General features: G+C 68.5%; 48 protein-coding genes and 7 pseudogenes. 31 read left to right on the top strand and 24 right to left on the bottom strand.

The window, feature by feature from the left end; genetic code table 11:
* Positions 1-92: 92 nt before the first annotated feature.
* Positions 93-476 (bottom strand): annotated as a pseudogene (locus tag ACIPSA_RS48760) (hypothetical protein); the annotation flags it as partial.
* Positions 477-1,036: 560 nt separating this feature from the next.
* On the opposite strand from ACIPSA_RS48760, the pseudogene ACIPSA_RS48755 reads away from it, so the two are divergent.
* The 4 genes and pseudogenes from ACIPSA_RS48755 to ACIPSA_RS48740 form a co-directional block, all read left to right on the top strand.
* Positions 1,037-1,237 (top strand): annotated as a pseudogene (locus ACIPSA_RS48755) (MarR family transcriptional regulator); the annotation flags it as partial.
* Between the two features lie 62 nt (positions 1,238-1,299).
* A complete protein-coding gene (locus ACIPSA_RS48750; RefSeq protein WP_402648062.1) occupies positions 1,300-1,599 on the top strand; it encodes a hypothetical protein in 300 nt (99 codons plus the stop codon).
* Between the two features lie 779 nt (positions 1,600-2,378).
* Positions 2,379-2,690 (top strand): EthD family reductase, encoded by a 312-nt coding sequence (locus ACIPSA_RS48745; RefSeq protein ID WP_354968862.1) that lies wholly within the window; start codon positions 2,379-2,381, stop codon positions 2,688-2,690.
* 109 nt (positions 2,691-2,799) lie between these two features.
* Positions 2,800-3,669 carry a PhzF family phenazine biosynthesis protein gene (locus ACIPSA_RS48740; RefSeq protein WP_402648058.1) on the top strand — a complete coding sequence of 290 codons (870 nt, stop codon included), beginning with the start codon at positions 2,800-2,802 and terminating at the stop codon, positions 3,667-3,669.
* Positions 3,670-3,757: 88 nt separating this feature from the next.
* Here ACIPSA_RS48740 and ACIPSA_RS48735 read toward each other — a convergent pair whose 3' ends face one another.
* Positions 3,758-3,853 (bottom strand): hypothetical protein, encoded by a 96-nt coding sequence (locus ACIPSA_RS48735; protein WP_402648066.1) that lies wholly within the window; start codon positions 3,851-3,853, stop codon positions 3,758-3,760.
* 29 nt (positions 3,854-3,882) lie between these two features.
* Positions 3,883-4,212 carry a hypothetical protein gene (locus ACIPSA_RS48730; protein ID WP_402648056.1) on the bottom strand — a complete coding sequence of 110 codons (330 nt, stop codon included), beginning with the start codon at positions 4,210-4,212 and terminating at the stop codon, positions 3,883-3,885.
* Positions 4,213-4,327: 115 nt separating this feature from the next.
* Here ACIPSA_RS48730 and ACIPSA_RS48725 point away from each other — a divergent pair, with 115 nt between their 5' ends.
* The 5 genes from ACIPSA_RS48725 (at position 4,328) to ACIPSA_RS48705 (ending at position 10,393) form a co-directional block, all read left to right on the top strand.
* A complete protein-coding gene (locus tag ACIPSA_RS48725; protein WP_402648053.1) occupies positions 4,328-4,918 on the top strand; it encodes a TetR family transcriptional regulator in 591 nt (196 codons plus the stop codon).
* A gap of 845 nt (positions 4,919-5,763) precedes the next feature.
* Positions 5,764-7,017: a group II intron reverse transcriptase/maturase gene (gene ltrA / locus ACIPSA_RS48720; protein WP_402648051.1), complete on the top strand. Its 1,254-nt coding sequence runs from the start codon at positions 5,764-5,766 to the stop codon at positions 7,015-7,017.
* 383 nt (positions 7,018-7,400) lie between these two features.
* Positions 7,401-8,150 (top strand): SDR family NAD(P)-dependent oxidoreductase, encoded by a 750-nt coding sequence (locus ACIPSA_RS48715; RefSeq protein WP_402648048.1) that lies wholly within the window; start codon positions 7,401-7,403, stop codon positions 8,148-8,150.
* Between the two features lie 77 nt (positions 8,151-8,227).
* A complete protein-coding gene (locus ACIPSA_RS48710; RefSeq protein ID WP_402648045.1) occupies positions 8,228-8,542 on the top strand; it encodes a hypothetical protein in 315 nt (104 codons plus the stop codon).
* 246 nt (positions 8,543-8,788) lie between these two features.
* A complete protein-coding gene (locus ACIPSA_RS48705; protein WP_402648042.1) occupies positions 8,789-10,393 on the top strand; it encodes an FAD-dependent oxidoreductase in 1,605 nt (534 codons plus the stop codon).
* Positions 10,394-10,501: 108 nt separating this feature from the next.
* On the opposite strand, the gene ACIPSA_RS48700 is transcribed toward ACIPSA_RS48705, so the two are convergent.
* The 3 genes from ACIPSA_RS48700 to ACIPSA_RS48690 all read right to left on the bottom strand — a co-directional run bounded on the left by ACIPSA_RS48700 (position 10,502) and on the right by ACIPSA_RS48690 (position 14,560).
* Positions 10,502-11,422 (bottom strand): hypothetical protein, encoded by a 921-nt coding sequence (locus tag ACIPSA_RS48700; protein WP_402648040.1) that lies wholly within the window; start codon positions 11,420-11,422, stop codon positions 10,502-10,504.
* A 143-nt stretch (positions 11,423-11,565) separates the two neighbouring features.
* Positions 11,566-13,158: an oleate hydratase gene (locus tag ACIPSA_RS48695; protein ID WP_402648039.1), complete on the bottom strand. Its 1,593-nt coding sequence runs from the start codon at positions 13,156-13,158 to the stop codon at positions 11,566-11,568.
* A 427-nt stretch (positions 13,159-13,585) separates the two neighbouring features.
* The gene (locus tag ACIPSA_RS48690) at positions 13,586-14,560 is read right to left on the bottom strand and encodes an LLM class flavin-dependent oxidoreductase (RefSeq protein WP_402648036.1); all 975 of its coding nucleotides are present in this window, start codon (positions 14,558-14,560) and stop codon (positions 13,586-13,588) included.
* Between the two features lie 87 nt (positions 14,561-14,647).
* On the opposite strand from ACIPSA_RS48690, the gene ACIPSA_RS48685 reads away from it, so the two are divergent.
* Positions 14,648-15,430: a helix-turn-helix domain-containing protein gene (locus ACIPSA_RS48685; RefSeq protein WP_402648033.1), complete on the top strand. Its 783-nt coding sequence runs from the start codon at positions 14,648-14,650 to the stop codon at positions 15,428-15,430.
* On the opposite strand, the gene ACIPSA_RS48680 is transcribed toward ACIPSA_RS48685, so the two are convergent.
* The 3 genes from ACIPSA_RS48680 to ACIPSA_RS48670 all read right to left on the bottom strand — a co-directional run bounded on the left by ACIPSA_RS48680 (position 15,409) and on the right by ACIPSA_RS48670 (position 17,587).
* The gene (locus tag ACIPSA_RS48680; RefSeq protein ID WP_402648032.1) at positions 15,409-15,615 is read right to left on the bottom strand and encodes a hypothetical protein; all 207 of its coding nucleotides are present in this window, start codon (positions 15,613-15,615) and stop codon (positions 15,409-15,411) included. The two genes, ACIPSA_RS48685 and ACIPSA_RS48680, sit on opposite strands and share 22 nt — an antisense overlap.
* A gap of 252 nt (positions 15,616-15,867) precedes the next feature.
* Positions 15,868-16,287: a hypothetical protein gene (locus tag ACIPSA_RS48675; RefSeq protein ID WP_402648030.1), complete on the bottom strand. Its 420-nt coding sequence runs from the start codon at positions 16,285-16,287 to the stop codon at positions 15,868-15,870.
* Positions 16,288-16,594: 307 nt separating this feature from the next.
* Complete coding sequence (locus ACIPSA_RS48670) at positions 16,595-17,587, bottom strand: ArsR family transcriptional regulator (RefSeq protein WP_402648027.1); 993 nt, start codon at positions 17,585-17,587, stop codon at positions 16,595-16,597.
* Positions 17,588-17,757: 170 nt separating this feature from the next.
* Between ACIPSA_RS48670 and ACIPSA_RS48665 the strand changes: the two genes are divergently transcribed.
* The 3 genes and pseudogenes from ACIPSA_RS48665 to ACIPSA_RS48655 form a co-directional block, all read left to right on the top strand.
* Positions 17,758-18,189 carry a peptidoglycan-binding protein gene (locus ACIPSA_RS48665; protein WP_402648024.1) on the top strand — a complete coding sequence of 144 codons (432 nt, stop codon included), beginning with the start codon at positions 17,758-17,760 and terminating at the stop codon, positions 18,187-18,189.
* Between the two features lie 517 nt (positions 18,190-18,706).
* Entirely contained in the window at positions 18,707-19,039 is a 333-nt protein-coding gene (locus tag ACIPSA_RS48660) for a sensor histidine kinase (RefSeq protein ID WP_402648022.1), read from the top strand.
* A pseudogene (locus ACIPSA_RS48655) lies at positions 19,036-19,227 on the top strand (response regulator transcription factor); the annotation flags it as partial. The gene ACIPSA_RS48660 and the pseudogene ACIPSA_RS48655, both read left to right, overlap by 4 nt.
* 117 nt (positions 19,228-19,344) lie before the next feature.
* Here the strand turns inward: ACIPSA_RS48655 and ACIPSA_RS48650 are convergent.
* Positions 19,345-19,857 (bottom strand): annotated as a pseudogene (locus ACIPSA_RS48650) (Tn3 family transposase); the annotation flags it as partial.
* A gap of 154 nt (positions 19,858-20,011) precedes the next feature.
* On the opposite strand from ACIPSA_RS48650, the gene ACIPSA_RS48645 reads away from it, so the two are divergent.
* Positions 20,012-20,854 (top strand): PhzF family phenazine biosynthesis protein, encoded by an 843-nt coding sequence (locus tag ACIPSA_RS48645; protein ID WP_402648019.1) that lies wholly within the window; start codon positions 20,012-20,014, stop codon positions 20,852-20,854.
* A gap of 142 nt (positions 20,855-20,996) precedes the next feature.
* On the opposite strand, the gene ACIPSA_RS48640 is transcribed toward ACIPSA_RS48645, so the two are convergent.
* Positions 20,997-21,440 carry an Lrp/AsnC family transcriptional regulator gene (locus tag ACIPSA_RS48640; RefSeq protein WP_402648016.1) on the bottom strand — a complete coding sequence of 148 codons (444 nt, stop codon included), beginning with the start codon at positions 21,438-21,440 and terminating at the stop codon, positions 20,997-20,999.
* A gap of 153 nt (positions 21,441-21,593) precedes the next feature.
* Between ACIPSA_RS48640 and ACIPSA_RS48635 the strand changes: the two genes are divergently transcribed.
* The 3 genes and pseudogenes from ACIPSA_RS48635 to ACIPSA_RS48625 all read left to right on the top strand — a co-directional run bounded on the left by ACIPSA_RS48635 (position 21,594) and on the right by ACIPSA_RS48625 (position 24,563).
* Positions 21,594-22,805: a trans-sulfuration enzyme family protein gene (locus ACIPSA_RS48635; RefSeq protein WP_402648014.1), complete on the top strand. Its 1,212-nt coding sequence runs from the start codon at positions 21,594-21,596 to the stop codon at positions 22,803-22,805.
* A gap of 29 nt (positions 22,806-22,834) precedes the next feature.
* A pseudogene (locus tag ACIPSA_RS48630) lies at positions 22,835-23,180 on the top strand (amino acid transporter); the annotation flags it as partial.
* An 84-nt stretch (positions 23,181-23,264) separates the two neighbouring features.
* On the top strand, positions 23,265-24,563 hold the full coding sequence (locus ACIPSA_RS48625; protein WP_402648012.1) for an amidohydrolase family protein: 1,299 nt from the start codon (positions 23,265-23,267) through the stop codon (positions 24,561-24,563).
* A gap of 179 nt (positions 24,564-24,742) precedes the next feature.
* Here the strand turns inward: ACIPSA_RS48625 and ACIPSA_RS48620 are convergent, their stop codons facing one another.
* Both ACIPSA_RS48620 and ACIPSA_RS48615 read right to left on the bottom strand, forming a co-directional pair.
* Positions 24,743-25,405, bottom strand: a complete 663-nt coding sequence (locus ACIPSA_RS48620; RefSeq protein WP_402648010.1) for a hypothetical protein — start codon at positions 25,403-25,405, stop codon at positions 24,743-24,745.
* 86 nt (positions 25,406-25,491) lie between these two features.
* On the bottom strand, positions 25,492-26,013 hold the full coding sequence (locus ACIPSA_RS48615) for a GNAT family N-acetyltransferase (protein ID WP_402648007.1): 522 nt from the start codon (positions 26,011-26,013) through the stop codon (positions 25,492-25,494).
* 111 nt (positions 26,014-26,124) lie between these two features.
* On the opposite strand from ACIPSA_RS48615, the pseudogene ACIPSA_RS48610 reads away from it, so the two are divergent.
* Positions 26,125-26,576, top strand: a pseudogene (locus ACIPSA_RS48610) (transposase); the annotation flags it as partial.
* Between the two features lie 408 nt (positions 26,577-26,984).
* On the opposite strand, the gene ACIPSA_RS48605 reads toward ACIPSA_RS48610, so the two are convergent.
* On the bottom strand, positions 26,985-28,283 hold the full coding sequence (locus ACIPSA_RS48605; protein WP_402648004.1) for a lanthionine synthetase LanC family protein: 1,299 nt from the start codon (positions 28,281-28,283) through the stop codon (positions 26,985-26,987).
* Between the two features lie 257 nt (positions 28,284-28,540).
* On the opposite strand from ACIPSA_RS48605, the gene ACIPSA_RS48600 reads away from it, so the two are divergent.
* The gene (locus ACIPSA_RS48600; protein ID WP_402648000.1) at positions 28,541-29,272 is read left to right on the top strand and encodes an HAD family hydrolase; all 732 of its coding nucleotides are present in this window, start codon (positions 28,541-28,543) and stop codon (positions 29,270-29,272) included.
* 281 nt (positions 29,273-29,553) lie between these two features.
* Entirely contained in the window at positions 29,554-30,594 is a 1,041-nt protein-coding gene (locus tag ACIPSA_RS48595) for a serine hydrolase domain-containing protein (protein WP_402648063.1), read from the top strand.
* Between the two features lie 130 nt (positions 30,595-30,724).
* Here the strand turns inward: ACIPSA_RS48595 and ACIPSA_RS48590 are convergent, their stop codons facing one another.
* Together ACIPSA_RS48590 and ACIPSA_RS48585 are read right to left on the bottom strand one after the other, a co-directional pair.
* Positions 30,725-31,237, bottom strand: coding sequence for a hypothetical protein (locus tag ACIPSA_RS48590; protein ID WP_402648067.1), 513 nt, complete (start codon positions 31,235-31,237; stop codon positions 30,725-30,727).
* Positions 31,238-31,500: 263 nt separating this feature from the next.
* Positions 31,501-31,833 (bottom strand): annotated as a pseudogene (locus ACIPSA_RS48585) (transposase); the annotation flags it as partial.
* 310 nt (positions 31,834-32,143) lie between these two features.
* On the opposite strand from ACIPSA_RS48585, the gene ACIPSA_RS48580 reads away from it, so the two are divergent.
* A complete protein-coding gene (locus tag ACIPSA_RS48580; protein ID WP_402647997.1) occupies positions 32,144-33,682 on the top strand; it encodes a carboxylesterase/lipase family protein in 1,539 nt (512 codons plus the stop codon).
* On the opposite strand, the gene ACIPSA_RS48575 is transcribed toward ACIPSA_RS48580, so the two are convergent.
* The 5 genes from ACIPSA_RS48575 to ACIPSA_RS48555 all read right to left on the bottom strand — a co-directional run bounded on the left by ACIPSA_RS48575 (position 33,672) and on the right by ACIPSA_RS48555 (position 37,892).
* Positions 33,672-33,854 carry a hypothetical protein gene (locus ACIPSA_RS48575; protein WP_402647994.1) on the bottom strand — a complete coding sequence of 61 codons (183 nt, stop codon included), beginning with the start codon at positions 33,852-33,854 and terminating at the stop codon, positions 33,672-33,674. The two genes, ACIPSA_RS48580 and ACIPSA_RS48575, sit on opposite strands and share 11 nt — an antisense overlap.
* Before the next feature lie 40 nt (positions 33,855-33,894).
* Complete coding sequence (locus tag ACIPSA_RS48570) at positions 33,895-34,164, bottom strand: hypothetical protein (RefSeq protein WP_402647991.1); 270 nt, start codon at positions 34,162-34,164, stop codon at positions 33,895-33,897.
* A 186-nt stretch (positions 34,165-34,350) separates the two neighbouring features.
* Positions 34,351-35,055, bottom strand: coding sequence for a DUF4253 domain-containing protein (locus tag ACIPSA_RS48565; RefSeq protein ID WP_402647989.1), 705 nt, complete (start codon positions 35,053-35,055; stop codon positions 34,351-34,353).
* 273 nt (positions 35,056-35,328) lie between these two features.
* Positions 35,329-37,206 (bottom strand): sensor histidine kinase, encoded by a 1,878-nt coding sequence (locus tag ACIPSA_RS48560; RefSeq protein WP_402647988.1) that lies wholly within the window; start codon positions 37,204-37,206, stop codon positions 35,329-35,331.
* The gene (locus ACIPSA_RS48555) at positions 37,203-37,892 is read right to left on the bottom strand and encodes a response regulator (protein ID WP_402647986.1); all 690 of its coding nucleotides are present in this window, start codon (positions 37,890-37,892) and stop codon (positions 37,203-37,205) included. The genes ACIPSA_RS48560 and ACIPSA_RS48555 overlap by 4 nt, the downstream gene beginning before the upstream one ends.
* Before the next feature lie 175 nt (positions 37,893-38,067).
* Here ACIPSA_RS48555 and ACIPSA_RS48550 point away from each other — a divergent pair, with 175 nt between their 5' ends.
* The 4 genes from ACIPSA_RS48550 (at position 38,068) to ACIPSA_RS48535 (ending at position 41,847) form a co-directional block, all read left to right on the top strand.
* Complete coding sequence (locus ACIPSA_RS48550; RefSeq protein WP_402647984.1) at positions 38,068-38,472, top strand: hypothetical protein; 405 nt, start codon at positions 38,068-38,070, stop codon at positions 38,470-38,472.
* Positions 38,473-38,549: 77 nt separating this feature from the next.
* Positions 38,550-39,719 (top strand): DUF6777 domain-containing protein, encoded by a 1,170-nt coding sequence (locus ACIPSA_RS48545; RefSeq protein ID WP_402647981.1) that lies wholly within the window; start codon positions 38,550-38,552, stop codon positions 39,717-39,719.
* A 93-nt stretch (positions 39,720-39,812) separates the two neighbouring features.
* Positions 39,813-40,997, top strand: a complete 1,185-nt coding sequence (locus tag ACIPSA_RS48540) for a DUF4262 domain-containing protein (RefSeq protein WP_402647979.1) — start codon at positions 39,813-39,815, stop codon at positions 40,995-40,997.
* The gene (locus ACIPSA_RS48535) at positions 40,882-41,847 is read left to right on the top strand and encodes a D-2-hydroxyacid dehydrogenase family protein (protein WP_402647976.1); all 966 of its coding nucleotides are present in this window, start codon (positions 40,882-40,884) and stop codon (positions 41,845-41,847) included. The genes ACIPSA_RS48540 and ACIPSA_RS48535 overlap by 116 nt, the downstream gene beginning before the upstream one ends.
* Positions 41,848-42,520: 673 nt before the next feature.
* On the opposite strand, the gene ACIPSA_RS48530 is transcribed toward ACIPSA_RS48535, so the two are convergent.
* From ACIPSA_RS48530 to ACIPSA_RS48520, 3 genes are all read right to left on the bottom strand, one after another.
* Positions 42,521-42,916, bottom strand: coding sequence for a nuclear transport factor 2 family protein (locus ACIPSA_RS48530; protein WP_402647973.1), 396 nt, complete (start codon positions 42,914-42,916; stop codon positions 42,521-42,523).
* Positions 42,917-43,239: 323 nt separating this feature from the next.
* Entirely contained in the window at positions 43,240-44,058 is an 819-nt protein-coding gene (locus ACIPSA_RS48525; protein ID WP_402647971.1) for an SDR family oxidoreductase, read from the bottom strand.
* A 162-nt stretch (positions 44,059-44,220) separates the two neighbouring features.
* Positions 44,221-44,541, bottom strand: a complete 321-nt coding sequence (locus ACIPSA_RS48520; RefSeq protein ID WP_402647968.1) for a hypothetical protein — start codon at positions 44,539-44,541, stop codon at positions 44,221-44,223.
* Positions 44,542-44,630: 89 nt separating this feature from the next.
* Between ACIPSA_RS48520 and ACIPSA_RS48515 the strand changes: the two genes are divergently transcribed.
* The 6 genes from ACIPSA_RS48515 to ACIPSA_RS48490 all read left to right on the top strand — a co-directional run bounded on the left by ACIPSA_RS48515 (position 44,631) and on the right by ACIPSA_RS48490 (position 53,381).
* Entirely contained in the window at positions 44,631-45,221 is a 591-nt protein-coding gene (locus ACIPSA_RS48515; protein WP_402647966.1) for a TetR family transcriptional regulator, read from the top strand.
* Positions 45,222-45,449: 228 nt separating this feature from the next.
* On the top strand, positions 45,450-45,653 hold the full coding sequence (locus ACIPSA_RS48510) for a hypothetical protein (protein ID WP_402647964.1): 204 nt from the start codon (positions 45,450-45,452) through the stop codon (positions 45,651-45,653).
* Between the two features lie 307 nt (positions 45,654-45,960).
* Positions 45,961-47,109, top strand: coding sequence for an esterase/lipase family protein (locus ACIPSA_RS48505; RefSeq protein WP_402647961.1), 1,149 nt, complete (start codon positions 45,961-45,963; stop codon positions 47,107-47,109).
* Entirely contained in the window at positions 47,106-49,415 is a 2,310-nt protein-coding gene (locus ACIPSA_RS48500; protein ID WP_402647958.1) for a hypothetical protein, read from the top strand. The genes ACIPSA_RS48505 and ACIPSA_RS48500 overlap by 4 nt, the downstream gene beginning before the upstream one ends.
* A gap of 10 nt (positions 49,416-49,425) precedes the next feature.
* The gene (locus ACIPSA_RS48495; protein WP_402647956.1) at positions 49,426-50,241 is read left to right on the top strand and encodes an AAA family ATPase; all 816 of its coding nucleotides are present in this window, start codon (positions 49,426-49,428) and stop codon (positions 50,239-50,241) included.
* Complete coding sequence (locus tag ACIPSA_RS48490; RefSeq protein WP_402647953.1) at positions 50,238-53,381, top strand: TIR-like protein FxsC; 3,144 nt, start codon at positions 50,238-50,240, stop codon at positions 53,379-53,381. The genes ACIPSA_RS48495 and ACIPSA_RS48490 overlap by 4 nt, the downstream gene beginning before the upstream one ends.
* Positions 53,382-53,560 lie beyond the last annotated feature (179 nt).

Below are 53,560 nucleotides of genomic sequence, written 5' to 3'. Positions count from 1 at the left end.
ATCGGCATGACCGGGAGCCTTCCAGCTCACCCACCCCACCGCAAGGCTCACGAGGTAACTCAAGACGAGGCGAACGTTGCCTGATGCGGCACTAGCCAGCCACTTGCGTCCCGGAATGCCTCCTCGGCACTCAGACGAGTCCTGTCGGCGAGGATCCGGGCGATGTCTCCGTCAAGCCGGTCGAGCACGATCTGGGCACGGGCGAGGGCATAGCGTTCCCAACCTGGCATCCCGGCCCCACGGAACTCGGTGAAAGTGAGGATGACGAGGTCGAGTTCGGCGCTACGGTGGCCCGCGAACCGGGTCAGATCGGTCCTGGCGTCGTCGGCGACGACCACGTACAGGTCGTGGTCGGAGTACGGGGTGATCATGCCGTCGTGGGCTTGGGACCCTTTGAGGACGATGCCGATGACAGCTGGATCAGCGGTAGCGAGTTCGATGAACGCGTCGTAGGTGAGGGGCTGCTGAGCAGTCATGGTGTGGAGCTCCGGTGGGGTGACGACGGGTATGCCTTCTGGGGCGACCCCGTTACGAGGCGCCCCGCACCGTCCGCGGCTGCACGTGGCTGCCGCCCGGAAGATCAACGCACATATCGACTCTATCGCCCGGCTGGGCCGTGACGCAGTGCATTGGGAGACGTCGGGAAGTCAGCAATACCCTGGGGCAGCTTTCGGCTCCGACGGGCCACCTCACTGCGTACGTGGCTTTGACGTGCCCGGCTGACCAGGGCCCGGCGGCGGAGGTGCTGACGCCGAGTCGGCGCTGGGCAAGGCGGCGCGCATCTGGGTGCGGAGGAGTAACTGTTTGGAAGTCGGCGTCAGCGTGAACTACTGGGTCGGCGGTCTGCGGTGTTGCGCTTCGATGCGGGCGACTCCTGGACCCAGCGTGCCGAGGAGTTCTTCGCGATCGCTCCCGGCGTCCAGAACCGCTGGTGGCTGCCCAGAGCCGCCGCCGTCGGGATCTCGGTGGCCAGTAGATGGGCCTGCTCACTCGGCCGCAGCCCGGTGCGAACCATCTCGTCGCAGAACACGGCATTGCTAAGCGGGTCACGCTGGTGTGTCTGACCGAGGCCGGCGCGTCTTACGTCCGGGCGCGGCGCCGGGCGGGCGTCCATGCGTTTGCGGGGTTGATCGACAAACTCGCTGACGACGAGGTCGAGGCCTTGGTGGCGGCCCTTCCGGCGCTGCTACATCTGGCAGCGCTCGAGAGCCAAGATCGAGAAGGGCGGAAGCAGTGACAGGGTGGTTACTCGGCGGGGTCACTGCGAACTCCGCCGGAGGCTCCGGGTGGATATGGGAGATGGCCGCCGAGACCACCGGGCTCGATCCGGTGACGATCAAGGCGTTCCTGGCCTTCGGGATGCTGCTCAACAACGGCGCCGCGCTTCAGATCGCCGAGCTGGACGAGCCGTGGGCGGAAGGGGCCCGGACTCGCATCCGTCCCGGCCTGTTGGACCACATCACACAGCGCACCCGCCTTCGACCTCACCCTGCTCCTGAGCCGGATCCGGGACCGAAGCCCTCGGAGGCACGTCGATGTTGTCGCCAAATAGTGAAGCTTCGCCGTCTTCGAACGTGCTGGTCAGCGGGGCTGGCGTGACGGCCCTTGACCGTGCTCGTGCTGTTGGTGGGCGGGAGCCTGCGGTCTTGATCGTCTGACGGGGCCGTGTCCCCGATTCCTCCACTGCGCCGTGCGCGCATCTCCGGGTCCACGACCAGGCCGGTGTCCTCAAGCGCGTCGGGCAGCGGGACCTGGGAAATGACGATGAGGCCTTGTTCCTGCCAGGCGATCAACTCCGCGCGTACCCGGCGGGGGATGTACCGGTCAAGGCCGGTGAACGCGTCGATCATGTCGTCGCGCTCGGCGCGGCCGGCAGCCGGGTCCTCGCCAGTGCCATGCAGGACAGCACGGGCATGCTGAAACGTGTCGCCGCGCCCCCGCAGCGGGAACATGGCCACACCTTCGGCCTGGAGCTGCGCGCGCAGGGCCCTCGAACTGGAACTGAAGTCCGCGGGACGCACCCGCAAGGGGTGCAGCCAAGGTACGGCGGAAACCGGCAATAGGCTGAGCGGCCCGCGGGTTTGCGCTGGTGAGGGCAGGGGTTCCCGGATGTGATCGATCTCAGCCCTCGGCGTAGTTGATCTTTTGGTACGTTCCTCGATCCGTATGGGTTGATATTTACGGGTCTGGGGTTGTGGCGTGACGTCGATCGAGCGGACCGCGTATCCGCGGTTCAAGCGGTTCCTGTCGGCCCGGGAGTTTGCACGTGTTCTACACGCCGCAGACGGAGGAGATAGCGTGGGCGAGTGGGCAGGTGCGGTCGGACAACCACCTGCTGGCACTGATGGTGCAGCTGAAGTGTTTCAACGGAGGTCGTCATGCATAAGTTGGTGGTCCTGTATTCCAAGCCCGCCGACCCTGACCACTTCCGCGACTACTACGTGACCAACCACCTTCCGCTGGTCATGAATCTGCCCGGCCTGCTTGCGTGGCGCTACAGCTTCGACGTGGCGGCGACCAAGGGAGAAGCGCCGTATTTCGCGGTCTTCGAAGGCGACTTCGCTGACGCCGCCGCCATGGCCGCGGCGCGGGCGTCGCCGCAAGGCCAGCGGGTGGCCGCCGATGTCGCCAACTACGCCACCGGCGGTGCGGTCATCATCCACTATCCGGTGCAGGACGGCACCGGCTGAGGCAGGCCGGTACGCTCCGGGACGCGTTCGGTCGGCCGTTGCGGCCAGGTCCGGCTATCGGCGGACGCCGTTCGCCGTTGCCGGTTCGTTGAGCATCAAAGGTGGGCCGATGTCCTGGCCGGATGTCACGGTGGTTGATGCGTGCGTGCGGCGCGACGGCCGGGGCGGTAGCCCCACGTCCGTCACCGACGACGACCCGGCGGCGACGGACGCGGACCGGCGTGCGGTCGCTGCTGCGGCCGGCACCTCGCACGCGGCGTTCCTCGGCCCGGGGCGGACGCCGGACGGTGGCTGGCCGGTCCGGTTCTTCACCGCCACCGCCGAACTGTCCGGCTGCGGCCACGGCACCGTTGCCGCGCAGGCCGTCCGGTTGACCCGCACCGCGCTGGGCGAGCTAAACGACCGCCAACACACCGGCGGGCGCACGTTCGACACCGTCGCGATCCGCCGCCCCGCCGGCATCGAGGTGTGGTTCGACCAGGGCCTCGTCGCGCTGCGTCACCCGGCACCGGACGAGCGCGCCGCGATCGTCGCCGCGCTCGGGCTCACCGCGGACGATCCGCATCCGACCGACGCGCCACGGGTCGCCGCGCCCGGCGCACCACGCATGCTGGTACCGGTCCACGACCGGTCGGCGCTGCTCCGAGTCTGCCCACACCTCGGCAGGCTGACAGCGGCGTGCCAGCGGTACGGGCTCCTCGGCTGTTTCGTGTACGTACCGCCGGTGGGCGACCGACCGGGTGCGGCGCGGATGTTCGCGCCGGCGATCGGTGTCGACGAGGACGTCGCCAACGCCAACAGCACCGGCTGCCTGGCCGCCCACCTGCTCGACACGACAGGGGCGCAGACGGTCGCGATCGAGGTGGAGCAGGGCGACACCCTCGGTCGACCGGCCAGCGTGCTCGCTTCGGCCCGACGCGGGCCGGCGGGCATCACGACCCGGGTCGGCGGGTTAGCGGTGGTCCGCGACGGACACTGAGGCGACGACTAGACCGTCCTCTTCTGCGATCCGCGCATGGGGCTGGGGCTGTCCGCTGCGGTCAAGCGTTGGCACCCGGTGGCGGCCGTCAGCGGGACGCGGTGTCGAGGGCGCGGCTGAGTGTCCATCGGGAGACGCGCAGCTTGGCGGCGACGACGCTTCGGGTTTGTCCGGCGCCGAGCAGGATGCGGGCGTCGGCGATATGTTCGGAGGTCAGGGCGCGAGGACGGCCGCCGACGCGGCCTCGGGCGGCGTCGCCGGCGTGGCCAGGTAATCGCCGTGTTCGAGGTCCTCGAGCAGTGTCGGGTGGGTGGGCGACCAGCCGAGCAGCTCCTGGGTGTGAGTGCTGGAGACGGGTCCGTCGAAGCCGTAGGCGGTGGCCATGAACGGGCTTACGAAGTGCGTGGCGGCCTCATCGCGGGCCAGCGAGACCGTGGGCAGACCCAGACTCCGGGCGATCGTCTCCGCGATGCTCTTCAGGGTGACGCCGTTTTCGGCCACTCCGTGCAGCACGCTGCCTGCCGGGGCCTTTGCATGAAACACTCTCCCACTTAACGCCAGTGACTGGCACTACGTAGCGCCGGTCGCTGACCTTAGGTAGCGCCAGTGACTGGCGTCAAGTAACGCCAGTCACTGACACATGCGGTATTCTCGGGGGGTGCCACGGAGCGGAGCAGAAGCGCGCCGCCGCCTTCAGCAGGCGGCCCTGGAGCTGTACCGGGAACGCGGGTTCGACCAGACCACCACAGCCGAGATCGCCGCCCGGGCCGGCGTCAACGAACGCACGTTCTTCCGGCACTTCCCGGACAAGCGTGAGGTGCTCTTCGACGGCGAAGCCGACCTGCGCGCCGCACTGATGCAGGCGGTGGCCGAAGCGCCCGATGGTCTGCAGCCGCTCGAGGTGCTGCTCTGCGCCTTGCGGAAAGCCGGACGGATCCTTGAGGAAAACCGCCCGTTCTCCGAACCGCGATTGGCGATCATCGCGGTGACACCAGCACTCCGCGAACGCGACTTGGCCAAGGCTGCGTCGCTCGCTGAAGCCGTAGCGGAGGCGCTGCGGCAGCGCGGTGTCGCCGACCGGCTGGCCGGCCTGGCTGCTCAGACCGGCTGGGCCACCTTTCACCACGCGGCCCAAGCCTGGATCGACGACCCCTCACAGAGCTTGGACGCGCATCTCCTCCAAGCCTTCGACGATCTGCGCAGCCTCTCCGAAACCGCCCTACCAACACAGGCACGGCCTGAGAGTTGACATCGCCCCGCCCGCGATCAATCGATCATCGCGAGCGAACCGCGGCACGGCCGCTCTGCCCGCAGCCGCTCGATTCCCGAGTCCACGCCGACCCAACGAGCCGTTGGCTGGGCTGCCCCCACCACGTGGCCCTGGTGCTGGCGCGCTATCGGGCGGCCCCTCCCGCGTGGCGCCCGTCCGCAGATCAGTGTGGGACTGCCTGGGGAATCAAGCCGAGCAACTCTGGAGCCACCGGATCAGGGGGTGGGGAGATTCAAAGGTCCCGTGTGCCACGAATGCGAAAGGAACCGTATGTAGGAACAGTTCTGGAAGCAATGCTGTGCAAGTCATGAAGGTCTGGCCCTTCGGAGCCGCCCTGCGGGGGGAGGCTTCAAACCACCACATGCTGCGAGAACGGTGACGCGATCGTGGTGAGCGATGTGGAGAAGGCGCCCGAGAGGCGTCAGGTGGGGATCAGGAAGACGAACGCGAGTGAACCACTGATGAAGTGTCGTTATTGAAATTTAGGTGGCATCAAAACCGGGTCCACGGGATTGGGTCCGGGATAAGCCTGGCGGGTGCCCGTCTACTGGCCAGGCGGTGTCCGGCACGGAGGTGGCGTGAGCCTGGTCCGCTGGTCTTGCACGGAACGTGGGAAGGCACGCTTCGACACTGCTGCCCGCAGAGGGCTGCGAGAGGGAGACCCCCGAGCGGCTGAACCGCGAGGGGCTGAGTACCGGCGCGGAGCGTGCTGGCGGACCGGCCCGTAGTAGTGCCGAAGCCCCTGTAACGGGGGTGGAGCGAAGGGGCCGGGTCATCCGTGGCTGTGTGCGTTTGGTCAACCGGACGTTCTCCGGGAGGAGCCGATGGACAAGCTGAAGTCACTGAACAAGCCGTTCGACATCTCCAAGTGGGAAGTACTGGAGGCGTATCGGGAGGTCAAGAGGAATCAAGGGGCACCAGGGGTGGATGGGCAGTCCCTCGAAGACTTCGAAGCCGACTTGAAGGGCAACCTATACAAGATCTGGAATCGAATGTCGTCGGGGACGTACTTTCCTCCTCCGGTGCGTGCGGTGGAGATCCCGAAGCAGCACGGCGGCGGCACGAGAATGCTCGGCATTCCCACGGTCGCCGACCGGGTGGCGCAGACCGTAGCGGCCCGGCATCTCGGGATCCGAGTGGAGCCTGTATTCCACGAGGACTCCTATGGATACCGGCCGAGAAGGTCCGCGCTGGATGCGGTGGAACGATGCCGGCAGCGGTGTTGGGGAAAGGACTGGGTGATTGATCTCGACATCCAGAAGTTCTTCGACAGCGTGCGCTGGGATCTCATCGTCAAGGCCGTGGAGGCTCACACCGACGCCGTTTGGGTGAAGTTGTATGTTGATCGGTGGCTTCGTGCGCCGCTTCAACTGCCCGACGGCTCCTTGCAGAAGCGGGACCGAGGGACCCCGCAGGGTTCTGCGGTCTCGCCCGTGCTGGCGAACCTGTTCATGCACTATGCGTTCGACATGTGGCTCACCCGGACGTACCCGAGTGTCCAGTTCGAGCAGTACGCAGACGACGCGGTCGTGCACTGCGTCAGCGAGCGCCAGGCCCGCGAGGTCCTGGCCGCACTCGCGAACAGGATGGACGACGTCGGGCTGCGGCTGCATCCAGACAAGACCCGGATCGTGTACTGCAAGGACGGAAACCGACGCGGCTCCTACGAGCACACGTCGTTCACCTTCCTCGGGTTCACCTTCCAAGCCCGCGGGGCGCGGAACAGGAAAGGCGTGAACTTCACCAGCTTCCTGCCCGCGATTAGCAAGGACGCCCAGAAGAAGATCAGCACGGAGCTCCGCTCCTGGCGGCTCCACCGGCAGATCCACCTCACCTTCTTCGACCTCGCACGTCGCATCAACCCGATCGTGCGGGGCTGGATGCAGTACTACGGAGCGTTCTACCGCTCCGCGCTGCATCCCCTCCTCCAGCGCATCAACACCTACCTGATGCGCTGGGTCCGCAAGAAGTATCGGCGGCTCCGACCGTTCAAGAGAGCCCATGCGTGCTGGAAGCGGGTCACGCGTCAGTACCCGAGGCTCTTCGCCCAGTGGGCATGGACACCGGGGTTCCGGTGATCAGGAGGACAAGAGCCGTGTAACGGGAGACCGTTACGCACGGTTCTGTGGGAGCCCGGGGGTGCGATTCCCCCGGGCGACCCGACCATCATCCGGCCGCCCTGCTGACTTCGTCGGCCCAGTCCGGATCCTCGTCGTCATGACCGGCACGTCCGGGAACTGCTTGCGCAACTCGGCGGTCCTCCGGTTGCGGTACCCCGGTTCGGGTTCTTTACTAGTAGGTACAAAACGGACTGAACCAGGTACTTCGTGAGGTGGGGTGCCGGGGGATTCAGGGGGCGGCGGGGCCGTCACAAGATGGCCGAGCATCGGTTGCCACGTGTTGGCGCGCTGCGCTTTCAGCAGGTCTCTGGATGAGTTACCTCAAGGAAGAAGTGGACATCATGGGACAGCTCGATGGCAAGGTCAGTCTGGTGACTGGCGGCTCGACCGGGATCGGTCTGGCCATAGCCGGTCGGTTCGCCGCCGAGGGCGCCACCGTGTACCTCACAGGCCGACGCAAGGCCGAGTTGGATGCGGCCGTGGAAACAGTTGGGGAACGGGCCGTCGGCGTCCAAAGCGACGTGTCGAATCTCGACGATCTCGATCGCCTTTTCGCCACCATCCAGGACGGCAGCGGACGGCTGGACGTCGTCGTTGCCAACGCCGGTGGCGGTGGGCTGGCGCGGTTGGGGGAGATCACCGAGGAGCAGTACCGTTCGACCTTCGACATCAACGTCAAGGGGACGATCTTCACAGTCCAGAAGGCACTCCCGTTGCTGCCGGACGGGGCCTCGGTGATCGTACTCTCGTCCACCAACGCGTCGATGGGCGTCCAGGCAATGACCGTCTACAGCGCCACCAAGGCCGCCATCCGCAACCTGGCCCGCACCTGGGCCGCCGAACTCGCGGGCCGCGGAATCCGGGTCAACGCCCTCAGCCCGGGCCCGATAGAGACCCCCGGCATTCGCGGTATGGGCAGCCAGGCGAAGGGCGAACAGCAACTGGCGGACAGCCTCGCTGAGGAGATCCCCCTCGGCCGGATAGGCCGCCCCGACGAAGTCGCCGCCACAGCCGTCTTTCTTGCCTCGGACCAGAGCTCCTTCACCACGGGAGCCGAACTCTTCGTCGACGGCGGCCTTGTCCAGGTCTGAATCCGACCACCAGCGGCCGACATACGCCGGCGTAGCACCGAAGAGGGCACCCGAAGATGGTAGGAGAGGACCGGCTCATGACCTCCGATGAACTCTTCGACCGTGTCGCCGATCGGCTCACTCCTCTCGGCGTCACGACTGGAATATTGTTCGGTAAACGCGCCCTCAAAGTCCACGGCAAGGCCTTCGCCTGCCTCAAAGGGGACTACCTCGCCTTCAAACTCGGCGAGGGAACACCGGCGCACACGAAAGCCCTGGCCATTCCCGGCTCCGAGCTCTTCGATGCCTCTGGCAAGAACCAACCCTTCAAGGACTGGGTCGCAGTTCCCCAGACGCACGCCGATCAGTGGCTACGCCTAGCCAAGGCCGCGCTCACGAGCCTCACCCCATAGCCCAAGCCCATAGCCCCGTCGAGCCTCCCTATGAAAGCGGGAGGCCGGTGCAGGATGACGGAGTCGGTGTGCCGTGCGAAGGTTGACCCGGGGCGGGCCGCCCCCGGCTGCACGGCTGGCGCGTCAGCGCGGGCTCCGGTTATTGGTGCAATACCGTACGACTCAGGGGAGCTGATCATGCCCTCGCGAAAACCAGGCCGCCGTATCTGGGGTGATAGAGCATATCCTCGCCTTGAGGACAGTCAATTGGCTCGCCTTTTCGAGTTTGGCGTTCCTCAAACCATCTCCGCAGGGCAATTGATATTCCGGTTGGGAGATGAGAAGTACGACCTGGTGGTAATCGATCAGGGTTGGCTGGAAATCATCAAGGAGGCCACTCCGGGCTATCCGGAGGAGGTTATCGTTGCATTCGGTCCCGGAGAATTTATTGGTGAGCTCAGCATTCTTACCGGACAGTCTGTGAATCTCCCTGCTCGTGCCGCTACTGATGGCCTCATATACCGAATTCCACCTGACCGGTTTCGCTTGTTGATGGAAACTGAGACTGCGCTCTCCGGCATCCTTCTTACTGCTTTCAGGGCCCGACGTGAAATTCTGATGGAGTCGGCCTCGCACACCATCGAAGTCATCGGGAGCGCTTCTTCAGCCGAGTGCATGGCGTTGCGGTCGTACCTCGAACACATGGCACTTCCGTATCGATGGCTGGACGACAGCGCGCCTGACGGATCGCTATTGATGCGGCTCGCTTCGCTCACCGTAAGTGACTTGCCTGCTGTTCTTCTTCCGGGGCATTCCCTGCGTCACGCCACGCCCGGAAGCCTTGCGAAGGATCTGGGACTATCACATGAAAGAATCAAGGATGAGGAGGTGGACCTTGTTGTCATCGGGGGCGGTCCCGCTGGGCTGGCTGCAGCGGTGTATGGATCATCAGAAGGACTCAGAACGATTCTGTTTGACGCCGTGGGCCTTGGAGGCCAGGCTGCGGCCAGTTCCCGCATCGAGAACTACCTGGGATTTCCTGACGGTGTCAGCGGTGCAGAACTGACCCGTCTTGCCGCTGTGCAGGCGCTCAAATTCGGATCTCGCCTCTACTCGCCTTCACGTGTCGTAGGCCTCCAGCCCCTGGACGACCGGGTACAGATTTCCCTGTCCGACGGTATGAATATTCTTGCGCGTGCCGCAATTATCGCAACCGGTGCTCACTACCGGTCGCTTCCAATTGCCCGCTGGAAAGATTTCGAAGGCGCGGGAATCTACTACGCTGCGACTGAGCTAGAAGTTCGGTCCTGCGCAGGCAGATCGGTGGCTGTGGTGGGAGGGGCAAACTCTGCCGGGCAAGCCGCACTGTTCCTGGCGAGTAAATCAAGTGCAGTGAACATCATCCTGCGCCGCGACGACATCGGGGCCCGCATGTCCTCGTACCTTGTTCGCCGACTTCTCGCGGATCCGCGCATCGCAGTGCATACGTCGACCGAAGTGACAGCACTCGAAGGAAAAGATGTCCTCGAGGCCATCAGGATCAGAAATTCTGCCACTGGTGCCGAATCTCTGCTGGGATGCAGCGGGCTTTTCTGCTTCATAGGTGCGGCACCGGCAACCGATTGGCTGAATGCTGCCTGCGCGGTGGACAAGAACGGATTCATATACACTGATGTTCAGATTCGCAGCGAAAACCTGGGCCCGTCCTGGCGGAAATTGCAACGTGCCCCTCTTCCCTTCGAAACGAGTATTCCCCGTGTATTTGCCGCAGGGGATGTACGACACGGGTCAATCAAACGTGTTGCCGCCTCGGTCGGCGAAGGGGCCTCTGCGGTATCGTCCGTTCATCAGGTCATAGGGGTTCCTGTCTGACGGCGAGCGGGCGGCCGGCACCATCATGGGAGCTCTGGCTAACTGGCTCCGAACGGTGCGGGCCGCCGTGGCGGTGGTTGTGCGGACAGTACGCGTGTCATCGGTTCATCACACCTCCTTGTGTCGTGCCTGCGGTGCGGTCGGCCACACCGCGGTGAGCAGGGTGAGGCCGAGCGCGGCGAAGAGCAGACCGAGCGCCGTCATCCCGGCGGCCTGCCCAGCGGACGCGTTGGGGACGTTCCGCAGCCATGCACTGATCGCCATGGCTGCGACGGCCGGGCCGATCAGGGCCAGCCAACCCGACAGCGCCATGGCGACCTTGCGGGCCCACGGGCGGCCGTGGCGCATCCCGGCGATGGCGGCGATGGCGGCGGGCAAGCCCACGCCGAGGTCGAGCAGGGCGATGGTCCAGAAGTAGCCGGGGCCCTCCTGGTAGTCGGCGGCCGACGGGTGTGTTCCGGCGGCGTCGAGGATGGCCGGCACGTACCGCGTGCAGGTCACGATCGCCAGGAGCGGGATCAGTACTCCGCCGGTGAGGCGTTCCCGTCGGCCGGGCGGCGTCCAGGTCGCCGGGTTGATCTGCTGCCAGGCGAGCAGGGCCGTGGTCCAGCCGAGGACGAACAGCGCCAGCTCCAGCGGGAAGAACGCCTCGCTGTTGCCGTCGTAGCGCAGGTACTGCGGTCCCAGCACGTACTGCGGAACCATGTACGCCGTATAGACGCTGGGTGCGAGGGCGAGCACGCCGCCCAGCGGGTGCCGGCGCAGTACGAGGACGGCGGCGCACACGGCCACGGGAGCGACGACCGCGACCGAGAAGACGTCCAGGGCCACGAGCTGGCTCATGAGCGCCCCATGGCCGGGGATCGGGTAGCGGATCGCTGTGAAGCCGACGGGGCCGAGCAGCGTGCCGGCCACGAGCAACGCAGCGAGGACGAGCAGCCCACCGCCGAGCAGCTGGCCAGGCGTGTGCGCCCTGGTCCGCGTGTACGGCGTTTCGCAGGTTTTTTGTCGGATGGGTGGGTCGCTCATCGCACACCCCGTTTCCTCTCACGTCGGGCAGCAGGTCAGGTCGCCGAGCAGCGTTTGACGGCTCCCAGTCCCTTCCGACCGCCCAGCGGGCGGAAGGGACTGGCCCACGTGGGAACCACGCAGGACGGTGCGGCTCTGTGTGTTCAGGCCAGGGCGGCTGTGAGCACTTCGAAGGCGGTCCGCGGATCCGCCAGGGCGTGATAGATGCCGGGTATCTCGTGGTCGTCGAGGCCGAGCAGGCCGTAGACGGCGTGCATGGCGCCGCGCACCGAGTACTCGACGGTGAAGACGACGTCCTCCGGGATCTCCGTGAACTGGCCCAGGAAGGCGAAGTTCGTCGCGCCGCGCGGGATGACCAGCGGCCGGTCGTGCGTGGTGCGCGGGGCGAACTGGCTGGTGATGTAGGGCATCATCACCGGGATCACCGTGGTGGTCGCCGCGGCCTGCTCCTCGATGTCCGACAGGCCCAGGTGGCCCAGCAGTTCGGTGAGGATCTCCCGGCCGGTGGCCTCGGCCATCGGCTTGCCGACGAAGTCGCCCTCGCGGTCGACGAACAGGCCGTAGCCCCACAGGGTGTACACGTCCTCGGGCTGACCCTCGAAGTGCGGGGAATGCGGCACGACGATCGACATCAGCCAGTTGGAGTCCTTGAACGTCATCAGCGCGCCGGTGCCGGGCAGGTTGCCGGACAGCTCCTCGATGCGGTGCAGCAGCAGCGGGCTGCGCATGGTGAGCGTGAAGGACTCCCACTTGGCCTCGTCCACGTTGCCGTTGAACGCCGTGGGCCGGCCGAAGTCGTCGGCCTTGCCGGCGATGGCCTCCCACAGCCGCCAGCCCCCGTCGCGCTTGGCGCGCACCAGTTCGGGGGCGGCCGTGTCGCTGCCGTAGGCCGCGTCGGCGGTCATCGAGCCGAGGGTGAGGAACGCGTACTCGTCGGCGCCGAGTTCGTAGGAGTCGCCCTGCCCGGCCCGGTCGAGGTGCAGGCGGGTGGCCCGGCGGGTGCCGTCGTCCTCGGTGGTGAAGTCGACGTCGCTGACGCGCACACCGTGCTCGAAGCGCACGCCGCGCTCCTCGAGCCAGACCCGCGTCGGGCGGATGATCGAGTCGAACTGGTTGAGGCGGGTGCGGCGCACACCCGCCAGGGTGTGCATGCGGGGGAACTCCTGCATGAACCGCAGCAGATAGCGCTTGAGCTCGATCGCGCTGTGCCAGTTCTGGAAGGCGAAGGTGGTGCGCCACATCGCCCAGAAGTTGGTGGCGAAGAAGTGCGGGGAGAAGAAGTCCTCGATCCGGCGGGCCCCGATCACCGACTCGGGCAGCACCAGCAGACGCGTGAGCTCCAGCCGGTCACGCGCGTCGAGACCGTAGTCGGCAGCGTCGAGAATCACGGCACCCTTGCCGATCAGGCGGGCCTTGGCGTCGGTGGGCCACTTGGCGTTGAACTCGGTGATCTCCTCGCGCACCGATACCGACTCGTCGGTGAGCGTGGGGATCGTCTCCAGGAGGTTCCACAGGCACGTGTACGCCTCCTCCTCCAGCATCCGGCCGCCCCGGGTGACGTATCCGCCGGGCTCTCCGCGACCGTCCATCGAGCCGCCGGCGACCGGGAGCTCCTCCAGGATGTGGATGTTCTCGCCCGGCAAGCCGCCGTCGCGGATCAGGAAGGCAGCCGCCGCGAGGGAGGCGATGCCGCCGCCGACCAGGTAGGCGTGGGATGGGTGCGGAGCGTCGGTCATGACGTCCCTCCGTTTCTGCCGGCCCGGTGTACGGGCGGCCGACTGTGTTCACAATCCCGTGCACCGCACCGTCCGCCGTGATGCGGACGGCGTGGCGCACAGGGCGTCTCCGCTGTGCTCAGGCCGATCGCGGCCAGGTGCGGGTGGTGCTCAGTCAACTCATGGGGCGATCGCGTCGGCAGGGGCCGGTCGTCCCTGCCCGCGTGCCGAGGGGCCCGGGCCGGGCGGTCGCTTTCCGGCGCCGGCCGTGACGCCCTCACCGGTGTGCGCGCCGCCCGTCGGTCAGAGACCGCATCCTCGCTCCGTACGTGGCCGCATCGATCCGACCGCAGTGCAGCAGCCCCACCGGCCGCGCCTCGGCCCTCTTGTGATCTCGGGATGCATCAGCCGCAGCCGGAACAGGACGCCCTTCGCGGCTGGGCCGGGCTCAGGAGCCTTCCAAGGCAGCGGCGTGATCCGCTGCCTTCTGTACGGCGGGTATCAGGTCTGCTATCCGTTCGAGTTGGTCGCGCTGGGAGCGCAGGTCCAGGGCGCCGAGCCGTGCGACGATGTGCCGGACGCCGGCGGCGACGTACTGTCCCAGCCGCTGGAGCACTTGGTCGGCGGAGCCGGTGACAACGGCCTGGATCCTCTCCAGTTCCTCCAGCGGCATGCCGTATGTGGCCCGTGCGTAGGCGTCCAGTGCTCGACGGCCGCTCTCGGTGTCGTCGTCGATCCGTACCGAGACGAACAGCGCGGGGGTGATGTCCTCGGCTGCACGCCCGGCGTCGGCCGCCGCTCGGCGGACATGGCTAAGGCCGGATGCGTAGTCGGCGGGGTCAGGCGGGTAGGGCAGCCATCCGTCGTACGTCCGGCCGGTGCGCGCCAGCGCCGCGGGGGTCGCGCCGCCGAGCCAGATGGGCGGGCCGCCCGCTTGGTACGGCCTGGTCGTGGGCGGGATGTCATCGAACTGGAGGATCTCGCCGTGGAAGGAGTCGGCGCCGTCCCATAGGGCCCGCCACAGCGCGACAGTCTCGTCCAGGCGGGCGAAGCGTCTTTCCCACGGCAGCTCGGACAGCCTGTAGAGGGGCCGCCCGAAACGGCCAGGAAAGCCGGCGCCGACCGCCACGGTGAGCCGGCCACCGGACAGCACGTCGATCGATCCAAGTGACTGCGCGGCCTGGATCGGCCGACGCAGGAACGGCATCAGTGCAGCCGTACCCAGCGTCACGGTCTCGGTCGCCGGGGCGAGCGCGGCCAGCATCGTGAGCGCCTCGATGCGCGGGCTGATCAGGGAGTCGTTGACGAAGAGCGAGGAGAGGCCCAGGCGTTCGGCCTGGCGGCCGAGGACGACCAGCTCGCGAGGGTCGTCGGCCGCACCCCACTGGGCGGTTCCGGTCGGAAGCAGTACACCGATGTCCATGTCGGCGATGTTCACGACAGGTGCGCGAGGCGACAATTCCCTGGGGGGAATGGCCTGGGACCCTCCGCCTCCGTTACAAACAGGTCCGTGGACTTCCCTCGTGCGCTTCGCGAACGGCGTACCCGCCGTCATCTCAGCCAGCTCGACCTGGCGCTTCGGGCGGGCACCACGCAGCGCCATCTCAGCTTCATCGAATCGGGCAGGTCCGTCCCCGGCCGGAACATGGTCGTGCGCCTGGCCGAGTCGCTGGAACTGCCGCTGCGGGAGCGCAACGAGCTGCTGCTGGCCGCAGGGTACGCACCGGCCTACCCCGAGAGCGCACTCGACGACCCGGTGCTGGCTCCCGTGCGCACGGCAATCGACCACATCCTGCGCGGGCATCTGCCGTATCCGGCGCTGGTGGTGGACCGCGGCGGTGACCTGATCGCCGCGAACACCGCATTCGACCTGATCACCGAAGGTGCGGCCCCCGAGCTGGTCGGCCCGGGCACGAACATCTACCGTCTTGCGCTGCATCCCGACGGCCTGGCTCCCCGCATCCGCAACCTCGCCGAATGGGCCCGCCACATCCTGGCCCGCCTCGGCCACCTGGAAGAGTTGCGCGCCGAGCTCACCGGGTACGTTCCCCAGCTGGATCCGTCCGCCGGGCCACTCGGTTTCGCAGTTCCGCTCCGCCTGCAGTCCTCGTACGGTGAGCTGCGCCTGATGACGACCGTGACCACCTTCGCCACCGCCGTTGACGTAACACTGGCCGAGCTGAAGCTGGAGGCGTTCCTGCCCGCCGACGCGGCGACAGCCGAGGCACTCTCGGCGGCCGCCGGGCCAATGGGCGCCTCTGCTACTGGGGATCAGGCCCCCGGGAACATGTAATCGGCCTTGATCCGGCCGTCGTCGTCGAGCACGAGAATGTCCAAGCCGTCGCCCACCACTTCGTCGGTTTCGGCGGACACCGTCTCCCAGCCGAACTTGATCACGCCATTGAGGCGTACCGCATCGGCGCGGGCCCGGAAAGTGAATCCCTTTTTCTCGACGAACCGCTCGTAGCTTCGCGCCACTCGGGCCTCGATGGCGTCGTACCCCTGAGCCTCCAGACTCGTGTGGCCGAAGCCGAGTTCTTACCGGCGTCGGTGTCCTGGTCCGCGCGGTGCACGTCGGCGGAGGTCTTGATGGTCTGGGATTCCAGCACGCACGCGGAGGGCTCGACGCTTCGGCCCTGGGCCTCGCGTACCGGGCGTCGCAGCAGTCCGGTGAGCTGTTCGAAGGTGCCGTCCTCCTGTCTCGGCGAGGGCTGACCGGGCGACAGTTCGTCAGCGATACGGCTGCCAGTCGTCTCGGTACGCAGTGGTGCTCCCGGTCACTCGCCAGCAACGGCTTCGCCGGGTCAGGGTCCAGCCCTCCGGTGCGCGCCGCGCGGCGCCGATCCATGAAGCGAGTTCGGGAAGGGCGTGTTGCTGCAGGGCGCGGCGGGCTACAGCCCGCTCGGTAGCCGGAAGCGGGGCGACGCAGATCCGCACGCTGTACCACAAGGCGGGGTGGATGCCGCTGCCGTAGTTGGAGGAGATCGGTGGGATCCACTCGACGTGCAGGAGAGTCCCGTCGTCGTGTGGGCGGTTGTCGAAGCCCAGGTCGGCGGCATTGGTCACCTGCTCACCGAGAGCGGAGCGGATGTCCGATGTGGTGAGCGGCCACGACAAATCGCGCGGCAGACGGCGGTTACGGGCTGGCACGGGCCTCAGGATGGCAGAATCCGTGGTGGAAGCGCGTGTTGATTTTGACCCGGCCCCGCCGCGACTGCCGGTCGACCGTCGATGAGACCGGGTCGAAAATTCGTAGAGCCGGGGTAGACGACCATGCGAGCGGCGACTTCGGCGCGCATGGGAATGTGGGTCTTTTGTGGTCGGGCGTGGGGCCTCTGGTGAACCGCGTCCTCAAGCTCGGTGGGATCCTCTATGTCACCTTCACGCCCTCGTCGAGGAGGGCCTTGGGGCCCTTGCCGAGGGCTGAGGGGCCCGGGTCTCCGGACATGCGAGGCGGCTACAACCCTGCGGGTCTGCCCATGCGCAGCAGGGAGGCCCCGAGAGGGGTGAGGGTGTGCAGCACGGAGGCCGCGTTACGCCGGGTGCTGATCAGGCCGGCGTCGCGCAGGGCGGTGGTGTGCTGGCTGGCGGCCGACGCCGAGATGCCCGCGGCCCGCGCCAGTTCGCCGGTGGTGGCACCGGTCGCGGTGGAGCGCAGGACGATGGCACGGGTACGGCCCAGGAGGACGGCGAGCGGCCGCTCGCTCCGGTTCCCGACGGCTTCGGCGGCGGGCAGGGGGTGCAGCGGGTAGACCAGTACCTGTGGCAGTAGGGGGTCCGAGAGCGCGACCGGTGTCCGCCAGCAGAAGTACGAGGGAACCAGCAGCAGGCCGCGCCCGCCGAGATGAAGATCGCGGTCCACCGGGTACTCGACGTGCAGGACAGGAGCCCGCCAGCGCATCATCGTGCCGAAGCTGCCGAGCAGCCGCTCCACCCCGCCGTGCAACAGGGCGCGGCAGCGGGTGTGCCGGTCGCTGTCGAGGCGGGCGCGTATCTGGTCGTCGTACGGGGCGATCGCGGCGTTGTAGTAGTCCTTGAGTGCCGCGGCGAGTTCTTCGCGGTTCTCCTTCTCGGCGAGACCGGTGAGCCACAACGGTGCGCCCGTCGGTTCGCGGGCCAGACGGCTCAGTTCGTCGCGGACCCGGCTCGGCGGAGTGTCCACGATCGCCGCAAGGCCGGCGGAGAGTCCGAGGGAGGCCTCGGCGGGATTGAGGAAGTCGGGGAAGTAGGCGGCTCTCGGGAACAGCGGCAGAAGTCTCCTCGGCAGGGCCCGGTCGAGCCCTTTCTCGCTCAGAGCTGCGAGTGCGCGGCGATGCCAGTCGGCGTATGCCCAGCGGCCCTGGCGGGTTTGGAAGCGGTGCAGACTGAACGTGATCTCCCACAGCGGGTCCGGGGCGGCGGCCACGCGCGTGCGCGCTAAATCAGCGTCGGTGAAATGAATACGGAGCATGCCGTTCCCCCCGTGCGGCCTCGGCTTTTAAGTCCGGGCGACATATCATTGCCAGTTCGCGGCACCGCTGGCAACATCCTTCACGAACAGAATTCGGCCATTTGTTTCAGGCTGTAAGTAATTCGGAGAAGAGATCTTTTCCCCGTCGAGGACGACACGAGGAGATCAGCATGTCCGTCAGCACCAAGTTCGCCGCAGCGTGCGCCGCTACCGCCCTTGCGGCAGGCCTCGGCCTGACCGCCGCCGGGACCGCGGCCGCCGCCCCGGCGTCCACGTCCGTGAGTGCCTCCAAAGTGCAGGTCAAGTCCTGGTCGTGCGGCTACTACAGCGGCACCGCCGAAACGGTGTACGGCAACAACAACGACCGGGTTCGCGAAGTCCAGTGCCTGCTGGTCTACGTCTGGGGCTGGAACCTCGGCTCCACCGGCCCGAACGGTGACGGCGTGGACGGGGACTTCGGCGGCAAAACCCTCGCGGCTGTCAAGGGATTCCAGACGTGGGACAACAACAGGGGGTGCAGCATAAAGCTCACCGTCGACGGCCGGGTTGGAACGCACACCTGGAGTGCGCTGCGCTCTGACAGCGGTTGTCCGACCGTCTGAGTCGGAGCGCATCGAATTCAGGTGTCCTGGCCATTGAATTAAAGGGCATCTGATCCAAAACCGTCACCCTCAGCAAAACAAGCCGTAACACCCGGCAGGGACGGGGACCCACGAGTAACGCTCACGCCCTGAGCACACAGGAGCGGGGGCCATGTAAAGCGAGAATCACATGAACAGGAAGAGGCCCATCGCCCGAGTTGCGACAGCCTTGGCGGCTGGGGCGATGGTGGCCGCGGCCTTGACGGTCGGTATCTCATCCCCGGCGTGCGCCGCGGCTCCGCCTACCGTCACCCGGGCAGCCGCGCCGTTGTCCGGGAGGAGTTCACTCGCGGAAGCGACAACGCGTTGTGGCACCGGTGGGAAAACGGCCCTATGACACCAGTTCATGGAGCGGTCGGGTGAGTCTCAGTGAGGCAATAATCTACAACCCCTCGGCAGCAGGCAACGCGGACTGTCGTCTGGATCCATTCGTGATCGGTGCGCGCTCGCCGGGCTTGACGAGCTCGACCGGCTGACCGTGACCACGGGGGCGGAAGGCGTGGAGGTGGACGTGCGGTGGCTCGGCGTCCCGAATCGGCTGCCGACGACGGTCGACCACGCGGCGTTCCGGATCGTCCAGGAATCGGTGACCAACGTGGTGCGGCACGCCGGTACCGGCCACTGCCGCGTGGCGATCGAGCACCGTCCCGACGCGCTGACCATCGAAGTCACCGATGACGGGCGCAACGGCACCACCGGCGGGGACGGCTACGGCATCTCCGGAGTGCGTGAACGCGTCGCATTGCTGGACGGATGGTTCAGCGCCGGGCCACGCCCCGAGGGCGGGTTCCGGCAGGGGGAGGGGCGATGAGGGTCCGCGTCGTCCTCGCCGACGAGCGGGAGCGGGTCCGCGCCGGACTGCGGATGGTCGTGGACGCCACGCCCGACATCGAAGTCGTCGGCGAGGCCGGGACGGGCGCGCAGGCCGTCCGGCTCGTCCGCGAGCTGCACCCGGACGTGGTGGCGATGGACCTGCGTATGCCCGGCATGGACGGGGTGACGTGGCAGCATCCTCAGCCGACCCGGCACCCTGACACGGACCCGAGCGGGCGTGGTCACCTCGGGGGCTCGACGTTGGCCCATTGCGGAGTGCCCGTCGACCCCGTCGACCCAGCAGGCCGGGACGGCGGCGCGGAAGCTGTAGCGGTCGCGACAGTTGAGATTCGCGTGCCGCAGCGGGGGCAAACGGGCGACGTCCTCGTCCAGGAGGTCGTGCTCTCCATGGTCGGCGGGCAGTGCCCGCAGAGTGATGACGGCAGCGCCCAGGCAGCGGGTGGTCCACAGAAGCGCGGCGCTCAGGACCAGGCCGAGCGCGCCGAGTTGGTCTTCCAGACCCTCGCGGTATCGCAGCAGGTGGAGGGTCTCGGCGATCCGCCCGTACCCGGCGAACGCGGTGCCCAGCGGGGTGGGGCGTTCCTCGCGGCCGAACATCCGCAGCAGGTCGTAGGCCCGCACCTGCCCGGTGACCAGGGAGCCGGCCACCCGCAGTATGCCCCGGCCAGTGCGTGACCACCTTGTTCAGGTTGACCTTGTGGCCGGCGGCTCCAGTGGTCCGCAACCGTCGGCGCCCACTCCGGGCATCTCCACGCGCCAGAACCGTTGGTCCGCCAGGTCTTTGAATCGGGAGGACAACCCCTACCTCAGGTCCCGGCCGATCAATCCACTTTGTTGTGACTGGCTCTGTCCTGGCCGTGCGGACTCCCGTTGGGATGGACCGGCTTCCGCCGAGGGGTGGGACACGCAGAAACCGCTGCAACCGCTACCGAAAGGTCCCTCGATGACCATGCCGCGTACACGATCGTTCGTGCAGGTCGACGTGTTTTCCACGAGCCCCTATCGTGGCAATCCGGTCGCGGTCGTTCTGGATGGGACGGACCTGGGCGACGAGGAGATGCAGCGTGTGGCGCGGTGGACGAATCTGTCCGAGACCACCTTCGTGCTGCCTCCCACCGTCCCGGAGGCTGACTACCGGTTGCGGATCTTCACGCCCGACGGTGAGCTGCCGTTCGCCGGGCACCCCACGCTCGGCTCCGCGCGTGCCTGGCTGAGTGGCGGCGGCTTGCCGCAGCACGCCGACCGTGTCGTGCAGGAGTGCGCCGCGGGCCTGGTCACCGTGCGCCGTGGCGAGGAGACTCTGTCCTTTGCCGCCCCGCCTCGTGTGCGTGAGGGCACGCTCGACGACGAGTACCTGAACCGGATCGTGGCCGCGTTCGGCGTCACGCGTGACCGAGTCGTGGCCCACCAGTGGGTCGACAACGGTCCCGGCTGGGCCGTGGTCCAGTTGTCCACGGCCGAGGAGGTCATCGCCCTCGAACCTGACTTCTCCCTCATCCCGACCGCGATGGTTGGGGCGATCGGGGCCTACCCCCACGGGGCTCCGCACCACTTCGAGATGCGTACCTTCGCCCCGGGCGTCGGTGTGCCCGAGGACCCTGCGTGCGGCAGCATGAACGCCGCCGTCGGGCAGTGGCTCACCTCCACCGGCGCTGCTCCCTCCGCCTACCGGGTCTCCCAGGGCACGAGGCTGGGACGGGCCGCAAGCATCGAGGTCACCGCCGATACGGACGGCACCGTCTGGGTCAGTGGCGCCGCCACCGTCTGCATCCGCGGCACCATCATCCTCTGACCGTCCCACCGTCCCACCGTCCCACCGTCCCACCGTCCCACCGTCCCACCGTCCCACCGCCCGCGCTCCGGCGGCAGTTGCCGGAGCGCGGACAGTTGTACGGCGGTCCATGAGCCGGACCCCCGGGGCCGGGACGGGAGTGTCATGTGGTGTCGGTGGAGAGGGTCTTCATGGTGACGTAGCTGGTCACCGTGGCCACGCCGGGCAGGCCGGCCAGCTGGTTGGCGTGGAAGTCCTCGTAGGCCGGCAGGTCGGCCACCTCGACCTGGAGCAGGTAGTCGAAGTTGCCGGTGATGTGGTGGCAGGCGACCACCTCGGGCAGTTGCGTGATCCCACGCTCGAACGCGACCACGTCCGCGCGGGTGTGCCGCATCAGCCGGACACCGGCGAACACGCGCAGACTGCGCCCGACCGCGGCCGGATCGATCAGCGCCCGGTAACCGCGGATGACCCCGGCTTCCTCCAGTTGGCGCACGCGCCGCAGACAGGGGGACGGCGACAGCCCGACGCGGTCGGCGAGCTCAGCGTTGCTGATACGACCCTGCTGTTCGAGCACGGCCAGAATTGACCGGTCCACTTCATCCACGGTGGCAGATTATTGCTCCCATAGGTCAAGTACCACAATCACGTATCCAGTCTGAGCGCAATTTGCTGCCAAAGTTGCTGGGATCCGCCCACATCGAAGCGACGGTCGGTCACGCTTCATGGAGTCATCCCGACGGTTCACGGAAGGGCAGCCATGCCGGGCAAGAGCACCATCACCGTTCACGCCGATCGCGAAATTCATCCCAGCCGCGCCGTGGCTCCGCCCATCTACCAGACGGCGGCGTTCTGGGCCGAGGACGGGGAGACCTTCGCGCAGGGCGCCGTCGCCCCGCGGGGCAAGGACTTCTACACCCGTTTCGGCAACCCGAACCACGCCCAGGTCGCGGCCGTCGCCGCGGAGCTGGAGAACACCGAGGCGGCCATGGTCACCGCGTCCGGGATGGCTGCGCTCACCACCGCAGTGCTGGCTCTGGTGTCCGCCGGTGACCATGTCATCGGGCAGAAGTCCACGTACGGGGGCACGGCGTCGGTGCTGTTGAACCTGCTGCCGCGTCTTGGTGTGTCCACCACCCTGGTGGACCAGACCGACCCGGAGGCGTTCGCGAAGGCACTGACCCCGCGGACCCGCCTGATCCTGGTGGAGTCGCCGAGCAATCCGCTGCTGCAGATCACCGACCTGCGCGCGGTCACGGACCTGGCCCGCGCGCACGATGTGCTGACCTTGGCGGACAACACCTTCGCCACTCCGCTGAACCAGCGGCCGGCGGACTTCGGCATCGATCTGGTCTGGCACAGCGCGACCAAGTACCTCAACGGCCATTCCGACGTCTCCGCCGGAGTGATAGCCGGTCCGGCCGAGCTCCTGGACCGGATCTGGGACGTCGGCCTGCTCACCGGTGCCACGCTCGGCCCGTTCGACGCGTGGCTGCTGCTGCGCGGCATGCGCACCCTTCCGCTGCGCGTGCCACGGCACAACGCCAACGGCCAGACGCTCGCGGAGGCGCTGATCGAGCATCCAGCCGTGGCGAAGGTGCACTATCCCGGTCTGGCGACCCACCCGCAACACAAGCTGGCGGCCGACCAGATGACCGGTTTCGGCGGGGTGCTCGGAATCGAGTTCGCCGGCGGTTTCGACATGGCGGACGCCTTCCTCGGCAAGTTGCGCTACCCCCTCCGGTCGGCCAGTCTCGGCGGCGTGGAATCGCTGGCCGTGCACCCGGCGTCCATGTGGCGAGGGATGCTCAGCGAGGAACAGATCGCCGAGTCGGTTCCGCTGGGCCTGGTCCGGCTGGCCGCGGGCACGGAGGACACCGCCGACCTGGTCGCCGACGCGCTCGCCGCGGCCGACGCGGTGAGCGCCACCGGAGCCGGTAATAGCCGTACTGCCGGTAGCGTCGGCGCCTGAGTGACCGTAGAGGTTGAGCCGAGCCCGGGTTCGGCTTCCTCGCGGTACTGCTCAGCTACCGGTGGCCGGAGATCGTCCTTGCCTGGCTGCTCAACACGGTCGGCGCTGCCGTGCTCGTGGTGTGGGGCTTCATCGCCGCCGCCCAGCTGCGGATGCGCCGGCGGCTGGAGCGGGAGGTGCCCGAGAGGCTGGTCATGAAGATGGGGGCCTTTCCGGCCCTGACCAGGGTGGCGCCTGGCCGGAGTGCTGGCGATCCCGTGCCTCATGGCACGTCAGCCCGACACCCGGGTGCAGTCGTACTCCACCGCCGGCCTGGCGATGGCCCTTGCCCTCGTCGGCTACCTGCGGCAGAAGGCCCTGGCCGCCCGTGGCTGATCGGCGCGGCTGCGAGCGGAGCCTCGGCGGCCGCCACAACCTGATCTTGAACAATCCGAAAGCGTCTGTGAAGGAGTTCAACCGATGAAGACCCTGCTTACTGGCGGCACCGTGGTCAGCATGGACCCGGCGGTCGGTGATCTCGACCGCGGTGACGTGCTCATCGAGGACGGTGTGATCGTCGAGGTGGCCGAGCGGATCGACGCGCCGGATGCCGAGGTGATCGACGCGACCGACCGGATCGTCATGCCCGGCTTCGTGGACAACCACCGCCACACCTGGCAGACCGCGTTCCGAGGTGTCGGCGCGGACTGGACGTTCCCCGAGTGGGCGGTGGCCATGCACGGCACGGTCAAGCCGCACTACCAGCCCGAGGACGTCTATGCGGGAACCTTGCTCGGCCGCCTGGAGGCCCTGTACTCCGGCGTGACCACGATGCTGGACTGGTACCACGTCGCGCAGACCCCGGAGCACGAGGACGCCGCCGTCGCCGCGTTGCGGGACGCGCCGGGGCGGTCGATCTTCTGTCTCGGTGCCGGATGGGGCACTCCCGACCCCGTCGACGCCGCGATCCGCCGCGTTCGCACCGACCTGGCCGGGGACGGCCCGGTCACCATGGCGTGGGGGCTGCGTGGGCCAGAAGCCACCGGCATGGACACCGTCGCCCGGGAGCTGAAGCTGGCGGCCGAACTCGGCCTGCGCACCAGCCTGCATGTCGACGGCGGCGGGACGCAGCGCCCGGTCGCCGAGTTGAGCGAGCACGGTCTGCTGCGGGACACCACCACGTTCGTGCACGCCAACGGGATCAGTGACGAAGAGCTGCGGATGCTCGCCGACGCGGGCAGCTCGGTGTCGATCAGCCCGGACGTCGAGCTGAAGATGGGGTTCGGTAACCCGATGACCGGCCGGGTACTGGCCGCCGGCCTGCGCCCGACGCTGTCCATCGACGACGTCCCGTCGGTCGGCGGTGACATGTTCTCCACGATGCGTACCGCCTTCGCCGTGCAGCGCGGTCTGGACGGTGGCCTGCGCTCCCGGGACCTGCTGGAGTTCGCCACCATCGATGCCGCCGCCTCATGCGGGCTCGCCGCCCGAACGGGCAGCATCACGCCCGGCAAGGACGCCGACATCATCCTGCTGCGCACCGACGACTTGACCGTGTTCCCGGTCACCGACCCGGCCGGCACCATCGTCAGCGCAGGCCATCCCGGCCTGGTGGACACAGTCCTCGTCGCCGGCCGAGTGGTCAAACGCGACGGCGTGCTGGTGGACGTGGACCTGCCGACGCTGAGGAACCGACTGCTCGAATCACGCAACCGGATCGCGGCGGCCGCCGGTATTCCGCTCGACGGCACATGGTGCCCACGGCCGGAATCGGAGTAACCGCACCCAAGGAGTGCACACAAAACGGCGCGTCCGGACATCCCCCGACCCTCTCGCTGGTGCAGGAGCTCACCCGGAGGACCAGTGGCGAAGCCGAACTCACCCGTCGTCGACGTGTCAGCCTCCAACTGCCCGAACGTGAAGCTCCCTGTGTAGGACCTCCGCGTCCACCGCCGACCCTACTTACGGCGACGGCTGCCAAGCGCACGCGAGAGTTCGCCCACCGGCGCGAGCATGTGTCCGCCATCGCCCGCACACCACCACACGGCTGTGCCATCTCGCTCGGAGCCGTGGACGCCGAGGTCATGTCGAGGGCACACCGGCCAGACCCGCCAGGTCCATTCGAGCAGGCTCTCCTGGATCATGATCGCCAGGCTCGTCAGCGCCGTGGTCGGGTCGTCGCACATGTTCGGCAGGATGTGGCCGCCCCAGTTGAGCCGTCCGCCGTCGGCAAGGCGGACACCGGCTCCCACCGGGAACCAGTCCTCCAAGACCTCGACCTCCGGCTCGCCCTCGATCCCACGCGTGGGCAGGTCGCGGGCTATGACCCGCAGCGCGGCGCGCAACGTCCCCAAACGCTCTGGGGCGAGGGCGAAGCCGGGATCGAAGCCCACGTCGTCCAGAATCCGCCGGGCCAGGGCGGTCATCTCCGCCGGCGACACCTCGGCCGGGCTCCGCTCGACGACCTCCACGATGGCGTCGGTGTAGTGAAACCAGTCGAGTAGTTCGCAAGCGAGGGCGACGACGTCCTGCGGGTCGAGGTTGTCCTCACGCAGCCCGAGGTAGACCCTTCGCCCCAACCGTTCAGTACTCGCTTCGTGCTCAGACATGGTGTCGCTCACCGCCCCAGTATCGCGACACGGCTGGCTCCCCGCTGCACGATTATCGGCGTGCAGCCGTGTGGGGCCGGAGCGAGGGCGCCGCGGGGCTAGGAGCGTGGGTCAGTATTCGCCGTCGTGTCGGTCCACGCGATCTCGAAGTACCTGACGCGTTCATCTTGTCCGGCCGGCCGCATGCCGGCTGCCATCATGACGTGCTGGGACGCGATGTTGTCGTGGTCGGCGTCGCCCTTCACACAGGTGACGTCACGTGACTGCGTGAACAGCAGCAGTCCGCGGACGGCTTCGGCGGCGTATCCCTTGCCTCGCGCTGACGGGATGAGGCCGTAGCCAATCGTGACGCTGCCGTTCTCGTCCGCAGGTCCGTGGAAGCCCAGGCCGCCGATCGCCAGACCATCCTCGCGGCGACGAATCTCATAGTTACCGAACGGCTGGGGATCACCGGTGTTCGCGCAGGTGCCCAGGAAGCGCCTGGCAGCGGACACGTCCCCATCCGTGGGGTATCCGGGCGCCCATCGGGCACCGCTGTCCGACTCGCCCGCCACCACTCGCTCAGCCTCGCTGACGGTCATCGGATGAAGCACGAGCCGCGCTGTCACAAGATCCCCCATGGCAGGGAGGAGTATCACGCCGGGTGACCAGACCGCACTTGGATTATCCGACCGGGCGGCACCTCGCCTCCGGTTGATGATGGTAGGTACGAAAGAATCACGGTATACGCCGTCGACGACGTGCTGGACCTGGCGCCGGTCCTGGCCGACTACACCGAGAAGCGCGGCTACCCGCCCTACGACCCGCGGCTCATGCTGCGCCTGCTGATCTACGGCTGCACCACCGGGGTGCGCTCCTCGCGGGCGATCGAGCGCAAGTGCGCCGACGACATCGCGTTCCGGTTCCTGGCCGTTGACCAGCCCCGGACTTCCGCTCGATTTCGCGGTTCCGCCACCGCCACCTGGACGCCCTCGCGGACCTGTTCACCCAGTCGCTGCACCTCGCACAGAAGCTCGGCATGGTCAAGATGGGCCGCGTTGCCCGGGACGGCACCAAGCTCGAAGCGAACGCCTCCAGGCTCAAGGCGATGAGCTACGGCCGCCTGGTCGACAAGGAGGAGCGGATCGAGGCCGAGATTGCGGCTCTGGAGGACCAGGTCGCCGCCCTGCTCGCAGACGCCGAGGATTGGATGCGTGCATAGCCGACGGCGTGCTCTATGCGGCAGTTGTTACTGAGGAGCGTGGCGTGCAGTACAGCAACCACAGCAACCGGTCCCGTCCTGTCGCTTCCTTCTGGACTCGAAGTGTGGGCTGCATGACCGTCGCTGACCGATCTCTCCAGAGCTACGGATCAGACGGCTTCTGACATCCACGACCGACATCAACGACACCGGACAGGGGCGTACACCAGCGTCTCTGTCCGGCAGTCGTATCAGCCGGCGGTAGCAGCCGGAGCAGACTCGGATCGAACTCCTGAAGCGGTGGTCGCCGGAATGGGGGCACTCGACCAGGCTGCCGCGCCGGTGAACGGTCCTGCAGTAACTCCGTTCGATACCGACACGGTTTGCAGACACGCACGGGTACCGGATCCATCACGACACGGCGTCGGTGTCACAGCGGCGGATCGTTGCCTGAGCGGGCACCGGAGGCTGGTCAGGCCAAGCGAACGCGTACCGGGGATCGCCCCCGCGGCTCAGCCGAACGAAGCGCAGGAGTTCACGGACGATGCCCGCGTTGCCCATCGCCCAGCCGCTGCACGGTTCGAGGTTGCTCGGGGTGGCCCGGTGCTCGAAGTTGGACCAGCGAGCGCCGTCACTGTCCCGGATCGCGCGGGCGGCGAGGTCCGCGACGAGGACCTGGGCGAAGTCGTACGAGTCCTGCTGTTCGGCGATCCGGTCGCATGCCAGGGCGAGGACGCCCGCGGTGCCGCAGCAGCGGCCGTTGTTGTCCCAGAAGCCGGGACGCAGGCGCCGGGGCAGGCCGGAGTGGGTGACCGTGTGCCAGCAGCGGTCGGCGAGGGCGGACCAGGCGGGGGCGGCCGTGATGTCCCTGAGCAGCCGGAAGACTTGGGCGTCGCCGGCCGGGCCGTGGCACCAGCCGTAGCTGACGGGCTCGATCACATCGGGGCGGTACTGAGGGGTGGAGTGCCGCACCAGGAAGCCCTCCGGCCCTGCTTCGTCACGCGCCACGACGTCCGCAGCACCGGCCAGCGCCAACTCGACCAGGTCCGCACGGCCGGTGACCCCGCCGACCCGGGCAAGTGCCAGGACGATGCCGAGCGTGCCGTGCGAGACGTGGTGGAGACGGGAGTCGATACCCGTGCGATGGGCCCAGTGGACGCCCGCCGGAGTCTGCTCCGCCGCCCGCAGATACGGCTCCAGGGCGAGGACGGCCAGTTCGGCGTCGCCGGCCAGGAGTGCCCCGAGGCCGATGCCCGCGTTGCCGCCCATCAGCTCGAACAGTTCACCCCAGCGAGCGCCGTCGAAGCGTGACCGCACGAGTTCCAACGCGCGGTCGGCCGCGGCGCCGGCTGCGGTGTCGCCGAGTTCTTCGTGAAGGGTTCGCAGGACGAGCGCCACTCCGGTGCGGCCGAAATAGAGGGAGTCGTCCTCGCAGCCGTCGACGGCGTCCGCGAGGCCGCGGGCCGCGCGCAGGGCGGCGTCGGCGTAGGAGTCGTCGCCGAAGTGCCGCCAGGCTTCCAGGAGCACGGGGACGTTCCCGGCCGTACCGCTGTAGAGCGTGGGGTCGAGCTCGCTGTCCGAGGGCCTGGTGGTCCAGGCAAGGCCTCCTTCGGGGGATTCTCGCGCCGTCATGGTCAGCCACCGCAGGCCGTCCACCGCGAGGCCCTCGACCTCGTCGACCGCCACGACCGGGGCTTCTAGTGCCGTCATGCGCCCACTCTCGCATGATCTTCCGGACCCGCCCAGGGGGCGGTGGTGCTCTGCAGGACCCTCCGCGGCCGCACCACAACCGCACCAGATCGGGCGGGGAACAATGGGGAACCACGGGAAACCACGGTGAAAGCAGCCAAGCCACCGAGAGGCCGCAGCCAGCCTTTTGCCCAGGTCAGCGTCCAAACCAGCCACAAACGACCACAGCTTCCCAATCCGGGGTCGAGCGACGCGGTTCGCCACGAGATGATCCTCCCATGACGGATGTGGTGTTCTTCGATCTGGACGGCACCCTGGTCGATCATCGAGGCGCAGTCCTGGAAGCGATCGGCCAGATCGTGCAGGCCGCGCCGAACGCGACGGCTCCACCGGACGAGTTGGTGACGTTGTGGTGGACGTTGGAGGGGCGGCACATGCGGGAATACCTGGCTGGTCAGTGCTCCTTCGCCGAGCACCACCGACGCAGGCTCCGTTCCTTCCTGCCCATGCTCGGGGAGCCGGTTCCTGAAAATCCCGGCCTTCTGGACGCCTGGTTCGCCGAACGCTACCTCACCGTGTTCGAGGAGTCCTGGCGAACCTATCCCGACGTCCAGCCCTGCCTGGAGACCCTGAAACGGCTTCCCCGAGGACCTCGTCTGGCCGTTCTCACCAACGGGGACCCCGAGCAGCAGCGCGCCAAGCTCGCCCGCTTCGGCCTCCTCGAATACTTCGAAGCCATCCTGACCCCGACCGAGCTCGGTGCGGCCAAGCCCGTCGCCTACGCCACCGCCTGCCGACGGATGCGGACGGACCCCGCTCAGGCGATCAACGTGGGCGACATGCTGGGCAGCGACGTGAACGCAGCCGCCCTCGCCGGGCTCATCGGCATCTGGCTGGACCGCGGCATCGACTTCATCACCGGTGGACCACCACCAACGGCAGACGAAACGGTGCTACGCATCGAACGGCTCACCGACCTCCCCGATCACCTATCACCCACGAACGCCTGACCAGACCTCAAGAACTTGATCCACAGGTCTTGACCATTGCTCGGTTCCCCATTCTCGGCGTGACTGATGCAGTTCCAGGACGTGTGCTTCAAGCCCGGCCATGCGCTTGTCGGCGAAGCGGAGGGTGGAGTGGGCGAAGCTGCGCCTGATACCCCACCCCGGCGTCCGCTTCGACCTGCAGCCAGCGTCGCCGCAGCGAGGCGGTTGTCCGCGTGTCCGCCGCGTTCTCCTGTGCGCTGTTCCGTTGCCGTCCCCAGGCGCCGGTCTTGCCGGTCTTGCCGATGTGCTGCCGTCGGCTGGCGGCAGTACGCCCGACTGGCCGGAACGTTGTCAGTACCATGCGCACTGTGAATCTTCAGGAGCTGATGGACGATCAGACGGGTCTTCGCGATGTACCGGCCGTGGTGGCGGGGTTGTCGGCGGGGGGAGTACGTACTACGGCCACCCGCGGACCGGTTGTGGTGACGGCGGAAACGTGTTTCCGTATCGCGTCGTTGACGAAGGTGTTCACCTCCGTGGCACTGGTCCAGACGTTGCGGGACAAGGGTGTCCCGTTGGACACACCCGCTGTCGAACTGCTTCCCAGCCTCGCGCCGGACTGGAGGGCCGACGAGAGCCTCACCGTCGAGCAGATCCTGGGGCAGGTCTCCGGCCTGCGTGAATCGGTGGACGCGGCGACGGTGACGGCTCTGGGTGACGGGGACGGTGCGCTCCTGGAAGCCGCCCGGCTCGTGGTCCGCGCCGGGAACGAGCGGGAGCCCGGCGAGCGATGGTCCTACTACAACGGCAACTATTTCCTGGCCGGCGCGATCCTTGCGGCCCTGCGCGGCACGACGTACGAGAGCGCGTTGAAGGGAAAACTCCTCGACCCCTGGGGCCTTGCAGGGACGGGTTTCGACACCTCAGCTGCGTCCGTCACCGGGTGGAAAGGCGCGACCGAACTCCCGCTGCTCGCCTACCCGCGCATCCGTCGGCCCAGTGGGGGCCTGTGGTCGTCGGTGTCGGAGCTCCTGGCCGTCGGCGAGTACCTGCTCGCCGACCGGGCCCTCCTGGAGGAGATCCGCCGTCCGCGCACCCGGTCCGACGACCCCATGGCCTACGGCCTCGGGTGGGCGCTGGGGCCGTCGGGCCAGATGTACCTCAACGGACGGCTGCCCGGCTATCGGGCTGCCATGGTCCTGGTCCCGGACGGGGACTACGTGAGCGTGGCGCTCACCAACCAGGAGAGCGCCCTGCCTGCCTTGGCGCGACTGCTCAGCGACATGCAGCAGCCCCTGACCGGGGACGACATCGCCAAGGCGGTCGACGACTTCGCGGCCTGAGAAGTGCGTGCCGCCCGACGAGTCGGTCAAGACGCTCGCCGACCGCCTCGTGGACGTCGCCCAGCGGATGGAAGCCAGCGGAGGACGCCTGGTGGCCGACGGCCGGATCACCTGATCAGGTGGTCGTCGCTCAGTCGCCCTCCTCGACCAAACCGATGGCCTCCGGGAAACCGGAAGCGAACGCCTTGTGCGTGGGGTCGACCTCTTCGTCGGCAGCCTCTCGGAAGAGGTGGATCAGCTCTTGCCGGTCCTCGTCAGGTGCCCGGTCCAGCCGCCTCAGCAGGGTTGCCGTCCACGCTTCGGTGATCTTGACGGCTTCATCGTCGTCGACGGTGTCCGCGGCGGCCAGCTCGATACTGCCGAGCAGAGTCATGTACGCGGCCGCGAGCACCTGAGCCCGGGTCACCGGGGTACCGGCTACGGTCGGCGGTTCCTGCGCCGGGAGGCAGAGTTCGGCGGGAAGTTCCAGCAGCGACCGGTCTGCCTTCCAGAAGCCCCTGTACACCATGTCCTGGCTGTGCATCGCTCCGGCGAGCCTGCGGAAGACGCGTGCGAACTCCTGCCGGTCGGCCTCAGCCGGACGGTGCAGACCCTCCTGCACGGTCCGGATGCCCCGTCCGGTGAGCCGTGCCTTGCCCTCCACGCTGATACCGGGCGGCTCACCGGCATCGTCACCGCTCGGATCGCAGGAACGGATGCCGGCGATGAGACCGAGTACACCCTCCGTGGGGATGTACTCGATGAACCACTGTCTCGGCTGTCGGCCCGCGACATGGGTTCCCGGGGCCAGGTCGTGAGCTCGACCGCATCACAGGTGCGGAAACCGGCAAGCGTGAGCACGCCTCCGATCGTCTCGTCCATGAGTGAAACGATCCGCGTACCCTGTGCACTTACCGGTTCCCACAGGCCGTCGCGTCGCCACTGGCGCCAGTAGTGATACGCGGTCCGCCAGGGAGGCAGATCGTGCGGTAACAGCCGCCAGGCGCAGCCGACCCGCAGCCAGTACACGAGTGGATTGACGATCTCCCGCCGCGTGTGCTTGGCCGGTCGTGCGCCAGGCTTCACCGCCGGCACCAGCGGTCGCAGGATCTCCCGCTCCGCATCAGACAGATCCGTTGAGTAACGGGCGCGCGGCTCGCCCAGCCCAGCCCCGAAAGTGCGCCTCCACCCCGCTGCCGAGGGCTTCGAGCCGGTCGAGGGCGACCACGGCGAGGTTGGCCAGGCTGCGCTCGGCCTCATCGGGTTGGGGATGTAGACGACGGCGTATTTCGACGGGTCGAGTGTGTCCAGGCAGGTGCGGACGGGAGACGGTTTTGCCGACGCCGACCTCGCGGGTGATCGCGCCGTTGGAGCGTTCGGCGACGCTCCAACACTGAAGTCTGAGCCTGTGCCAGCGGAAGTCCGAGCAGATGGACGATCAAGACGGCGGATGCCTGGCTCCAGCAGTCCGAGTCATCCGTAAATAGCTGGCGCGGCATCAAACCGCGGTGGATTATCCGCAGGGTCCGGGGCCCACGAGCCCTCTCCTCCTGTTTGAGGGGAAGTTGTGATGACCGTTGCCGAGTCCAAGCCATCCGGATCCCGGCCCGAAGTCCGCACGGCGGCCGGAAGGCTGCGTGGCAGCCGGGAGGCGGGTGTGGCGGTCTTCCGTGGCATCCCGTTCGCCGAGCCCCCGGTCGGCGCGTTGCGCTTCGCCGCGCCGCGACCGGTACGTGGCTGGAGCGGAGTGCGGGAGGCCCTCTCGTACGGCCCGCCGCCCCCGCAGAGCGGGCATTTCGGCATGGACGCGCTGTCGCGGGACGCGGCGGGCGACGATTGGCTGTCGGTCAACGTCTGGTCGCCCGAAGCCGATCCGGGCGCGGGACTGCCGGTGATGGTGTGGATCCAGGGTGGCGCCTACGTGATCGGCATGTCCGGCCTCCCCGAGTACGACGGTGGTCGGCTCGCGCGGGACGGTGGGGTCGTCGTGGTGACGTTCAACTACCGCGTGGGTATAGAGGGCTTCGCACAGATAGAGGGGGCTCCTCCCAACCGGGGTCTACTCGACCAGGTCGCCGTTCTCGAGTGGGTGCGCGACAACATCCGGGCCTTTGGCGGCGACCCTGACCGGGTCGCGGTTTTCGGCCAGTCGGCGGGTGGGGGATCGGTCGCCGCGCTGTTGGCGATGGACGGTGCGGCCGGGCTGTTTCGCCGAGCCGTCGCGCAGAGTGTGCCGGGCACGTTCTTCTCGCCGGAGCTTGCCGCGGACATCACTGCCGCCTGCGCCGCCGAGCTGGGGCTGCGGCCTACGGTGGCCGACCTGTCCAGCGTTGCCCCACGCCAGCTGTCCGCCGCCGGTGACACGGTCGGCGCCAAGATGAACCAGTGGGCGCAACGCTGGGGCCTGCCCGCGCGCAGAGCGATCCCCTTCTCGCCCGTCGTCGACGGCGAGGTCCTGGCCGTCACACCGTGGCAGGCCCTGACCGACGGCGCCGGCCGCGACATCGAACTCCTCGTCGGCCACACCCGCGACGAGCAGCGCCTGTTCAGTGTCATCAACGGTCTGCTCGGTGAGGTGAGCGAGGAGCAGGCGGCGAACGCCCTCCATGTTTTCGCACCCGGCCCGGACGGCCCACGCCGCTATCGCGACGCCTTCCCGGCGGCGGGCCCGGACGAGCTGTACGAAATGGTCCATTCCGACTGGCTGTTCCGCATGCCGTCGCTCCACCTCGCCGAGGCCCAGACGGCTGCCGGCGGCCGCGCGCATGTCTACGAGCTGGCCTGGCCGGCCCCGGGCATGGGCGGTGCCTTCGGCGCCTGCCACGGCCTCGACGTACCACTCGTCTTCGGCAACCTGGACCGCGGCCAGCCTGCCATGCTGATCGGTGAAACACCCTCCCCGGAGGCAGAGGCCCTGTCCGCCCGGATGCGCGCCGCATGGGCTTCGTTCGCCGCCCACGGTGACCCCGGCTGGCCCGCGTACGACACCGGTCAACGCCTCGTTCAGCTTTTCGACACTCGACCGGCTGTCACCGCCTACCCGGAAGAGCCCTCCCGCCTGATCTGGCAGAGCCACACCTTCCCCGCGCTGCCGCTGATCAGCCGGTAGCGTCGACCAATCTGGCCGGCCGGGGCCACTGGTTCTGTTCGAGTAAGGACTCGAGGATTGCCATGTCGGCGTTGGCGTAGCGGATCGCGGCGCGTTCGCTGATGCCGAAGACGACGGCCAGGTGGAGGGCGTCGGGCCCGTGGGTCAGTGCCGCTTCGAGCTGTCGGTCCATCCGGATCTGGTTGAGCGCGACGCCGGTCTCACGGAACTGATCACCGAGCCAGGTGAGGGCTGACGGGATTCTCGTTCTGGGCGCTGTGCTCGGAGACGATCAGGCGGGGGTTGATGGTGCGCGGCCATCGCCGGTGGCGATGGAAGAGGTACTGCGTGATGGTCCGCGCAGTGAGGTCGTCGAGTCGGCGCGGATGACCGCCGATCGTGATCCTGCGGTCGGGCAGCCCGGTGTCATCGAGCAACTGGCCGCGCAGGGTCGCGGGACGCGCGGCGTGAACGCCGGTGAGCGCGAGGGTGAGCCGGCGCATGGGCGTGGTGGCGGGTGGTGTGGTACTTCAGGCGACCGAGAGGGGCGTCGACTTCACCGACGACGTCCTGCGCAGGGTCTTCCGAGCACTGGCCCCGGTCCTGCCCCGGGGATGCCCCGGTAAGGCCCCGCCGATCCGTACGTCCGCTACGTCTCCGAGGACGTCGGCGCCGTGTGAGCCGCGGGCTCAGTCCCACCAGAAGCGCCACTCCCGGCGGGTCATGAGCTGCTCCGGATATGCGTCCCAGTCGAGATCAAGGTCGCTGTGGAACAGGTCGGGGCAGGCGAGGTAATGCTCGGCGGCCAGCACGTGGGCCTCGTGCAGGTCTCGCGGTGGGACGGCGGCCGAGAGATACAGGTCGGCGTGGCCGAAGCCCGCGAGGCGGGCGCCGAACCGGTCCTCCCAGGAGCGGAGTACCCCTGACAGTTCGTGCGTGCTCATGTGGTTGGCCATACCGGGCCAGTTGAGGGCCACGGGCACGTCGGAGCCTCGCTCGGCCTGGACGAGTGCCAGGCAGCGGGCCCGGTCCTCGCGTACGGCGGCGGTGGCCGCCTCAGCCGCCCGGGCGTCGGGTTCGGCCTTCGCCGCAGCCGGTTTCGCCAGGCCCGGCCAGGCCGGGAAGGTCGGCCAGGCGTCCGGCTCCCACGCGTCGTGGAAGTATGCGGCGGCGTCGACCGGGCCGTGTCCCCCGACCTTGTGGTCGTGCATGTCCTCCGAGTATTCGAGCAGGACCGGATACAGCCCCGTCGTGGACCGGTCGGCGTAAAGGCGTCTCCACCACGCGTCCGCGTCCAGCAACTTGCGGTCGCTCATCCACACAAGGCGGCCGTCTTCGCGGTACGACTCGATGATCCTGCCTGGTGGCAGGGATTTCGGAAGTGATGCCTGCATAGGAGAATGCTAGAAGCCATCGCTGACAGCGGGGCCTACGGCTGTGCTGCCGCCAGGGTCCAGGTCGACGTCGGGTCAGCAGGGCTGCCGTGCACAACCTGTTGGCTCCGCGTCACTGCCCAAGAGCCATCAGGAACGACCTAGGAGCCCCGCCGCAGCCCGGGACCCGGCCCGGGTCCGTGACGCTATGAGCCGAGCTCCTGGCGCAGGTCCAGGTAGCCGCGCAGCCGTACGCCTGGCAGGAAGTACCGCGGCGGGGGAGCTCCTGGACCGTCAGTTCTCGATACTCAGGGGAAGGTCGGCGGTGATGGTGGCGCCCTGGGGACTGCTGTGGACGGTGAGGTTGCCGCCGATCTCTTCGACACGCTCGTGCATGGAACGGATGCCCACACCCGGTGTCCATGCCTGCGCGCACTGACCGCCGTCTTCGACCATCACCCGCAGGTGTGTGCCGTCCTGGATCAGCAGGGTGAGGGAGGCAGTGGTGACGGAGGCGTGGCGGGCGATGTTGGTGACCGCCTCCACCGCGACACGGTAGGCGGCGACCTCGACGGCCGCGGGGAGCGGCGGCAGTTGGGCCGGGGCGTCCACGCTGACGGTGAGGGCTCGGCCGTCGGTGGCACGCAGCGGGGCGATGCGCTGGCGGATGGCGTCGACGAGGCCGAGTTCGTCCAGCGCGCGCGGGCGCAGGCCGTAAACGATGCGGCGGATCTCGGTGATCGTGTCGCCCAGGTCGGTGCGGAGCCCGCGCAGCGTCTCGACGGCACGATCGGGGTCGGTGGCGATGAGGTTGACGGCCGCGTCCGCGGTGTAGGCGATGCCGGTGAGGGCGGGGCCCAGCCCGTCGTGCAGATCGCGCCGCATACGGCGCCGCTCCTCCTCCAGCGCGGTCACCACGCGGCCACGGGACAGCCGGAGTTGTTCGCTGAGCCGGGCGGCGTGCAGTGCCTGCGCGAGCGGCGCCGCCACCAGCTCGATCACCGCGGCCGCCGCGCGGGGCAGCCGCAGATGCCCCGGCGGCAGACCCACGACGAGATCTCCCACCTCCTCACCGCCCGCACGGAGGGCGGTGACCTGCGTCTGGTGCGCGTCGACGGTCCCGGAAGTGGCGATGGTCGCGCCCTCCTGGCGCAGCTCGATCCCGGGCACTCCAAGCGTGGAGCGCAAGGTGTGCAGCCACAGCGGCGGTGGAGCACCCGCGGTCAGGTCCGTGCCGAGGCGGGTCAGTGTCTCCACCGGATCGGCCGATCTGCCGAAGAGCATCTCGTCCATGACCGCCTCGATGCGCAACCGGACCGGCTGATACCCGGCTGCGATCCCGGCCGCCAGCAGCGCCGGCACACCCTTGCCGGGTCGCGTGCCCATCGCCAGCTGCCACACCGCTGCGATGCCCTCGTACACGGAGGCACTCAGCGCGAGCATGACGATCAGGACGGCCGCGCGGCGCATCACCGCCCGCACATCGGCCCTGCGGGGCAGGACGAGCGCGACAGCGATGGAGCCCGGCAGCAGCGCCGACAGCACACCGAGCACGATGACCCCGGCCAGGGGGCCCATCGGCAGGGAGTTCTCCGCCGCGAAGAGCAGCATGCCGCCCAGCGTCGTCGCGGCGGCGCCCACGACCAGCCACAGGACGCGGCGCCGGTCGTCGCCGGACGTGACCTCGAAGAGCACCCAGGCGGCGGCGCACATCGCGGTCGCGGAGGCAACGCTGGTCGCGATCAGTGCGGCCTCGTTGCCCAGTACCAACGCGGTCACGCATCCGGCACCGGTGGCGACCACCGACACCTCCGCCCAGCGCAGCAGACGCGAAGCCGGGCGCTCCTCGACGACGCGAAGGGCGGCCAACGGGACCACGGCCGTCGACGCCAGCACGGCCAGGACGACTGCGAGGTCGGGGGGACCCACGGCGAGCGAGAGCGGGGCGGCGAACAACGCCACCGCGGCCACCCAGAGGAGCCGGGCCGCGACCGAGGCCCGTTGCCGGGCGGTGACGAGCGCGGCCCCCGCCAGCCAGACGCCGGTCATGATGGCCCACACCACCCAGTACTGAGACGAGGAGGGCGGCGCGAACCACAGTGACGCCACCGCTGCGCCGGCCATCAGAGCCGTCCCCGTCCAGGGCAGGACGGAGCGGTACGGTGCGCTCACGAGCCAGGGCCGGCAATGCTGTTGTCGGACGTCCCGCCGCCCAGTCCCCGCTCGCGGGCGAGGAGGATGGCCTCGGCCCGGTCACTCACCCCCAACTTGGTGATGATGGCGGAGACATGGTTCGCGACCGTCTTGCTCGCAAGCCGCAGCTCGGTCGCGACACGGGCGTTGCCATAGCCGTGCGCGATCCCGTCGAGGACCTGGCGTTCGCGCGCGGTCAACTCGGGGAAGTCGTCGGCCCGGTGGGGCGACGGTTCCAGATGCCCGACCAGGCGGGCGCCGATGCTGGGCCCGATGACGAACTGACCGGCCGCGACCGACCGGATGGTGGTGAGGATCTCGTCCTGCTGTGCCCCTTTGAGGAGATAGCCGCGGGCACCGGCACGCAGCGCCGACACCACCGTCTCGTCGTCCTCGTACATGGTCACCACCAGCACCGCGACGTCGGGCAGCAGTGTGGCCAGTCGGCGGGTCGCCTCCACTCCGTCCATCGCCGGCATCTGGATGTCCATCACGACGACATCGGGTCGATTCAACTGGGCTTCGCGCAGAGCCTCTTCGCCGGTCGCGGCCTCCCCGACCACCTCGACTCCCGCCAGCGAGCCGAGCAGCGCGCTCATGCCGCGCCGTACGACGGGATGGTCGTCGGCGATGAGCACCCGGACGGGGCGGGCCGTGGAGGTCATGTCCCGATGATGGCCGACATCGCGTCCCGGCGGAGAGGTTCTCCTCCCGGGACGTAGAGGAAATCCTCCCGGCCGTGCCGGGAGGAACGACCGATGTGCGGGCAGGGTGGCCGGCGCATGCTCAATGCACCGGGCCGCCGCAGCGCGCCGCCAATTCCCGGACAGGGGAACAGAGATGATCGAGAACAGCCGGACGGACTCCGTCCCCCTCACCCGCAAGAACCGGGTGGGCCTCGTCCTCGCGGGCCTCCTGGGCCTGCTCGACACGATCAACTTCTTCATTGTCCCGGTCCAGGACTCGGACAGCCAGGGGCCGCCGCCGGCCATCCTTGTCGCCGACGGGATCCTCGGCGTCATCACGGTGATCGCGGTCGTCTACACCTGGCGCACCTGCAACAGGACCGGATCCCGCGTCGTGGCGGGATCCCGGATCCTTTCGGTGATCAGCGGCCTGCCCGCGCTGTTCCTGGACGGTGTTCCCGCGTACGTCGTGCTGCTGGTCGCGGTGTTCACGGTCCTGAGCGTCGTCGTCATCGCGCTTGTTCTCACTCGCCCGGCCCCGGAGGCCGCCGCGCGCTGACCGATCTGAAGCAGGTCGTGCACCGGGATCCCATCGGGGTCCCATCATTCGAACACGCTGAATCTCGGGGGAATTTCATGACTCATCGAATATTTTCGGCACCCGTACGTCGCATCACGACAATCTGGCTGGCGCTGGCTCTCGGCCTGGGCCTTACGGCGGAGGGGTGCGTGGTCGGCAGGGCGGTCACGGTCGTCGCAGAGGCCGTGGGATACGCCGCACGGACGGATTTCATGAGGGGCGCGCTCGCCTATGGCGAACGGACCCTCGCCCGTTCCACCCTGGCCAAGGGCGGCGAGTACAGCGGCAGCAGGGCCGGCCTGTACGGCGGAAGTCTGAAGACGTCCAGCTGCAACGTCCGACGGCTCCTCGCCTTCCTGCGGAATCCGGCCAACCGCAAGAAGGCCGAGGCCTGGGCCCAGATCCTGGGACTGGACCCCAGCGGTATCGGGCACTTCCTGCTCCACGAGGTGACACCAGTACTGCTGGGCAACGACACGCTCGTCCGCAACCACGGCTACGAGAAGGGCAAGGCCACCGACTACGACTCGGTTCTGCAGGCCGGCATGGCCGTGCTCGTCGACATCCATGGCGTACCGGCCGTGAAATGCAACTGCGGCAATCCGCTGACGTCCGCGTCGACCGACATCCACGCCGAGATCAAGGTCGAATTCAAGGGCGGGAAGTGGGACTTCAAGAACAAGCGGGTCGTGAAGGTGACCGCCACCAAGGAGCCACGCAAGTCCCTCGTGCTCGCGGACGTGCACAGCCCGGACAAGGACATCCAGCGTCCGGTGGGTGCCGACGGCGCGGAGGGGGACCAGCCTGTCCAGGACACCGACACCCGGACCGTGACCGTACCCGACCTTGCCGGGCAGCCGGAGGACGAAGCGCGCGCACAACTGGAGTCACTCGGGCTGGAGGTCGTCACTGAGGGCGTCCCCGACTCCGGCCAGGAGCAGGGCACCGTCCTCTCGACCGAACCGAGCGCGAACAACTCGGTCAGCCCAGGCTCGACGGTCACGCTCAGGGTCGCGGGACCGGATACGGCGACATCGAGCGGCACCGACGACACCACCCCGCCCTCGGACGTTTCGCCCACGGATGGTTCGCCCTCGGCCACCGATGGCGGGGCCGATGGCGGGGCCGGCGGCAACGGTGGGGACGGCGCTGGTGGGACAGCCACTCCCACGCCCGGTGACTCCGACTCCGTGAACATCTTCGGTGGTACGGACGACACGGCCTGAGCTCCGCGTTCGACCGCCCCACTTCGGCACAGCCCGCCCCCGGTCACCACGTCGAGGGGCGGGCTGCGGGGTGTCAGGTGCGGTGGCCGCGCCTTGTTCGCCCGGCCATGGCCATCACTGGGGCATGCCCGACGCGCCGTCGCAGAACAGTCTCTGCAGGTCGATCAGGAGCGGCACGACATCGCAAGCGTCCCGGTCGTTCTCAAACCCGTCGACTACCGCTGGTACAAGGCGTTCTTCGGCACTGCGATCGGCTACTACCGCGAGCCGCCGTTCCCGTTCCTCCAGGTCGCCTGGCCCCCACGAGTCGGAGGCACACGAGCTCCAGCTTCGGTTGCGCGTCGGCGGCCGGGTCGAGCAGATCGACATCCGGCGCGAGGGTCTGGGCAAGTCGCGCCTGCGCAGTCGTGGCGCCGTCGGTGCTGCTGCGCAGCCACGCGGTCCGGAACAACTGCGCATAGCCCGCCGAGTCGGCCGCAGCGGCCGGACTGCGTACCGTGGTGGGCACGCCAGGACGACCAGGACGCCTTGATGCGCTCCAGGCCGGCGCGGCTGACGGTCTCGGCGTGGTCGAACACCGGCGGGTGTCGGGCGGGAAACCGCCATCGGCCGCGATCTTCTCGAAGACGTCCAGGTCCTGACAGATCGTCTCGTCGTAGGTGGCGAGCAGCCGGAAGCCCCAGCCGTTCGCCAGCACCAGCCTGGCCGCTGCCTCCAACTCCTTCTTGGCGCCCGGGGACAGCTGAGGGCGGGGTTCGGCGAAGTTCTCGAAGTCGGCCGGTCCAGGCCAGGTTCTCCCCGGAGCCGGAGCCGGAGCCGGAGCCGGAGCCGGAGCCGGAGCCGGAGCCGGAGCCGGCGCAGCCACGCGTCGCCGTCGCCGTCGTGGTTGTCGCGGGCATCGGCATCTCCCACCGCAGACTCGGCCCGTTCACCCCCTGGGCCGTATGTACCCTGATCGCTGCACAGATCGTCACCTTCGGCACGCTCTCCGGCGGAGTCGCCAATTCCGTCCGCCAGTTCGGCCCTGCCGTGCTCGCGGGCGACACGGTTTTCCCGGCCGTCCACCTCCTGGCGCCACTGCTCGGAGCCCTGGTCGCCACCGTCGTCGTCCACCACTTCACCCGCACCCGGCGTGCGGGCCGACGAAAGGCAGAACGCCCGCATGACCCTCAGCTGCGCCGTACTGGACGATTATCAAGACGCCGCGCTCGCCGTGGCGGACTGGGGCCCCGTCCTCGACGACGTCGAGGTGCGCACGGTCCGCGACCACATCGCTGACCGGGACATGCTGGCCGCCGAACTGGCCGACTGCGAGATCGTCGTGATCATGCGGGAGCGCACCCCCTTCGACGCCGATCTCCTGCGCCGCTTGCCTCGCCTGCGCCTGCTGGTGACGACGGGCATGCGCAACGCCTCCATCGACCTCGCCGCCGCGGCGGCCCAGGGCGTGACGGTCTGCGGTACGGCGAGCAGCCCCACCCCGCCCGTCGAACTGACCTGGGCCCTCCTCCTGGGTCTTGCGCGCCACGTCACAGTGGAGAACCGGGCTCTGCGCGAGGGCGGCCCCTGGCAGTCCACCGTCGGCCAGGACCTGCACGGCCGGACCCTGGGCCTGCTCGGACTCGGCAAGATCGGCACCCGGGTCGCCCGCGTCGCCACCGCCTTCGGCATGGACGTCCTCGCCTGGAGCGAGAACCTCACACCGGAGCGTGCCGCCGACGCCGGTGCCCGACTCGCCGCTGGCAAGGAGGACTTGCTGCGCCGCAGCGACTTCGTGTCCCTCCACCTCGTTCTGTCCGACCGCACCCGCGGCCTGCTCGGCGAGCCGGAACTGCGCGCCATGCGCTCGCACGCCTACCTGGTCAACACCTCCCGCGCCGCCCTCGTCGACCGATCCGCACTCCTGCGCGCCCTGCACGAGGGCTGGATCGCCGGGGCGGGCCTCGACGTCTTCGAGACCGAACCGCTCCCCTCCGACGACCCTCTCCGCTCGCTGCCCAACGTGCTCGCTACGCCGCACCTCGGCTACGTCAGCGAGCAGAACTACCGCACCTTCTACTCGGAGGCCGTGGAAGGCATCGCCGCCTTCGTCGCCGGCGCCCCCGTCCGGCAGCTGACGGCCGGCTGAGTTCTGCCGTCGGCCGGCAGGGCGGACTCGGCGGACAGGAGGGCGTCGAGTGCGGGGGACAGGTCCTCCACACCCGGGCACAGCACCTGGACGTGGCCAGTTCCAGGCCACAGTTGCTCCGGTCGTTCGACGTACTCCGTGCGTCCGGACGACCCCCGCCAGCATGGTCCTACTCAGCGATACCCGGGGGCTCGCAGCTCCTCATCAGTGGTCGAGTCGTCGTGTGGCCCCGGGCGGCCAGGTGTCACCGGAACCATCGAAAGCAACCACCCCCAAGCCATAACCGGGGCCACTGGATCCTCCGGACCGTACGACAGCCCATCCGACCCATCAACAACGTAGGACCACCCCCAGGCCATGCACTCGACAAGGGGAGGTAGTCATGCCAACTCCAAAGGCTGGTAGCCCTCTTGGAGGGCCGCGAAGACGGTCATGAGGAGGTCTCTGCGGGGCCTGTCCGGGTCCCCTTCGGGACGGCGGGTTCGGCAGGGAGGCGCGGGAGGTGACGAGCCCATTGGCTGTCGGGGCCCGGCCGACCGGTGTGCGGCGTGATGCACGACTTCGGTGCGGCTGCTGGACGCTGCGGTGCCTCCGTGCGGCGTCAGGAACCGTCAGGCTACGTAGGCGCGGTCTTCGAGCGGCTTTCGCGGGCCCGGAGCTGATGCGCCTTCATCTACTCGGCGGCAGCCAGCAGCGGAGCGGTGTCGTGGTAAAAGACGCGCATGCGCCACACCTTTCCGTCCCGCAGAGTCCAGTGTTCGGAAATGTGCAAATCATCTCCCTTGCTGGACTTTGCAGTCAGCAAGGCTGCAACGTGATCTCCGTCGGCCGACAGGCTTTCGAGCCGCATGGTACTGAAATCGACCGCCTGGCTCAGCAGCGGGAGCACCTGATTCTTGAACGCATCCGGGCCTCGGTGAATGCCGCCCCACGGCAGCGCCGGAGGCACGCTCTCCTCGAAGTCCTCGTGCATCGCGGCGGGGAACGCGTCCGCGTCACCCCGGAACGCTGCTTCATACAGTTCGCGAACGATTTTCAGACTCGTTCGAGCCTTTTCTGCTGCGGTCATGGTAAATACTCCTTCTGCGTTGCGAATTCGGGAAGCCGTTGTTCGAAGCGGCGTCGGTGCCATACGCGGCGTCCGCACATGTCGGCTGCGTGGACGGCGTGTCGGCTGTGCCTCGGATGCAAGAACTCGCGCCGGCTGCCGCACTTGGAGGTTCGGCGTGGAGTGCGCATCGATCGGGATCGAAAGTGTCTCCGCCCGATCTGCGATGTGGGTGTTCGTGCTGCTCTCGCCTGTACGTCTCTCCTGGCCGGAGGTTGCGAACAACCGATCGTCCAGGGGGTGGGCGGTCTTCCGCCCTTCTGGCCCCAGCGAAGTGTCGCCGGTCAGCCCTGCGCGATCCGGGAGACGTGCTGCCAGTCGGCCCAGGTCTTGAGTCGCTCGGTGTAGAGGGGCTCGATGATCTCGATGGGCTCGGTGCCGAACAGCACCCGCAGCGGCGGGTTCTCGGCGTCGACGATCTGCAGGAGGGCGGCGCCGGCGTCGCCGGGATCGGCGTAGCGGGCCTCGCCGAAGCGGGTCGCGATGGCCTCGCGTACCTGGTCGTAGGCGGCGTTCGGTGCGGCCTGTGTGGCGGAGGAGCCGCCCCAGTCGGTGGCGAAGCCGCCCGGCTCGACGATGGTGACCTTGATCCCCGCGCCGGCGACTTCCTGGGAGAGGGAGTCGCTGAAGCCTTCGAGCGCCCACTTGGAGGCGTGGTACGCGCCGAGCGACGGGAACGCGGCGATACCGCCGACGGACGAGACCTGCACGATGTGGCCGCTGCCCTGCGCGCGCAGGATCGGCAGCACGGCCTGGGTGACCCAGAACGCGCCGAAGAGGTTCGTTTCCATCTGGTCGCGCAGCTGCTGCTCGGTGATCTCCTCGACCATGCCGAACAGTCCGTAGCCGGCGTTGTTGACCACGACGTCGAGGCGGCCGAACTTCTCGTGCGTGGCGGCCACCGCGGTGCCGACGGCCGCCTTGTCGGTGACGTCGAGGGCCAGCGGCAGAACCGCCTCGTCACCGTACTTGGTGACCAGGTCGTCGAGCGCGGCGATGTTCCTGGCGGTCGCGGCGACCTTGTCCCCGCGCTCCAGTGCGGACTCGGCGAACGCGCGGCCGAGGCCGCGGGACGTACCGGTGATGAACCAGATCTTGCTCATGATGCCTCTGCATTCTCATGTTGATGGTTCGGGCGGGCCGTGCCGCCCGGGTCGAATCCCCCCGCGGCTGTTCCTCTGGCCCGCAGGCCCGAGGAACAGTTCTGTCTGTCGTGGGCGCGGCCGGTGCGGACATCGGCGCGCCGGGGAGCGGTGTGGCGGATGTCACCGCTCCTGGACGAAGCGCTCGGACACCGTCCACAGGCGTGCTGCGTTGTCCAGGTCCAGGTCCAGGTCCAGGTCCATGTCCAGGGCGTACGGCGCGAGGCCTGAGACGTTGCTGCCACGCAGGCCGGTGTCGCCGACGTTGCGGGTCACGGCGCTCTTGGACTGCCCGTAGGAGCTCCACGGGTCGTAGGGGCGGTAGCGGTAGTCGAGGTCGTCGAAGACGACCGGCGAGAGCTGGTGGCCGACGGGAGACGAGCGGGCCGACGAGGGCCGCCCGGACGTCCTACCTGCATAAACCTCACGTCCCGCCGTCCGCACGCCCGATAACTAACCGGATAGATACATTGAACATAGGCGCGTCGTCCACCTTTGTCAATAACTAGATAGTTACTTGCTATGGTGGAGACATGACACGGGACTCCAGCCTCACCCGGGCGCGCCTGCTCGACGCCGCCTTCGCCGAATTCGCTGCTTACGGCGTCGCCGGTGCCCGGGTGGACCGGATTGCCGAGAGCGCCGGAGCGAATAAGCGGCTCATCTATGTCTATTTCGGGAACAAGGAGCAGCTCTTCGACGAAGTGCTGCAACGGGCCATGGCCGAGGGGGCCGAGTCGGTGCCGTTCGACGTCGACGACCTGCCCGGTTACGCCGGCGCCATCTTCGACCACCTGGTCGAACGGCCGGAACTGATGCGCCTTCGTCTATGGAGACAGCTGGAGCGCCCTTCCGTCACTTCACTGGAACCGGAGGCATTTCGGCGGAAAAGTGCCGAGGTGGGCGCCGCGCAACAGCGCGGCGAGGTAGCCCAGGGCATGGCGCCCGACGACCTGCTCACCATGGTGCTCGCGGTCGCCCAGGCGTGGTTCCTGGCCGCCGAAGGCGACGGCGCGGACACCAGCGGCAACCGGACATGGGCGAAGGAACGACTGGCCATGCACCGTGCGGCAGTGGTCGAGGCCGTGCGTCGCATCAGCGAGCCGAAGGGCGCTGCGGCGTAACGCCATATCCACACCCGAATCGCTCCCGGCATCCGACAGCCCGCAAGGAGGGCGAGCTCACCGTCCGGATGCCACCGAACGCAACGACCGCGTGCGGCCCTGGTATGGGGCGCGACCCGGCGACACCGCGCACGTCTCCGACATGTTCCGCCTCGTGCGCGGCACCCAGCACATCCTCGACGTGCTCGACGTGCTCGATGTCCTCCACCGCGACCGCTCGCCCTGCGCATGCACGACGGAGCGTTCTCCGCGATGGACCTCACCGCCCGCCACCCGCGCACCGGAGAACTGCTGTCCACCGTGAAGTTCATGGTGCAGCCCCTCGCGGGCGCCGACGAACTCCGGCGCGACCTCCAACGGGATTTGACGTACGACGGACTACGGGCCGCCGCGGCTGCGGCCCGGCGGTACCGGGGTTGCTCGGTCGGGTAGCAGACGCCGTACTTGCGCACCACGGCCCGATTCGGCTGCCCGGCACGGCAATCCCTGCGGATCGCCGCGAACAGCTCGTTTCTCGACTTCGGTGCCATGGACTCCAGGTCGTTCCCAGCCGCTGATCAAGTCGGTCGCGGGACTCGTTGCGGTGGTTGTCCCCGATGGAAACGCCAGTTCCGTCGGCTTGGACCACGGATCGATGCCAAAGCGGCGCTGATCGCGCGGCGGGCCACTAGCATCGGCTTACTGCCGTCGAGGCGGCAGCGCGATGGGGGAGGGGCGCGTGGCGAGGGCGGTTGTTTTCGTGCATGGCACCGGAGTGCGTGCCGACAAGTACACCACGACATTCGGCACCGTCCGCGAGGCGTTATGGGAATTAGCACCTGAGCGGGAAGTCCGCGGCTGCTTCTGGGGCGCTCGGGAAGGTGCCCGCCTGCTGTTCAACGGCGCCTCCATCCCTGGCTATGCGGACTCCGGCGGGGGAGTGGACGAGAAGGCCGACGAGGACATCGCCTTGTGGGGTGTGCTCTATACGGATCCGTGGTACGAGTTGCGGCTGCTCGGACTGGGTGCCTTGCCAGTGGTCCGGACTGTTCCTGGAGGGGTGTCGCCGGCCGAGGAGTTCCGCACCGCGGTCCAGAGCTTCACCCCGTCAGGAGAGCTTCTCACGCTGCTCGCACGGCACGACCTCGGCGGGTTCTTCAGTAATGCCCTCGTCGCCCTCCGCCGCGCGCGGGAGCTCGAGGAAGCCGCTCGCACCGCCGACACCGGCGGTCACGAACATCGTCATGCCGCCGCCCGCGCGCTCACCGCGCACACGCTCGCGGCCGCCGCTGAGCTCCGTGACATTGCTCTGACGGGTCTCGCCCGTGACGCGCTCGCTGCCCAGATCAGTGCCGAACTCGGTGGTCAGGCACGGTCGTTGGCGGAACGTCTGAAGCGGGCAGGTGCGCACGGTCTCACCTGGCAGGTTCACCGCAGACGCGGCTCGTACACCGACCAGGGGTTCGCGTTTGTTGCCGACATCCTGCGCTACCAAGCCCGCGGTGACGGGGTCCGGAGCCTGCTCCGCCGAACGATCGAAGACACGCCGGGCGACCGGGTCACCGTGATCGGACACAGCCTGGGCGGTATCGCGGCCGTCGATCTGCTGGCACTGGCCCCCGTCCCCCGGGTCGACCAGCTCATCACCATCGGCTCGCAGGCTGCGTTCTTCTACGAGACCGGCGCCCTGGTTTGCCGAGAACACCCGGCCGAGCTGCCGCCGTATTTTCCGGAACGCTGGCTCAACATCTATGACCCCCGTGACTTCCTCTCCTACCGAGCCGCTGACGTCTTCCGCGGTCGGGTACGGGATGTCCGGGTCGACAACGGCCAGCCCTTCCCCCAGGCCCACAGCGCCTACTGGGACAACGACTCCGTGTGGGACGTGGTCCGCACATGGCTGGGGTGACCACGCAGCACGACCACGCGGTCGTGGTCGGCTTGGAGCAGTACGGGGTCTGGCAACTGCCTGGCCCTGCTGCTGACGCGCTCCGTTTCACCGAGTGGCTTCTCCGCCGGCGTGTACCCGCCGAGAACATCCGGCTGTGGCTGGCCCCACTGGACGGCGACAGCCCGCGCGCCCGGGCGAAGACACTGGGCGTGCGCTACAACGAAGCCGCCTCCCGTGACCAGTTGATGGACGTGTTCCGCGACGGCCTGAAACCAGGTGAAGACGGCGGCACTCTGTATGTCTTCTGGGGCGGCCACGGAGTGATGGCCCGCAAGGACCAGCGGCTTCTGTACTGCCCCAACTCCACCTGGGAGGACCGTCGCTGCCTCAACCTCACCAACTTGCGCGAGTACCTCACCAGGCACGAACTCGCCGGGTACCGGCGCCAAGTCTTCATCATCGACTCCTGTGCCACCTACTACGAAAGGCTCAACAACGGCGACCCGGACCCGGCCGTCGCCTACTTCCCCGAACCCCAGCGGATTCCGGGAGTCGAGCAGTTCATGCTGTACGCCACCCGGGCCGGCGAGGCCGCCGACAACCCCGGCAAGGGCCTCTTCTCCAGTGCCGTGCTCGACCACCTGGAGTCAACCGCCACCGACCCCGGGCGGAACGTCGACCTGTCTGCCCTGACCCGCCACCTCACCTCTCACTTCCAGCAGTTGGCCGTCGACAAGCCCTCCGTCGCGCTCCCCACCTCGGTCCACGTCCGCCACCTCGGCGGCAACGAGGACCAGCTCTACCACGCCCCACTCCCAACCCCGCCCGCCACACCCGACTTCCGCGACTTCGCCCTCACTGTCCGCACCGCCTTGCCCTCCGGCGAAGACCTTGCCCGGCACACCCGGCACCTGGCCGTGGAGTGCCCGGCAGCCGGCATCCAGGGGCTGGCCACCGTCGAGGAGGTGGCACGTGCGCTGTACATACAGCCCAGGGCCATGGCCGCGTTCACCGAGAGCCTGCACCGGGCGAACAGTCCTGACGCGAACCGGTTTCAGGAACTCAGCGCCGCCCGCAACCTGCCGGGCCTGCTCTCGCCGCTGGAGTACGAGCAACTGTTGCAGATCCTGCGCGGCCTGCCCGAACTGTCCGGTGCCGAGGTGCTGGCCTGCGTCCAGGCCGCCCTGGCGTGGGTCCTCCTCCCGGATCCCCCGGCCGAGGAGGACTCCTACCAGCGTCTGGTGGCATGGGTACGGGAACTTGAGACGCGCCGCCTGGGAAAGCATCCGCCACTCGTCCACTTCACCGAGTTCCTCGCCGCCGTCGCGCCCGAGCCCTCTGCCCAAGCGCTGCGCGCCTGGGGGCTTGCAACCGTGTTGCGACTGGGCGGCAGCGCGAATGTGGTCGGCACCTGGCGGGAGGAGGCCCAGCAGTGGGCTGAGACCCGGCCGGGCCTTCGCCGCGGCCGGGTCGTCGTGGCGCTGGACGCCGGCGCGGGCGCCGACTGGGAGAATGCCGAGTCGTACATCTGCGCCGTGTGGGCCGACGTCGGCGACGGCCGGCTCGTGCCCGGCCCGTCGAGCGGCGGCGAAGGATACACCGCCGAACAGGTGACGCGGCTGGTCGCCGAGACCACCGTCGCGTTCGAGGGCATCGACCCGGTCGTCGAGGTCATCGTTCCGCCGGAAGGACTCGCCGTGCCGGTCGACACCTGGCGCAGCAACCTCCCCGGCCGCCGTACACCCAAACTCCTGGCTGTCGACCACCCAGTAGTGCTCCGCTGCACCGCCACCGCCTCCCACCAAGGCCACCAGCGGACACTGCGGAAGGCCGTCATCCTTGGCGACCAGCACCGTGACACCACCACTGCCCACGGAGCGCTTCAGATTGACCCGGATGCCACGCTGGTCCTGATCAATACCGAGCAGTCCTGCCGGTTCGACCTGGCCTGGCTGGCCGTCGAGCTGGGCTTCCGCGTGGTGCTCTGGGAACGGGAGCTCCCAGGCCCCTTGCCCGCCGATTTCTACAGGCCCCTGCAGCCGCTCGACGCTCTGGGCGTCCTGCCCGACCGAGTCCGCGCCTACCGGGCCAACGCGCTCGTGTACCCGGCGGCGTATCCAGGCCGCTTCTCGCTCGTGTACGACGACCCGGACTTGCCGCTGCCGTCCGTCCTGACCCTGACCCAGGAGACGACCGCCGATGACGAACGACGAGAGCCCGGACTGGCGTATCTTCCGGAGCGGAACCAGCCGACCGACAGCCTTCCCCGAACCGCCTCCCTGGCGCCGGTTCGCCACCCACCACCCCTCGCGGGTTCCAGCTGAACGCGCATACGTGCTCGGCGAGGTCGAGACAGACATCATCAATGTCGCCCTCCACCTGCGCCGTCCGCTGCTCGTCACCGGCCACCCCGGCACCGGCAAGTCCTCACTGGCCCACGCTCTTGCCGGTGAGCTGGATCTCGGGCCGGTTCTGCACTGGCCCGTCAACAGCCGCTCCACCCTGCAGGACGCGCTCTACCGCTACGACGCCATCGGACGCCTTCAGGAGACCGAACCCGGCGGCGAGCGGCCCTACATCGGCACCTTTGTGCGACTCGGCCCGCTCGGCACGGCCCTTGCCCCGTCCGACCAGCCCCGGGTGCTGCTGGTCGACGAGCTCGACAAGGGCGACGTCGACCTACCGAACGACCTGCTGACCGCCTTCGAGGAGGGCCGCTTCGAGATTCCCGAACTGGCTCGGCTCCCCGAGGACCAGTCCGTGATCGACGTCCTCACAGCGGACCACGGGGCACCCGCCAGGGTGGAGCGGGGCATCGTGCGCTGCACCCAGTTCCCGGTGGTCGTCATCACCACCAACGGCGAGCGCGACTTCCCGCCCGCCTTTCTGCGCCGCTGCGTGCCACTGCACCTGGCTGATCCGGACGAGAGTCGGCTGCGGCAAATCATCTCCGCACGCCTGGGAGAGGAAGCGCTCGCCGATGCCGACGACCTCATCCATGCGTTCCTGCAACGCCGCACCGTGGGCGACCTGGCCACCGACCAGCTGCTCAACGCCGTATTCCTGCGCACGGGCGGGGTTCGGCTGGACACGCACTGGCTGCTGAACACGGTCCTGCACAAACTCAGCGGGACGGGCGACGTCCAGTGACCGATCCGCTCGGGCGGCTGCGGGCTGTGTTCGCCGCCTCAGGGATCGAGCTTGACGGGCCAGAGCTTGCTGATGCCCTCTGGCTGGCCACCCGCCTGCCGACCGGATCCGCAGCGCCGGTGGCGCGGGCCCTGGCAGCCGCCGGTCCGCCCGTCGATGACTCCCCCCAGCCGAAATCCGGGCCCACACCGCCTCCCGAAGACACGGCTCCGGCCGTGGGGGCGCACGCGACACCCCCGGCGCCCGGAGAGTCCCGCACCGCAGATGAGCCCGACCCCGCGGCGGGCACCGGGCCGGGGACATCCCGGCCGGTAAGGCTTCCCGGGCCTCGCGCCCTGCCCCGGCAGCTCCAGCTCGGCCGGGCCCTGCGTCCGTTGAAACGCAGCATCCCGAGCGTGTCCGCCCGGGAACTCGACGAGGCGGCCACCGCCGCCGCCCGTGCCGACACCGGGGTCCCGTGCGTCGTGGCCCGCCCGGCCCCCGAGCGATGGCTGCGGCTGATTCAGGTCGTGGACGGCGGTCTGTCCATGGAGTTGTGGCGAGGCCACGCCCGCGAACTGCGGTCCGTACTCGAACGCGGCGGCGCCTTCCGTGAGGTCTGCACCGTGGCCATGGACCGCGCTCTCCAGCGTCCGTACACCGACCTGGCCGACCCCACCGGCCGCACGGTGGTGCTCGTCCTCACCGACGGCACCGGACCCGCCTGGGCCGACGGCCGCGTGCGCAGCCTGCTCGACCACGTCGCCCGGCTCGGCCCGGCCGCTGTCGTGCACACGCTGCCGCGCCGCATGTGGCCAGGCACCCACATCGCCGCCGACACCTGGCATGTGGCGCAGCACCGCCGAGGCGAGCCCAACGCCACCTGGACGGTCACCCACCCGGTGCTTCCCCGTACCTTTCTCCCCACGGACCGCATACCTGTCCCTGTCCTGGAACTGGTCCCCGCCTCCCTGGCCGCCTGGGCAGGGTTCCTGACCGCCGTCCGCCGTGCCACTCCGCTGCCGTTGTGGGCCCCGCCCACCGTCGACCACCCCACCCCGTCGTTGTTCCCGCCGACCACATCCGCCACCCGCACACCTCGCCCGGCCCTGTCGGTCACCGACTTCCGCCGTGCCGCCTCCCGAGACGCCTACCGGCTCGCCGCCCACCTGGCCGCTTACTCCCCAGTGACCGTCCCCGTCATGCGCCTGGTCCACGCCTGCCTGCCCGGTGCGGGCGATCCGGCCCCGCTGGCCGAGGTGCTCCTCGGCGGCCTGCTCCAGCCCCTTGACGGCGCCGGCATACCGGCTTTCGAGTTCAGCCCGGAAGCGCGCTACCTGCTCCTGGAAGCCGTGCCCACAGCTGAACTCGTCGAGACGGGACGCCGCGTCGCAAACCGGATGGCAGAACTCGTCGGGCGGTCCTCGGACTTCCCGGCCTGGCTCACCACTCCCGCAGAGGGCGCGCTGGACCAAGGCGACGTGCCGTTCGCCCGTATCGAGGCGGGAACGTTGGGTCGTTTCGGAATCACGCAGACCCGGCCGGCTCCCCTGCCGGAACAGCCGGTCCGGGCTCTGCGAGGGGAGTCGCCGTACCAGGACGAGCCGTACTTCTACCTGAGCTACTCACGGCGGGACGACGAGGAGGCGGAGGACGTCCGGCGGTTCTACGAGGACCTGCAGGCGCAGCTGACCCGCCTCGGCGCCGACCTCGAAACGTCGCCGCCCTTCAGCGACATGGAACTGACACCCGGGCAGGACTGGCTGGCCACCCTCAGCCGGAACATCGGCCGAGCCCGCACCCTGGTCGTGCTGTACTCGCCTGCGCTCTTCCGGAGCCGGTGGGCGGGGCGGGAGTGGGCGGCTTTCGAAGAACGGCTGAGGGAACACCAGGAGCGGACGGGCCAGTTCCCTGGTTCACTGATACCCGTCCAGTGGTCCCCGCTGCCGGATGACCTGCCCGAGGAGGTCCGTCACATCCAGTACCTCGGCGTGCCGACAGGCCTGCGCGGCCTCGACCGCCGAGACCCCGACGCCTATCAGCGGGTAGTACGCCAGGTTGCGGCGGCCGTGCGGGACGCCGCGGAGACGAACAGGCTGGCCACCCACGAGACCCGGCTGGACACCATTCAGGAGGCATTCGCCGACGACCGGCGGCCAGTCCGCCTGGTCCGGCCGACGCTCGAACCACCGCTCGACCACCCCTCCGGCCGCGGCGAGGTCATCACCTTCTACTCGTTCATGGGTGGCACCGGCCGCACCATGGCCCTGGCCAACGTCGCCTGGATCCTCGCTCGGAACGGCCTGCGCGTTCTTGCCGTCGATTGGGACCTGGAGGCGCCCGGCCTGCCCCGCTTCTTCCACCCGCTCATGCCCACTGCTGGTCCACGGTCCACGCCCGGGCTGACGGAGTTGCTTGCCGCCTGCGCCCAGGACCTGAGGGAGCGGCGTGACGAGCGGCTGGCGTACGACCCTGCTGACCATCGACCTCGCGTCCGAGCAGCGCTTCGATCCCATGTCGTGCCCGTTGCCGGACTGGGGCGGCTCGACATCCTGCCGGCAGGGGCCCCGGCCAGCGGCCGGCGTTCGGCATCCGGTTCCGACTGGCGTGCCCTCACTGAGGACGAGGACGGGCGTGCCTTTCTGGGGGTGCTGCGAGAGGAGATGGCAACTGCGTACGACTATGTGCTCATCGACAGCCGGACGGGTGACTCCAACGCCTCGTACATCTGCACCAGGCTGCTACCCGACACCATCGTGAGCTGCTTCTCCATGAGCATGAGGAGCATCCAGAGCAGTGCGGACTTCGCCCTGACCGCAGCTCGCTCCGCGGCACACCACATACGCGTAATCCCAGTGTTGATGCGAGTGGAGGCAGACCAGCCAAACACGGAGGCGGCCCGCGAACTCGCGGGAGAACTCTTCGGCGGCTACGACCCTGATGTGGAGATTCCATACCGGCCGTACTACGCGTACGAGGATATTCCCGCCGTTCTCGGCGATAGGCCGGGACGACCGGAGAGCCTGCTGGCCGCCTACGAGCGCCTCACAGCCCGCCTCACTGGCGGTCGTGTGACCCACCTACCGCCCGGTTCCGAGGAGGAACGGGTCCGACTGCTCAACGCCTATCGGAAGCACCCGCACGACGAACCACGGTCGTGAAGCAACGGCATGACTCTGCTGGCGATCTTGTGAGGGTCAGCTGGTGGCGGTGCAGAGGGCGTGGAAGTGGCTGGGTGCCCGCTTCTTTCGGGTCGGACTGACGATCCAGTCGGCGATCCGGGTGACGTTGCAGGCCAGAGCGGTCAGGACGTGCTGGACGTGGGTCTTGCGCAGGCCCC

Origin of the sequence: Streptomyces sp. NPDC086549 (assembly GCF_044746205.1) — a bacterium.
In the GTDB taxonomy this organism is placed as follows: domain Bacteria; phylum Actinomycetota; class Actinomycetes; order Streptomycetales; family Streptomycetaceae; genus Streptomyces.
This window is presented reverse-complemented; position numbering and strand designations above follow the sequence as displayed.

What these genes read in the sequence shown, in the direction of transcription:
- ACIPSA_RS48750 (WP_402648062.1), top strand. Translation starts at nt 1,300, where the DNA reads ATGGCCGCCGAGACCACCGGGCTCGATCCGGTGACGATCAAGGCGTTC.
- ACIPSA_RS48745 (WP_354968862.1), top strand. Translation starts at nt 2,379, where the DNA reads ATGCATAAGTTGGTGGTCCTGTATTCCAAGCCCGCCGACCCTGACCAC.
- ACIPSA_RS48740 (WP_402648058.1), top strand. Translation starts at nt 2,800, where the DNA reads ATGTCCTGGCCGGATGTCACGGTGGTTGATGCGTGCGTGCGGCGCGAC.
- ltrA (WP_402648051.1), top strand. Translation starts at nt 5,764, where the DNA reads ATGGACAAGCTGAAGTCACTGAACAAGCCGTTCGACATCTCCAAGTGG.
- ACIPSA_RS48715 (WP_402648048.1), top strand. Translation starts at nt 7,401, where the DNA reads ATGGGACAGCTCGATGGCAAGGTCAGTCTGGTGACTGGCGGCTCGACC.
- ACIPSA_RS48710 (WP_402648045.1), top strand. Translation starts at nt 8,228, where the DNA reads ATGACCTCCGATGAACTCTTCGACCGTGTCGCCGATCGGCTCACTCCT.
- ACIPSA_RS48700 (WP_402648040.1), bottom strand. Translation starts at nt 11,422, where the DNA reads ATGAGCGACCCACCCATCCGACAAAAAACCTGCGAAACGCCGTACACG.
- ACIPSA_RS48695 (WP_402648039.1), bottom strand. Translation starts at nt 13,158, where the DNA reads ATGACCGACGCTCCGCACCCATCCCACGCCTACCTGGTCGGCGGCGGC.
- ACIPSA_RS48690 (WP_402648036.1), bottom strand. Translation starts at nt 14,560, where the DNA reads ATGGACATCGGTGTACTGCTTCCGACCGGAACCGCCCAGTGGGGTGCG.
- ACIPSA_RS48670 (WP_402648027.1), bottom strand. Translation starts at nt 17,587, where the DNA reads ATGCTCCGTATTCATTTCACCGACGCTGATTTAGCGCGCACGCGCGTG.
- ACIPSA_RS48665 (WP_402648024.1), top strand. Translation starts at nt 17,758, where the DNA reads ATGTCCGTCAGCACCAAGTTCGCCGCAGCGTGCGCCGCTACCGCCCTT.
- ACIPSA_RS48645 (WP_402648019.1), top strand. Translation starts at nt 20,012, where the DNA reads ATGCCGCGTACACGATCGTTCGTGCAGGTCGACGTGTTTTCCACGAGC.
- ACIPSA_RS48635 (WP_402648014.1), top strand. Translation starts at nt 21,594, where the DNA reads ATGCCGGGCAAGAGCACCATCACCGTTCACGCCGATCGCGAAATTCAT.
- ACIPSA_RS48625 (WP_402648012.1), top strand. Translation starts at nt 23,265, where the DNA reads ATGAAGACCCTGCTTACTGGCGGCACCGTGGTCAGCATGGACCCGGCG.
- ACIPSA_RS48615 (WP_402648007.1), bottom strand. Translation starts at nt 26,013, where the DNA reads ATGGGGGATCTTGTGACAGCGCGGCTCGTGCTTCATCCGATGACCGTC.
- ACIPSA_RS48605 (WP_402648004.1), bottom strand. Translation starts at nt 28,283, where the DNA reads ATGACGGCACTAGAAGCCCCGGTCGTGGCGGTCGACGAGGTCGAGGGC.
- ACIPSA_RS48600 (WP_402648000.1), top strand. Translation starts at nt 28,541, where the DNA reads ATGACGGATGTGGTGTTCTTCGATCTGGACGGCACCCTGGTCGATCAT.
- ACIPSA_RS48595 (WP_402648063.1), top strand. Translation starts at nt 29,554, where the DNA reads ATGTGCTGCCGTCGGCTGGCGGCAGTACGCCCGACTGGCCGGAACGTT.
- ACIPSA_RS48580 (WP_402647997.1), top strand. Translation starts at nt 32,144, where the DNA reads ATGACCGTTGCCGAGTCCAAGCCATCCGGATCCCGGCCCGAAGTCCGC.
- ACIPSA_RS48575 (WP_402647994.1), bottom strand. Translation starts at nt 33,854, where the DNA reads ATGGACCGACAGCTCGAAGCGGCACTGACCCACGGGCCCGACGCCCTC.
- ACIPSA_RS48570 (WP_402647991.1), bottom strand. Translation starts at nt 34,164, where the DNA reads ATGCGCCGGCTCACCCTCGCGCTCACCGGCGTTCACGCCGCGCGTCCC.
- ACIPSA_RS48565 (WP_402647989.1), bottom strand. Translation starts at nt 35,055, where the DNA reads ATGCAGGCATCACTTCCGAAATCCCTGCCACCAGGCAGGATCATCGAG.
- ACIPSA_RS48555 (WP_402647986.1), bottom strand. Translation starts at nt 37,892, where the DNA reads ATGACCTCCACGGCCCGCCCCGTCCGGGTGCTCATCGCCGACGACCAT.
- ACIPSA_RS48550 (WP_402647984.1), top strand. Translation starts at nt 38,068, where the DNA reads ATGATCGAGAACAGCCGGACGGACTCCGTCCCCCTCACCCGCAAGAAC.
- ACIPSA_RS48545 (WP_402647981.1), top strand. Translation starts at nt 38,550, where the DNA reads ATGACTCATCGAATATTTTCGGCACCCGTACGTCGCATCACGACAATC.
- ACIPSA_RS48535 (WP_402647976.1), top strand. Translation starts at nt 40,882, where the DNA reads ATGACCCTCAGCTGCGCCGTACTGGACGATTATCAAGACGCCGCGCTC.
- ACIPSA_RS48530 (WP_402647973.1), bottom strand. Translation starts at nt 42,916, where the DNA reads ATGACCGCAGCAGAAAAGGCTCGAACGAGTCTGAAAATCGTTCGCGAA.
- ACIPSA_RS48525 (WP_402647971.1), bottom strand. Translation starts at nt 44,058, where the DNA reads ATGAGCAAGATCTGGTTCATCACCGGTACGTCCCGCGGCCTCGGCCGC.
- ACIPSA_RS48515 (WP_402647966.1), top strand. Translation starts at nt 44,631, where the DNA reads ATGACACGGGACTCCAGCCTCACCCGGGCGCGCCTGCTCGACGCCGCC.
- ACIPSA_RS48510 (WP_402647964.1), top strand. Translation starts at nt 45,450, where the DNA reads ATGCACGACGGAGCGTTCTCCGCGATGGACCTCACCGCCCGCCACCCG.